General features: G+C 43.7%; 41 protein-coding genes and 1 pseudogene. 14 read left to right on the top strand and 28 right to left on the bottom strand.

What is annotated here, in order from left to right:
* Positions 1 to 224: hypothetical protein (locus VF412_RS04510; protein WP_331338018.1), on the top strand; the 224-nt coding region annotated here is incomplete at its 5' end.
* Here VF412_RS04510 and VF412_RS04505 read toward each other — a convergent pair.
* The 3 genes from VF412_RS04505 to VF412_RS04495 form a co-directional block, all read right to left on the bottom strand.
* Positions 221 to 1423, bottom strand: a complete 1203-nt coding sequence (locus VF412_RS04505; RefSeq protein WP_331338017.1) for an EAL domain-containing protein — start codon at positions 1421 to 1423, stop codon at positions 221 to 223. The genes VF412_RS04510 and VF412_RS04505 overlap by 4 nt on opposite strands.
* Before the next feature lie 11 nt (positions 1424 to 1434).
* The gene (locus VF412_RS04500; protein WP_331338016.1) at positions 1435 to 2919 is read right to left on the bottom strand and encodes a peptide ABC transporter substrate-binding protein; all 1485 of its coding nucleotides are present in this window, start codon (positions 2917 to 2919) and stop codon (positions 1435 to 1437) included.
* Positions 2920 to 3000: 81 nt separating this feature from the next.
* Complete coding sequence (locus VF412_RS04495; protein ID WP_331338015.1) at positions 3001 to 4164, bottom strand: acyl-CoA dehydrogenase; 1164 nt, start codon at positions 4162 to 4164, stop codon at positions 3001 to 3003.
* 255 nt (positions 4165 to 4419) lie between these two features.
* On the opposite strand from VF412_RS04495, the gene VF412_RS04490 reads away from it, so the two are divergent.
* The 7 genes from VF412_RS04490 to VF412_RS04460 are packed head-to-tail and all read left to right on the top strand — an operon-like array spanning position 4420 to position 11017.
* Positions 4420 to 5082 carry a site-2 protease family protein gene (locus VF412_RS04490; protein WP_331338014.1) on the top strand — a complete coding sequence of 221 codons (663 nt, stop codon included), beginning with the start codon at positions 4420 to 4422 and terminating at the stop codon, positions 5080 to 5082.
* Positions 5079 to 6137, top strand: coding sequence for a tryptophan--tRNA ligase (gene trpS / locus VF412_RS04485; protein ID WP_331338013.1), 1059 nt, complete (start codon positions 5079 to 5081; stop codon positions 6135 to 6137). The genes VF412_RS04490 and trpS overlap by 4 nt, the downstream gene beginning before the upstream one ends.
* A 14-nt stretch (positions 6138 to 6151) precedes the next feature.
* Positions 6152 to 7540, top strand: coding sequence for a segregation and condensation protein A (locus tag VF412_RS04480; RefSeq protein ID WP_331338012.1), 1389 nt, complete (start codon positions 6152 to 6154; stop codon positions 7538 to 7540).
* A gap of 1 nt (position 7541) precedes the next feature.
* A complete protein-coding gene (scpB, locus tag VF412_RS04475) occupies positions 7542 to 9053 on the top strand; it encodes an SMC-Scp complex subunit ScpB (RefSeq protein WP_331338011.1) in 1512 nt (503 codons plus the stop codon).
* Complete coding sequence (locus VF412_RS04470) at positions 9028 to 9585, top strand: hypothetical protein (RefSeq protein WP_331338010.1); 558 nt, start codon at positions 9028 to 9030, stop codon at positions 9583 to 9585. Before scpB ends, VF412_RS04470 begins: the two co-directional genes overlap by 26 nt.
* Positions 9582 to 10481 (top strand): HTTM domain-containing protein, encoded by a 900-nt coding sequence (locus VF412_RS04465; protein WP_331338009.1) that lies wholly within the window; start codon positions 9582 to 9584, stop codon positions 10479 to 10481. Before VF412_RS04470 ends, VF412_RS04465 begins: the two co-directional genes overlap by 4 nt.
* Positions 10482 to 10528: 47 nt before the next feature.
* Positions 10529 to 11017, top strand: a complete 489-nt coding sequence (locus VF412_RS04460) for a hypothetical protein (RefSeq protein ID WP_331338008.1) — start codon at positions 10529 to 10531, stop codon at positions 11015 to 11017.
* Between the two features lie 77 nt (positions 11018 to 11094).
* On the opposite strand, the gene VF412_RS04455 is transcribed toward VF412_RS04460, so the two are convergent.
* From VF412_RS04455 to VF412_RS04440, 4 genes are all read right to left on the bottom strand, one after another.
* Positions 11095 to 12066, bottom strand: a complete 972-nt coding sequence (locus VF412_RS04455) for a hypothetical protein (protein WP_331338007.1) — start codon at positions 12064 to 12066, stop codon at positions 11095 to 11097.
* On the bottom strand, positions 12053 to 13051 hold the full coding sequence (locus VF412_RS04450) for a ribonucleotide-diphosphate reductase subunit beta (RefSeq protein ID WP_331338006.1): 999 nt from the start codon (positions 13049 to 13051) through the stop codon (positions 12053 to 12055). Before VF412_RS04450 ends, VF412_RS04455 begins: the two co-directional genes overlap by 14 nt.
* Positions 13052 to 13188: 137 nt before the next feature.
* Positions 13189 to 15609: a ribonucleoside-diphosphate reductase subunit alpha gene (locus VF412_RS04445; RefSeq protein WP_331338005.1), complete on the bottom strand. Its 2421-nt coding sequence runs from the start codon at positions 15607 to 15609 to the stop codon at positions 13189 to 13191.
* 573 nt (positions 15610 to 16182) lie between these two features.
* A complete protein-coding gene (locus VF412_RS04440; protein WP_331338004.1) occupies positions 16183 to 17178 on the bottom strand; it encodes a TIGR01212 family radical SAM protein in 996 nt (331 codons plus the stop codon).
* Positions 17179 to 17216: 38 nt separating this feature from the next.
* Here VF412_RS04440 and VF412_RS04435 point away from each other — a divergent pair, with 38 nt between their 5' ends.
* Positions 17217 to 17975, top strand: a complete 759-nt coding sequence (locus VF412_RS04435; RefSeq protein WP_331338003.1) for an MnmC family methyltransferase — start codon at positions 17217 to 17219, stop codon at positions 17973 to 17975.
* 55 nt (positions 17976 to 18030) lie between these two features.
* Positions 18031 to 18750 carry a transporter substrate-binding domain-containing protein gene (locus VF412_RS04430; protein WP_331338002.1) on the top strand — a complete coding sequence of 240 codons (720 nt, stop codon included), beginning with the start codon at positions 18031 to 18033 and terminating at the stop codon, positions 18748 to 18750.
* On the opposite strand, the gene VF412_RS04425 is transcribed toward VF412_RS04430, so the two are convergent.
* On the bottom strand, positions 18719 to 21748 hold the full coding sequence (locus VF412_RS04425; protein WP_331338001.1) for an outer membrane lipoprotein-sorting protein: 3030 nt from the start codon (positions 21746 to 21748) through the stop codon (positions 18719 to 18721). The genes VF412_RS04430 and VF412_RS04425 overlap by 32 nt on opposite strands.
* A gap of 335 nt (positions 21749 to 22083) precedes the next feature.
* Here VF412_RS04425 and VF412_RS04420 point away from each other — a divergent pair, with 335 nt between their 5' ends.
* Positions 22084 to 23601, top strand: coding sequence for a hypothetical protein (locus tag VF412_RS04420; RefSeq protein ID WP_331338000.1), 1518 nt, complete (start codon positions 22084 to 22086; stop codon positions 23599 to 23601).
* On the opposite strand, the gene VF412_RS04415 is transcribed toward VF412_RS04420, so the two are convergent.
* Both VF412_RS04415 and VF412_RS04410 read right to left on the bottom strand, forming a co-directional pair.
* A complete protein-coding gene (locus VF412_RS04415; protein ID WP_331337999.1) occupies positions 23598 to 24899 on the bottom strand; it encodes a hypothetical protein in 1302 nt (433 codons plus the stop codon). The genes VF412_RS04420 and VF412_RS04415 overlap by 4 nt on opposite strands.
* 50 nt (positions 24900 to 24949) lie before the next feature.
* Positions 24950 to 25627, bottom strand: coding sequence for a PilZ domain-containing protein (locus tag VF412_RS04410; RefSeq protein ID WP_331337998.1), 678 nt, complete (start codon positions 25625 to 25627; stop codon positions 24950 to 24952).
* A gap of 101 nt (positions 25628 to 25728) precedes the next feature.
* Here VF412_RS04410 and VF412_RS04405 point away from each other — a divergent pair, with 101 nt between their 5' ends.
* Positions 25729 to 26319 (top strand): NAD(P)H-dependent oxidoreductase, encoded by a 591-nt coding sequence (locus tag VF412_RS04405; protein ID WP_331337997.1) that lies wholly within the window; start codon positions 25729 to 25731, stop codon positions 26317 to 26319.
* Here the strand turns inward: VF412_RS04405 and VF412_RS04400 are convergent.
* On the bottom strand, positions 26288 to 26434 hold the full coding sequence (locus VF412_RS04400; RefSeq protein ID WP_331337996.1) for a hypothetical protein: 147 nt from the start codon (positions 26432 to 26434) through the stop codon (positions 26288 to 26290). The two genes, VF412_RS04405 and VF412_RS04400, sit on opposite strands and share 32 nt — an antisense overlap.
* A gap of 213 nt (positions 26435 to 26647) precedes the next feature.
* Between VF412_RS04400 and VF412_RS04395 the strand changes: the two genes are divergently transcribed.
* The gene (locus VF412_RS04395) at positions 26648 to 28513 is read left to right on the top strand and encodes a potassium transporter Kup (RefSeq protein WP_331337995.1); all 1866 of its coding nucleotides are present in this window, start codon (positions 26648 to 26650) and stop codon (positions 28511 to 28513) included.
* Here VF412_RS04395 and VF412_RS04390 read toward each other — a convergent pair.
* Entirely contained in the window at positions 28510 to 29685 is a 1176-nt protein-coding gene (locus VF412_RS04390) for a patatin-like phospholipase family protein (protein WP_331337994.1), read from the bottom strand. The two genes, VF412_RS04395 and VF412_RS04390, sit on opposite strands and share 4 nt — an antisense overlap.
* A 145-nt stretch (positions 29686 to 29830) precedes the next feature.
* The gene (locus VF412_RS04385) at positions 29831 to 30133 is read right to left on the bottom strand and encodes a hypothetical protein (protein WP_331337993.1); all 303 of its coding nucleotides are present in this window, start codon (positions 30131 to 30133) and stop codon (positions 29831 to 29833) included.
* 431 nt (positions 30134 to 30564) lie between these two features.
* Here VF412_RS04385 and VF412_RS04380 point away from each other — a divergent pair, with 431 nt between their 5' ends.
* A complete protein-coding gene (locus VF412_RS04380) occupies positions 30565 to 31554 on the top strand; it encodes a hypothetical protein (protein ID WP_331337992.1) in 990 nt (329 codons plus the stop codon).
* Between the two features lie 92 nt (positions 31555 to 31646).
* Here the strand turns inward: VF412_RS04380 and VF412_RS04375 are convergent, their stop codons facing one another.
* From VF412_RS04375 to VF412_RS04305, 15 genes and pseudogenes are all read right to left on the bottom strand, one after another.
* Positions 31647 to 32102 (bottom strand): glyoxalase superfamily protein, encoded by a 456-nt coding sequence (locus tag VF412_RS04375; protein WP_331337991.1) that lies wholly within the window; start codon positions 32100 to 32102, stop codon positions 31647 to 31649.
* 169 nt (positions 32103 to 32271) lie between these two features.
* Entirely contained in the window at positions 32272 to 32856 is a 585-nt protein-coding gene (locus VF412_RS04370) for a M23 family metallopeptidase (protein ID WP_331337990.1), read from the bottom strand.
* A 266-nt stretch (positions 32857 to 33122) separates the two neighbouring features.
* The gene (gene glyA / locus VF412_RS04365) at positions 33123 to 34370 is read right to left on the bottom strand and encodes a serine hydroxymethyltransferase (protein ID WP_331337989.1); all 1248 of its coding nucleotides are present in this window, start codon (positions 34368 to 34370) and stop codon (positions 33123 to 33125) included.
* A gap of 163 nt (positions 34371 to 34533) precedes the next feature.
* Positions 34534 to 35004 (bottom strand): RpiB/LacA/LacB family sugar-phosphate isomerase, encoded by a 471-nt coding sequence (locus tag VF412_RS04360; protein ID WP_331337988.1) that lies wholly within the window; start codon positions 35002 to 35004, stop codon positions 34534 to 34536.
* 84 nt (positions 35005 to 35088) lie between these two features.
* Positions 35089 to 36360, bottom strand: coding sequence for a beta-ketoacyl-ACP synthase II (gene fabF / locus VF412_RS04355; RefSeq protein WP_331337987.1), 1272 nt, complete (start codon positions 36358 to 36360; stop codon positions 35089 to 35091).
* A gap of 6 nt (positions 36361 to 36366) precedes the next feature.
* Positions 36367 to 36603, bottom strand: coding sequence for an acyl carrier protein (gene acpP, locus VF412_RS04350; protein ID WP_088614628.1), 237 nt, complete (start codon positions 36601 to 36603; stop codon positions 36367 to 36369).
* A gap of 175 nt (positions 36604 to 36778) precedes the next feature.
* Positions 36779 to 37528 carry a 3-oxoacyl-[acyl-carrier-protein] reductase gene (fabG, locus tag VF412_RS04345; protein ID WP_331337986.1) on the bottom strand — a complete coding sequence of 250 codons (750 nt, stop codon included), beginning with the start codon at positions 37526 to 37528 and terminating at the stop codon, positions 36779 to 36781.
* Between the two features lie 140 nt (positions 37529 to 37668).
* Positions 37669 to 38643, bottom strand: coding sequence for an ACP S-malonyltransferase (gene fabD, locus VF412_RS04340; protein ID WP_331337985.1), 975 nt, complete (start codon positions 38641 to 38643; stop codon positions 37669 to 37671).
* 3 nt (positions 38644 to 38646) lie between these two features.
* Positions 38647 to 39642, bottom strand: a complete 996-nt coding sequence (locus tag VF412_RS04335; RefSeq protein ID WP_331337984.1) for a beta-ketoacyl-ACP synthase III — start codon at positions 39640 to 39642, stop codon at positions 38647 to 38649.
* Between the two features lie 21 nt (positions 39643 to 39663).
* Positions 39664 to 39849: a 50S ribosomal protein L32 gene (gene rpmF, locus VF412_RS04330; RefSeq protein WP_142696310.1), complete on the bottom strand. Its 186-nt coding sequence runs from the start codon at positions 39847 to 39849 to the stop codon at positions 39664 to 39666.
* A 143-nt stretch (positions 39850 to 39992) separates the two neighbouring features.
* The gene (locus VF412_RS04325; protein ID WP_331337983.1) at positions 39993 to 40547 is read right to left on the bottom strand and encodes a DUF177 domain-containing protein; all 555 of its coding nucleotides are present in this window, start codon (positions 40545 to 40547) and stop codon (positions 39993 to 39995) included.
* Between the two features lie 87 nt (positions 40548 to 40634).
* On the bottom strand, positions 40635 to 41180 hold the full coding sequence (locus VF412_RS04320) for a YaeQ family protein (protein WP_331337982.1): 546 nt from the start codon (positions 41178 to 41180) through the stop codon (positions 40635 to 40637).
* The gene (locus VF412_RS04315) at positions 41180 to 42109 is read right to left on the bottom strand and encodes an ABC transporter substrate-binding protein (protein ID WP_331337981.1); all 930 of its coding nucleotides are present in this window, start codon (positions 42107 to 42109) and stop codon (positions 41180 to 41182) included. Before VF412_RS04315 ends, VF412_RS04320 begins: the two co-directional genes overlap by 1 nt.
* Positions 42106 to 42864 carry an ABC transporter permease gene (locus VF412_RS04310; protein WP_331337980.1) on the bottom strand — a complete coding sequence of 253 codons (759 nt, stop codon included), beginning with the start codon at positions 42862 to 42864 and terminating at the stop codon, positions 42106 to 42108. The genes VF412_RS04315 and VF412_RS04310 overlap by 4 nt, the downstream gene beginning before the upstream one ends.
* Positions 42861 to 43083, bottom strand: a pseudogene (locus VF412_RS04305) (ABC transporter ATP-binding protein); the annotation flags it as partial. The gene VF412_RS04310 and the pseudogene VF412_RS04305, both read right to left, overlap by 4 nt.

The following is a 43083-nucleotide window of genomic DNA, read 5'->3' as shown; positions in this document are numbered from 1 at the left end:
ATATGGCGCAGATCCGTAAGCATGTCATTGTGCCACTGGCCCGCCCGAAAGCTTGGTCTCCGGTGCTGGAGTCTTCTTTTAGAACCTATTTGATGAAATCGTCTGTAGATTTACTTCAGAAAAAACTTTCAAGCCTTGGATATCATCCAGCCATTGAAAAGCTTGTGCAAGCACAGCTGGTTAAGCCCACAGTACCGCAGTGCCATGGGATTTTCACAAACTAAATCAATTTTGAGAATGAAGAGAACGCCACGGGTTTTGAGAATAAATAACCTTGGCCATAGCGAGAACCTAAGGTCTCAAGGACAATGGATTCTTCGTTGGTTTCGATGCCCTCGGCGATAATTTCGATATCCATGGCATGAGCTAAGTGAATGATGGCGCTGACGACGGCGCGGGATTTCGGATCATTCAAAACTTTCATTACAAAGGAGCGATCGATTTTCAGGAAACTGATAGGCATTTGTGTTAAGTACTGCAAGCTGGAAAAACCAGTACCAAAATCATCAATAGAAATCGCATAGCCCTGAGCACGGCACTGTTGTAGTGCCTCTAAAGCAATCGCGCCGTCCATCATAATTCTTTCAGTCATTTCAAGCTTGATGTTCTTAGTTGGAAGATCGTGTTTGTCGCGAAGATCTTCCAAGTTGTTCACAAAGTCTGAATGAGTGAACTGTCTGCCGGAAATATTGATACTCATCATGAAATCATCAGCAAGTTTTTGCTTTCCAGAAGCAATCAATTGATCGCGGATGGATTTCAAGTCTTTCAAAGCCTGATTGATAATCCAATGTCCAATTGGGATGACCATGGATGAGTTCTCAATCACATCGATAAAGATATTCGGCGAAATCAATCCCTGGGTGGGACTGTTCCAACGAAGCAGGGCTTCGGCGCCAATAATCTTGCGGGATTTAAGCTCAACGATAGGCTGATAATACAATTCAAATTCTTTGTTTTGGAAAGCCAGGAAAATCTGATTTTCCAATTTGATTTGATCTAGGGCTGTTTGAGTTCTGTCGTCCCCAGCGCCTGTATTTTCGATTTGCAATTCGCCAATGCGAGTGATGCCGCGCGAGTGGGTGTTATTGCGACGAAGGCGTTTCAGTAAAACGCGCATCAACAATTGCACAACTGTGTCCGCTGTTGAGATACGCTCTAAGAGTTGTTGTTTTGTGACGATTCCTAAACGCACATCTTCAAGAGCACGTACGGAAGCAGAGCGATTTTGATTGTCGATCAAAGACATCTCGCCAAAAATTTCACCTTCACCTAGAATTGACAAAGGAATTTCTTCTTTATCTTTAGTGATATAAACAAGGACGCGGCCTTTTTCGATGATGTAGGCACAATCGCCGGCGTCACCTTCGCTGAAAATGTTTTGATCCTTGTGAATATCGACGGACTGGGCTGATGATGTCATAGGCCCTTAGTTTAAGGGCTAGGATGTAAGTCAGACAAGTCCAGCTGATTCATTTGATTCAATTTCCAGCCAGAAAACGATCCTTTAGCAAGAATTGAAAAGTGAATGGCGCCCATTGGGATGATGAGGTGACGATTCATAAGATATTCTACGCCGGATAAACAAAGCTTTCGTTGTTCCACGGTGTTTGTTGTGCGTCCCAAAGTCTCTAGAATTTTTTGATATTCAGGAGAGTTAAGACGAATAAAATTTTCTGGACTGTCTTTTGAAAATGTCTCAAGAGCCGCATAACAAGTCGGGCGATCGACAGCGACACCTTTTCTAAAGAGAGGCGGGGTGTTGTTCTCGAGATCATGCAAATAGACTTTATTTTCTTTCACTTGAAGGTTCACTTGAAGATGGGCATTCTTTCTCCACTGGTCCTGAAGCCACTCTGTGGCCCGTTTGTGGTCCTCACCGCCCAGTGTGGAAAACATAAATGTATAAATTTTTGAGCTTTTCACATCAGGAACTTTTTTAAGATCGAAATCAAAACACGGTGCTTGTTTTGGGAACCATGAATCAGGCAATCCCGCGCAGCCGGGTTTTCCTTTTGACGAGAAAATTCTTTGAAGCTCTTCATAGTTGAGTGAATAAGTGAAGGCCTTGCGAATATCTTCGTTGGTCGCAAGTTCAGGTCCAAAACCAATATAATCAAATCTTGTGACTGGAATCCAGTAAAAGTCTTTGCGATCTTTATAAGACGGAATAAATAGCGTCGGCAGTCTTCTTAAGAATTGCAATTCGTTTTTCTCGTATAATTGCAAAGCTACGGTGTCTTCTTCGACAAAAAGAAACTCGACAAGAGGGCGGCGGGAATTGCCGCCTTTATATTTCAAATTGGGTTCGAGAACGAGCTTTTGACCTTTTTTCCACTCTTTAATTTTGTAAGGACCTGAAAAGATATTCAGATCCTCTTTGGTCGGAGCCAGAATGAAGTTCGTCAGGTTGTATTCGAAATCAGGATCCGGTTCTGAAAATTCAAATTTCAAAGTCCATTTGTCTGGAGCCGTGATTCCCAAAGCGTCTGGGGACTTTTCTTTACGATAAATGGCTTTAGCATTTTTGATCTTGAATAACAAATCCGCGCGGGGAGCTGCTGTCTTAGGGTCTAAGATTTTTTTATAAGTGCGAATAAAATCTTCAGCGGTAAGGGGCGTGCTATCGCTCCAGTAAAGATCTTTTTTTAGTTTGCAGGTCAGGGATTTATCTTTGTTGTGAACGCATGCTTCGCCAAGGTCGGGCTGTAAACCTTTAGCATCGTCGAAAGTAAAAATATTTCGAAAGAGGTTTCCAAGAAGGTAACTTGAAGCAGAGGTTTTCTGTTTATTTGGATCTAGATTGGAAGGTTCATTAGAAAGATGAAGTCTAAAAACAGAGGGGGTTGATTTTTGATCAACACCCCAGCTTTGAGTCGAGAAAAATAAACTAAGAAGAAGCGCCGGGATTAATCTCATGCGCTTATTCTGTACCGAATGCCGGGGGAAGTCCAGCGCGCGGAGCGCAGGAGGCTGGACCGCCGGCAGGCATGGCTGGACTTACTTATCCAACTCCATTTTTGCGATTGTCTGAAGTTGCATATTCGTCGTTCCCTCGTAGATCTGACCGATTTTTGCGTCTCTCCAGAACTTTTCAACTGGGTATTCTTTAGTGAAACCGTTACCGCCGAAAAGATCGATAGCTTTAGAAGTGATTTTCTCTGCTGCACGAGAAGCGTAAAGTTTTGCCATAGCTGCAGATTCGATGAAGTCTTGACCTGCGTCTTTTAAGCGAGCCGCATTGTAAACCATCAAACGAGCTGCTTCCAACTCTGTACGCATTTCTGCCAGTTGGAATTGAACGCCTTGGAAGTGAGCGATTGGTTTGCCGAATTGCTCGCGACCTTTCACATAGTTCAAAGCTGCTTCGTAAGCGCCTTGAGCGATACCGATCATTTGTGCACCGATACCGATACGACCTTCATTCAATGTCTCAATCGCGATTTTGTAGCCTTTGCCCACTTCGCCCAAAACATTTTCTTTTGGAACTTCGCAGTTTTCGAACAACAATTCGCAAGTTGAAGAAGCACGGATGCCTAGTTTGTCTTCTTTCTTACCAACTTTGAAACCTGGGAATGATTTTTCAACGATGAAGGCTGTGATTCCTTTGTAGCCTTTAGAAGAATCGATGTTGGCAAACACGATGAACACGTTCGCTTCGTTTCCATTTGTGATCCACAATTTAGAACCGTTCAATACGTATTTGTCACCTTTGTCTTCTGCTTTTAATTTCAATGCGAAAGCATCAGATCCGGAAGAGGATTCAGACAAAGCGTAAGCACCCACCCATTGAGAAGCCATCTTGCTCAAGTATTTTTCTTTTTGAGCTTCGTTGCCCCATTTAAGGAATGCGTTTGTAGTCAAAGTGTTTTGAACGTCAACAAGAACAGAAACAGATCCATCAACACGTCCGATTTCCTCAACAGCTAAGCAAGCCATTGTGAATGTAGAACCTGCACCACCGTATTTTTCTGGAGTTTCAATACCCATCAAACCCATTTCGAAAAGTTTCGTCAGGATTTCAGGTTTCATTTTTGCTTCTTCGTCCATGTGTGTCACATGAGGTTTGATTTCAGATTCAGCAAAAGATCTGACAGCATCACGGAATGCCAATTCATCTTCAGAAAGTGTCGTTAAAGCAGGACGTGCATTTACGTCGGACATTTTATTTCCCTTCGTTCGAAGGCGCATAACTAAAGGGTTGATTCCAGGGTTGCTGTGGCCTCATCCCTTTAGTTATGCGCACCTTTATTTAGTCGAAAGACCATATCCAGTTCGCATCTTTTATTCAAGAGCTTGAAAGGACGAGAGCTTTTCTCTTAACAAGCTGTGTTACACTAGTTGCACTTTATATGTGCAAGTGATGTGTCACACTAGACAAGAGTCTAGGGATGCTTTTAAGCTCTTAGAGGTATGAATATGGATTTGATCGAAATCGGCGCCAAAATTGGTATTTACTTTATCCCGTTTCTTTTTGCTTTGTGCTTCCACGAATTTGCACACGGATGGGTGGCGCGTCTTCGCGGTGATAACACGGCACAGATGATGGGTCGTCTCACAATGAACCCTCTGGCTCATATGGATTTGATTGGCACGGTGATTTTGCCTTTGGTTTCCATTGTTCTTGCGACACCGATTTTTTTTGGATGGGCGAAGCCGGTTCCAGTGAATGCGCGCAATCTTAAAAATCCGCGCACAGACATGTTCTGGATTGCACTTGCAGGGCCTGTTTCGAATCTTTTCCTCGCTGCGGTAGGATCTATCCTGATTGCTTGTGTGGCGAAATTTCTTCTGACTGCAAGCTTTGCGAGCGGCTTGATTGAGATTCTCAAAGCATTCATTGTGACGAATTTATTTTTGGCATTCTTCAACTTGATTCCATTGCACCCACTTGATGGTGGTAAAGTTCTTGCGCGCTTTTTGCCTGCGCAAATGAATTATAAGTTGGAACAAAATGAACACATCACAAGCATGATCTTAATGGCTCTTGTATTGACAGGTACTTTGCGCTTCTTGGCGGTTCCTGTTTTGTGGAGCTATAATCACCTTGTTACTCTGGCTCTAGGGGGCTTTGGGGTATGAGTGAGGCAAACAGTCCAGTCTCTGCGCCATCTGGCGCGCCGACACCCTCGGCTTCCGCCGCAGTACCTGCACGCAAACCAAGAGTGATGTCTGGTATGCGCGTGACGGGCCGTTTGCACATCGGTCACTATTTTGGTGCGCTTCAGAATTGGGTTTCTTTGCAAAATGACTATGAATGTTTCTTTGGTGCGATGGATTGGCATGGGATGACCACGGCCTATAAATCTCCCAAAGAAATTGTACCGTGGACTCGTGAGATGATCGCAGAGTTTATTGCGTGGGGAGTGGATCCTGAAAAATGTACTTTGTTTGTGCAAAGCATGGTTCCGGAGCACATTGAACTTTTCATGATCTTTATGAATCTGACTCCGATGGGTTGGTTAGAACGCGTGAATACGTGGAAAGATGCCGTCGAAGAAATGAAAGCCAACGACACCTACAATCTGGGGCGTTTCGCTTATCCTGTTTTGCAAGCGGCAGATATCGCTATTTATCGCGCACAAAAAGTTCCTGTGGGACAAGATCAGGTATCGCATTTAGAGATCTCTCGTGAGATCGTGCGTCGTTTCAATCATTTATATAAAGCTAAACTTCCAGAGATGACTCCGATGCTGACGGAAATTCCGTTGGTGACGGGTCTTGATGGAAGAAAGATGTCGAAATCCTATGGCAATACTTTGTATTTGACCGAGGATTCTGAAAAAGACCTTAAGAAAAAGGTCAATATGATGGTGACAGATCCTTCCCGTGTGCGTCGTGAAGACGTGGGCGAGCCTGCGAAATGTTCCGTCTATGGTTATCATAAACTTTATTCCACTGCAGAGGATTTGCAGTGGGTGGAAGCGGGATGTCGCTCTGCAGGAATCGGTTGCGGTGATTGCAAAGGACGCTTGGCGCAAAACCTCGAGAAAATCTCGGCGGGGCCAAGAGAAAAGAAAAAAGAGTTGTTGAATAATCCAACCCACCTTGATTCAATCATCGCCGCTGGATGCGCCAAGGCACGCAAGGAAGCTCAAAAGACTTTGGAAATAGTGCGTTCAAGTATGAAGTGGTAGAGGGGACCTATTTCATGAGTATTAATGTACAATTGCCTAAATTCGAAGGCCCATTGGGTCTTCTATTGTATCTCATCCGTAAGGAAGAGATGGACATCATGGATATTAAAATCCATGAGATCACAAAACAATACTTCGAATACATCAAGCTGATGAAAGAGTTGGATCTAGAAGTAGCCGGCGAATTTGTCGCTATGGCTTCGACTTTGATTCAAATCAAATCTCGTATGCTTCTTCCTCAGTATGACGAAAATGGCGAAGTGATCGAAACGGAAGATCCACGCAAAGAGCTGGTTCAAAAACTTTTGGAATACCAAAAGTATCAAGAGGCCGCAAAGTTACTTTACGAACGCCCCCTTGTAGGTCGTGACGTATGGTTGCGCGGAACTCGTGAAAGCCTGACAGAAAAAGAAGAAGAAATTGTTCTAGAAGAGAACGCTCTTTTCGCTTTGATCGCCTCTTATAGAAAAGCTCTTCGTTCTGTGAAGAAAAAAGTCCATCAGGTTACAGCGAAAGCTCAGTCTATTGCGAGTCGTGTTTTGGAAATCAAAGATCTTTTGATCCCAGGTAAACGCGTGACAATGATGGATTTGGTTACTGCAACGGAGGAACGTGCTCGCCAAGCGTTGATTACTTTCTTATCTTTGCTTGAGCTTGGTAAAATGGGTTTCGTTGGTCTTTATCAATCCGAAACTTACGGTGACATCTGGGTTGATTCTAAAAAGCCGATCGAAACAGACGTTTTGGCTCGCGTGGAAGAATACGATTCTATGCGCGCAGACCAAGTGGCTGAAAAGATGATGGCTGACGCTCAGAAAATTGATCTTGAAGCTGAGCTTGCAGAGACTGAGGCGGAAACTTCAGAGCCAAATATCGCAGAAGCACCTCTGGACCCACAAATGGGCTTTGATCTTGAATCTTTGAATCAAGAAATCGCCGATATGGCTTCCGATGAGGAAATCCTAGCCGCAGAAGCAGCAGATGGTATCTCTGAAGCCCCATTAATGGCTGATATTGCAACAGACTTTACATTAGATGAGTCTTCTGAAATGTCTGGACAAACAACAGAAGTTACTTTCGCAGAAGAAGCAATTTCTGAAGACGTTATCGCTGAAATTCCAGCCGAAGAGGCAATGATTGCAGAGTCTCTTGAAGCATCTGAAATGACGGAAGAAGTGGCTAGTGAAGAAGCTTCGTTTGCGTCAGCAACAGAAGAAACAGTTGTAACTGAACAAGCAGAAACTTCAATTGAAGCTTCTGAAGCGGTGTTTGTCGAAGAAGCTGAAACTGTGGTCGAGGCGACTCTTTCAGGAGTCGAATTCACTGAGGTTTCTCTTGAAGAAGAGACTCCAAGACCCGCAGCGCCAATTGAATTTAATAAAGACGACGTAACGGAAGTATAAGATGGCTAGAAAAAAGAAAAATCAAGTTGTAGAAAATGCCGAAACTGCAGTTATGGAAACGGAAGTAGCCGTAGCGGAAGTTGAAACTGAAGTAACTGAAGAAATTCTTGAAGCCCACGCTGACGAGCTTTCTGATGAAACAGCTGAGCTAGACATCGAATCTGACGCATCAGTTTTCTTGACTGAAGACAATGAAGAGTCTGAAGGTTTCTTGCCTGAGGCTTCTGATGAAGAAGTTGCTGAAATGGAAGCTTCCGAAAGTGAAGAAGACGAAGTTTCTGTTGAAGGCACTGAACTTGATGGTTTTGACTCTGCCGAAATCGAAGAAGTTGAGTTTGTTGAAGAAGAGCGTCTTGAAAGTATCGTTGAGTCGGTTCTTTTCGCTAGTGATCGTCCGGTCAGTTTGGCTTCTTTGAAATTGTTGTTCAAGGGCACAAATATTAAAGGTGATAAAATTCGCAGAGCTCTTGATCAATTGGCTGTGGAGTATGCGGGCGGCCGTCGTGGCGTGACTTTAGAAGAAGTTCCGGGTGGCTACCAACTTCGTACTAAAATGGACAATATGGATTTCTTGAAGCGCACGTTGAAAACACGTCAATTCAAGCTTTCTGGTCCAGCATTGGAAGTTTTGGCAATCGTTGCTTACAAACAACCTTGCGTTAAATTGGAAGTTGATGAAATCCGTGGTGTTGAATCAGGTCACTTGCTTCGTGCCTTGATGGAGAAAAACCTGGTGGCTTTCGAAGGAAAGTCAGAACTTCCAGGTCGTCCAATGCAATACGGGACAACAAAAAAATTCCTAGAGATCTTCGGTCTTCGTACTTTGAAAGAGCTTCCAACCCTTTCTCAAATCGACGAGTTGCTGCCTGAAGGTATTGACGAGCAACAGGCTGAAGAAAAACCAACATTGTCTGCTGTGGCAGATTCATTGGCAGAGCGTGTAGATGCTGTTAGCTATTCTTCAGGTGAAGAAGAATTAATGAAAATCCAAGAACAATTGGAAGAAATCACAACTTCTTCGAACTTCTTCGAAGAGGAAAAGCGTCGTCAAGCTGAAAAGCGCGACCAAGAGCGTGCTCAAAATATCCGTGAGGCTCTCGCAATGGGCGAACCGGTGTCGAATCGTGATGCGAACTGGTTGAAGAAATTCGACGATGCTTTGGCTGCTGGAACGACTTTAGTCGCTATGAAGGCGGCCGAATTTGAAGCTAAAAAGGCGTCTTTCGGCAAAACAGTTGAGGGTGAAACTTCTCAGGAAAACGCGGAACAACTCGATAATGAAAATACTGGTGATTCAGAGGATTCTCTCGAGGCTGCCTCAGAAAGTGAGGGGGACGGTGGAGAAGAAAATGAATTGACGGATGCTATCGAAGCTTTCGACAATGATGAGGACACTGAAATGGCGTCCGACGATCAACTGTTCGCTGATAGCGAGGAAGAGTCTGAGGACGATGAACTTCCTTTCTATGGAGAAGCGGACGATATCGATGAAGAAGGCGAAACTTCTGTGTAAGGTTCTGCTGAGCCTTTGGATTGTATATAATATCTTTACTCTGCTGATGATGCCCAATATAGGTAACTACCTTGGGCGCGTCAGCTCGAGATTCATCACTCCTTACGCAAATACTGTGGGGCTTAATGCCAGCTGGAACTTCTTTTCTCCAGACCCCGCTCACACGATGTATATCAAATACCTTATCAACTACACCGATAAAGATGGCAATCCCACCAAGGATGCCGTGGAAGGTTTTTTTCCTCCCGAAAAGAATCAGGGGATTCCGTCGATCTTCAGAAAGCGTGAGCTTTATGTGATGCGCTTCATGGTGATTGATGCCAAACGTTTAAAGGTCTTTATGGGGCCGTGGTTGTGTCGTCAGTACCCGGGGGCTACTTCTGTGGATATGGAGCATGTGATTGAAACAGTGCCTGCTCTGGATCAAGTGGTGACTTTGAAAGATGAAGGTGTTCGAGACCTTTCTCAAGAGCTCCAAATGTCCCGCGAATCATTCTCATGTATAGATACTCCGGATGAGGTGACTTTATGATTAAAAAGCTTTGGTCACAGTGGGATCGATTTTGGTTTGCCCCTCAGAATTTATTAAGTCTAGCGTTTATGCGCATCTTCCTTTGTTCGACGATGTTGTATATGTACAGCGTTCGTCTAGCGAATTTGAATTACTATACAGATGACAGTTGGATTCCCAAGGCAAAAGCTTTGGATGTGATGGGGGAGCTGTATCGTCCATTATTTTTATGGCAAGTTTGGCCTGATTCTTTAAATCCAGCGATGCACATTTTGCTGGTGGTTTTGCTGGCTTTGTTGGTTTTAGGTATTGGTGGACGTTGGATCATGTGGCTTGCTTGGGTGATTGATGCGGCCTTCATTCAACGCAACTATGCGGTGAATTTCGGTGCGGATATTATTGCGGCTCTTTTTCTGTTTTATATGAGCTTCACACAATCCTGCGAGCGTTTGAGTATTTTAAATCTTTTTAGAAACAAGAAAGAATTCAAATCAAGCGATACGGTCAGTTCTATGATGATTCGCATGATGCAAGTTCAGATCTCCGTTCTTTATGCCTATACAGGTTGGGAAAAACTAAAAGGCATGAGTTGGTGGGACGGCACGGCTTTATGGAGTGTTTTAGCGAACCCGCAAATGACGACGATGAATTTCGATTTCTTAAGACACGTGCCTTGGGTGATTCCGGCGGTAGCTTATGGAACGGTGATGTTTGAAGTTTATTTCCCGGCGGGTGTTGCCAATAAGAAGACTCGCTACTTGTGGCTACTACTCGGGGTGTTCTTCCATTCAGGAATTGTCCTGTTCATGGGTCTAGGTGCTTTTGCCATGGCGATGATGTCGACATATTTCTTATTCATCGATCCTCTCATTTTGGAACAGAAGATCGTCTCAAAGCTAGACTTACGAAAAAACTGATTTAGTTTCCCCTACAGGCTTATTATTCTAGAGTGAGTGGGGGAAATATGAAGACCGTTTTTTCTATTCTGGCATTGTCGCTGGCATTTGCGAATTTAGTCGCATGCTCTAGCACCAGTGATAACTCCCTATTAACCAATGATGCGACCTCGGCTTCCTCCTCGGTTAATACGACTCCTAATGCCACTGAACTTTCGATTGCATCCGATGCAGGATCTATCGTTATTCCTTCAGGTGCAGATCAATTTGAAATTTCCGGCAATTGCTATACTTCGACTTATACCGCTCACTATATCACAGTTTCATTGGTTAACTTGAACGCGAATACCTCAAGCCAATTGGCGACAATGGATCCAAAGCTTGGTGCAAATAGCAACCAAAGTTTATGCCGTAACGGCCGTTATGATGTGATCGTATACTCAGGAGCTTTAGCTTCCGGCTCAAACAGCGTGAAGGTCCAATTATATGTTTTGGACAACGGAAGCTATACAACGAATGATGCGAACTCTTCGCAGGTTATCACGGTTATCAAGTAGTAAGATCTAAAATTCTGAATAAAGAAAGCCGTCGCAAAAGACGGCTTTTTATTTTCAAATTAAGATCCGGCCCGATGTTACAGAGATAATCCGAAATCATTTTTAAGCTTTAACTTGGCATCGATATCTTTTTTATTGATCAGTAAAGTGTCTTTAAGCCGCAAATCACGAACATAGGGTGCTCGACGCTGTAAAGGTAAAGCTTTGTCAGAGACTTGAGATAATGCGCTATTAAATGGCGTTTGGATCAATACTTTTTCTTGCAGAGCTGGAGTGGTCAAAACATTTAAAATCTCAAGAGCCAGGTCTTTCTTATCGGAGTTCGTCGGAATCACAGCCCCCCAAATTAGAAGAGCACTGAGTTGATTTTCAACTTGAAGTTCCGGATGAAGTTCATTAGAGGGAACTTCCATGGCGCCATTGCGATCTGTTTTTAAAATTTCTTCCAGCGGAAGAGTTAGAATTTTTTTCTGCGAAACATAAGAACTTAAACCTTGATCCTGCCATACATCGAAGTGCTTTAAGATCAAATCTTCGTCGGCGATAAGGAATAAAACTTTTTCGTTCTTATCCTTTAAAAAGCTTTCAAAGCTCTTGTTGTCAGCAGTTAAAAATCCAGTCTTAATCCAATAGATCGGGAGGAAATCAAAATCCTTTTTGGAGGTGTCGACAAAATCAGGCGCCAGTCTTTGAAAAAGCTCGCTGTCCTTTGAACCCAAGCTGCTTAAAAGATTTTGTTGGCGCAAAGTTTCGGCCCAATAAGAAGGAAGCAGAACCAAATCTTCAGACGGTGTTGCCACCGTTTTTGCCAGCAACGTATTCCAATCACGAGTGAGTGTGACCTCAAGCTTTACATGAAGTTCATCTTCAAGAAGTGAACGTAGTTCTTTAGGAATTAGCAGCTCGTCCGTGGTAAGAATGCGAACTTTAGTGGGGCGGATCAGGTAATCCCTAGAAATGCCTTGGGGCAGGTATCCGTGTAGGAAACCCACCCCCATGCATAGGAAAAATAAAATAATCCAAAGAAGGCTGACTCTAGAACGCTTCATCGAAGGCTACTGAGCCGCCAACACCCATTTGGTAAGCGGAAACGCGTCTTTCAAAGAAGTTCGCAAGTTCCTGCATGTCTTGAAGCTCCATGAACGCAAATGGATTTTTCACGTTGTATCTTGGAGCAATATTCAAGCTTTCCAAACGTTGGTCAGCACAATACTCAAGGTATTGTCTCATGTCTTTAGCAGAAAGACCCGCAACGCCCAATTGAAGAACGTCGTTGGCAAAAGCCATTTCGCATTCGATAGCGTCTTCAAGCATTTGTGTAACCATGTCTTCCATTTGAGAGTTGAAAAGATCTGGTTCTTCTTTACGAGCTGTTTTGATCACTTCGATCGCAAAAGCCATATGCATGGATTCGTCACGGAATACCCAGTTCGTGCCGCTTGCAAGGCCCGCTAGCAAACCTTTAGAACGCAAGAAGTAAACGTAAGCAAACGCTGCATAGAAGAACAAACCTTCAACGCAAGTGGCGAAGCAGATCAAGTTCATCAAGAAACGGCGACGGTCTTCTTTGTTGTTCAAAGTGTCTAGTTCATTGATTGAATCAATCCATTTAAAGCAGAAGTCCGCTTTTGTTTTGATTGAAGGAATCGTTTCGATTGCACGGAAAGCCTCTGCGCGTTCGTCTGGATTTGGAATGTAGTTATCTAACAAAGTGAGATAGAACTGCACGTGCAAAGCTTCTTCATAAAGCTGACGAGATAAGTACATACGCGCTTCTGGAGAATTCACGTGTTTGTACAAATTCAAAACCAAGTTGTTACCCACGATAGAGTCACCTGTTGCGAAGAATGCAACAAGGCGGCGAATCAAGTGTTTTTCAGACTCCGTCAATTTAGAGTGAAGATCTACAAGGTCAGTGGAAAAATCGATTTCTTCAACAGTCCAAGTGTTTTTGATCCCGTTCTTGAACATTTCAAAGAACACAGGATATTTCATTGGACGTAAAGTTAGGTCAAAGCCCGGATTTAGAATCATAACAACGTTCCCCTCTATGGAAATCGGATAGAAAATTTCTTAACGTGACGGAAAGACCCCTCAGACTTTCCGTCACTGATTTATAATTGCTTCAGTCTGCGCGCTTATAGCACTTCGACTCTGCCGGCATCTGCCGACTACTGGCAAGCCTCGCAGGCTTCTGGGTTTTCCAGAGAGCATGCAATCACTTCTGCGTCTGAGTAGGTCTTCTTCGGAGCTGCATCCTGATTTTGAGCAGGAGCTGCGTCCATTGAATTCCCTGGAGCGTTTGTATTTACTCCAGTGCTAGAAGAAGCTTTCACAGTCGTTTTTGCGATCTTAGTCGCTGGACGAGAACGAAGGTAATAAGTTGTCTTAACTCCACGTTTCCATGTGTACATGTACATAGAAGACAATTTACCGATCGTTGGGCTTTCCATGAACAAGTTTAAAGATTGAGCTTGGTCAATGTATGCTCCACGGTCTGCAGCCATGTCGACCAAAGACTTCATTGGGATTTCCCAAACTGTTCTGTAAAGTTCTTTAATTTGTGGAGGAATTGCCGCCACTTCATCAATAGAACCGTCATGAAGCTTGATCTCGTTACGAAGATCTTCGTTCCATAAACCCATCGCTTTAAGATCAGCAACCAAGTACTTATTGATCTGCATGAACTCACCAGACAGTGTTTCACGCTTAAACAAGTTAGATACTTGAGGTTCGATAGCTTCATAGCAACCTACGATAGAAGCGATAGTCGCAGTTGGCGCAATCGCGATCATCAAAGAGTTACGAAGACCGTGCTTCTTGATCTTCTCTTTCAAAGCATTGAAGCGCTCCGGTTGAGATGGAGTGACACCCCAAAGATCATATTGCAACAAACCTTTCGCTGCTTTTGTTTGCTCGTAAGCACCGTGAGGACCATGCTTTTCAGCCAATTCACAAGAAGTCACTAGCGCATTGTAGTAGATCTCTTCTTGGATTTTCGCAGACAAATCACGAGCCGCTGCAGAGTCAAAAGGCAACTTCAATTGGAAGAAGGCGTCTTGCAAGCCCATAACTCCCAAACCGACGGGACGCCATTTGTGGTTAGAGTCTTTAGCAGTTGCAATAGGGTAGAAGTTGATATCAACAACGCGGTCTAAGTACTTCACAGCTGCGCGAACTGTTTTTGCAAGCTTTTCGAAGTTGAATTGACCATTTTCAATGTGACGACCCAAGTTGACAGAACCCAAGTTGCACACTGCTGTTTCTTTATCAGAAGTCACTTCAAGGATCTCTGTGCAAAGGTTTGACAAGTGAATCACGTTGCCAGCTTCGCCAGTTTGGTTCGCTTTCATGTTTGAAGCGTCTTTGAAAGTCATCCAACCGTTACCAGTTTGGGCCAAAGTCTTCATCATGCGAGAATAAAGATCACGAGCCTTGATTTGTTTTACATAAAGCTTTTTCGCTTCAGCTTCTTCAAAAGCTTTTTCGAATTCAGGACCATACGTATCAACAAAGTGAGGAACAACGCGTGGGTCGAACAAAGACCACATTGCATCTGCTTCAACACGTTTCATGAACAAATCTGGAACCCAGTTTGCCAAGTTCAAGTTATGAGTACGTTTTGCTTCGTCACCTGTATTGTCACGAAGTTCAAGGAATTCTTCGATGTCCGCATGCCATGTCTCTAGGTACACACACGCAGCACCTTTACGTTTACCGCCTTGGTTTACAGCGGAAACAGAAGAGTCCATTGTTTTCAACCAAGGAATGATACCGTTAGAGTGACCGTTTGTTCCTTTGATCAAAGAACCACGTGAACGGATGCGAGAGTAAGCTACGCCAATGCCACCTGCAAATTTAGAAAGTAAGGCGATGTCTGTGTACTTCTTATAGATAGCTTCAAGGTCATCTGTTGGAGAATCCAAAAGATAGCAAGAAGACATCTGTGGACGTTGAGTCCCAGAGTTAAACAACGTCGGAGTAGAAGCCATGTAATCATGAGAAGAAATCAAACGATAGAACTCAACCGCTTCTTCAACAGTTTGAGCAAGACCGCAGGCAACACGCATAAAGAAGTATTGAGGAGTCTCGAAGACCTGACGGCTAGTTGGGTTTTTCAATAGATAACGATCGTAAACGGTTCTTAAACCGAAGTATTCGAAACGATCTGTACGATAAGGTTCGATCGCTGCACAAAGAGCTGCTTTGTTCGCTTCAACGAATTTAAAAGTAGCTTCAGACAACAATCCTACAGAGAAACCGAAAGAAACAGAGTCTGCGAAGGATTGGATTTTTTGAGAACGAACTTCTTCATCAATATAGACAGAAAGAAGACGGGCCGCCAAACGAGAATACTCGGGCTCTTCACCGATCAATAAAGAAGCTGTTTGAATACAAAGATTGTCTAGCTCATTCGTAGTTGCACCATCATAAAGACCGCTGATCGCTTTAGTAGCTACGCGAAGTGGATCTACCTGTGTAAGGCCTTGAGTGTTTCTTGTAACGCGTTCAACGATCTTCGTGACGTCGACCGGCTCAAGTGTGCCATCTCTTTTTTTAACTCTCATGATGTGAGCTGTTGTTTCCAACATGTTGTATCCCCTCTGCCCCGTTCCATTTGGGCAAAAAAATCCCGTCTCCGAATTTAACCCCTCGTAAAATTCAGACACTGGTTCAATATATAAATGTGATGATTGTGAGATTGAGCGCTAATCCTTAGCTGTTTTCTACTACCGCTGTTGGTCTAGTTTTCTTCATCTGCCAAAGATTAGCTTAGTGCTATTCTACTTCAGCTCCGCCGAAGTGTAAGACAGTTGAAGAGCTTTCGAACCTCCCTCGTTGACCCCTATATCTAGGGGTTGTTCATAGGTGCCTTGTCCATAAGGCGGGTATCGATCTCAATTCCAACTGTGTAATTCTTTCGGATAAGTTGCAAGGATATTTTTCACTATAACGCCAACTTTTTTGTGACGTTGCTCATCAATTAAGCAGCAATATTGATCTTCTTGACTCATCTGTCGTGCAAAAAAGAAGGGCAATGGACTGTCATTTCCCGTCGACAACACCAAGGTCCAGGGCTAAATACCCGTTTTGCCGTATTTAGAACCTCAATTTCCCTGTACTGATCTTACATGATCTTAAATTGTTCAGAAAACAGGCAGAAGTTAGATGATAGGGCGGGACTTTTTGGTCAAAATATTTTGCTTTTCAAGATCTGTTGCGGATTCTGCGGCAAAAAGCTGGGATTGATACGAAGATTTCGCACGCAATTGATCGATAATATACTGATGCGTGCCCATTTTATCTTTCGTCCACTCTGGAGCCACCAGTTCATCCCAGCGAGATGAATAAGCGGCCAAACGATGAAGAGCAAAGCGAGGTGAAAGATGTTGTAAGAACAGCTCCACGCGGCGTGCATAGGTCTCACGATCAATCGGAGAGAACTCTCCCGCGTGATACATTCCTTCTAAGGGAGTCTCTTTTAAAACGTGCAAGTTGTGAAGTTTCACGTTCGTGATAGGCAGGCCATTCACGATTTCTGCGGTCTTCACGATATGTTCATCAGTTTCCCCGGGATTTCCGAAGATCAAATGAATCCCTAGATCCACTTTTGTATTGTCGGCAATCTTGTGAATAGCCTCGATAGAAGCTTCTGCTGTGTGGCCTCGGCGCATGAACTCAAGCTGATCATTAAAGAAGCTTTGAACACCCATTTCGACCGCAACAAAAGACTTCTCGTGATACTCATTCCATAGATCAAAAACAGACTTCGAAAGGCAATCCGGGCGAGTGCCCACTGTGAAGCCTTTCACCCAAGGGTAAGACAGCGCGATATCAAAATTATTTCGTAGGGCTGAAACTTTCGTAAACGTATTAGTGTAGGCTTGGAAGTAAATCAAAAAAGCCTTGGCTTTATATTTTCGCGCAATCAATTCGTGATACTTTTCAATTTGCGAACGCAGTTCCATGGACAAGGTTTCTTTGTTGGCGGCGGAGCCCCACACGTCGCAGAACACGCAAGTTTGCATACCCTTCAAGCCCATACGGTTTGGACAATTATCAACCACAGTGACAGGGATCTTATAAACCTTCTCACCAAAGAGTTGATTGTAGTGCTCGCTAATAGTGTGATAGGGAAGTCCCAACCAGCCTTTTTCCATAAGGCATGTATAGGTTTTTTCTGCAGGAAGTCAACCAAATGAAGGCGTGGCAAGATATCGGCTTTGAGATTGAGATCACTGGAGACGGCTCCCCAAGTCTGCGTCTTTTGGCTTCCGTAGATCCTCTGAAAGATAAAGGGGAGTCCATGCATCACTCTGGGGGTGCTGCCGCTGAAACGAATTTAATTTATGGTGAACCTATTGCGGAAATCCTAGCGAAGATCACAAAACCCAAATTTTTAGTGGTGGGCCTGGGGCTCGGTTATATAGAGATGGTCATCGCCCGAGAATCCTTGCTTGCCAAAAGAAATGCTGAAGATATCGCTTCGATCGCAAGTTATGAAAGTGTGCCTGAGCTTCGCGAATTCTTTATTTCATGGCTTCAAAACCAAGAACTTCACCCCGAGGTCAAAAGCACTTACGATTTGGTGCTAGAGCATGTACTAAAAGGTTCGGGAGTCTCGGCAGCGGATGTAAAATCTTTCTTACTTGTCCATTTCCCAGAGGTTCGTGCGGTTCATGGTGCTCTATATCCTGAGATCGCGATGGAAGATCAATATCACTGCATTCTTTATGATGCTTTCAGCTCTAAGACCTCGCCATTTCTTTGGGAGGAAGACTTCCTTCGCCGTATTCTAAAAGAAGGCAGCGCTGAAAGCAGTGTCCTTGCAACCTATGCGTGTAAGGGAAGTTTGAAAAGGGCTCTCAAGGACCAAGGTTTTGAAGTGATTGTCCGTGAAGGTTTTCAGGGAAAAAGAAATTCTACCCAGGGCCGACGTCAATTTCCAAAAATGTAACTGCCATAACTATATAAAAGCTTGATTATTTAGGTAAATAATTTTTTACTTAGATATGTCACTTTTTCGGTACGTTCTTCTGTTACTGGTGATTTCTTCACAGGTCTATGCGAAGCCTTTGCGCTTTGTGACCTTCACTATTCCTTTGATGGTTGAAAATCGCGATAAGGGTCTTTTCGTAGAGCTTACGAAAGAAATCGCAAGAAGAAATAATATCGAAGTGACTATTGATCTTATGCCTCCCGCAAAATCGTTTTTAGCTTTTTCCGGCGGTCAGGCTGAAGCACTTTTTCCTGCGTTGGATGGCGATACACCTAAAAATGGCGCCCGGTCGGTGGCTTTCTATGAAAAAGTGGATTTCGTTTTCTATCGTGAAGGCCACCCGTTTTCCACAATGAAAGATCTTTCTGGGAAAAAAGTGGGACTGACGTTTCGATATCGTTATGCTCGCGACCTATTGGATAATAAAAAAATTCATTTTGAATATTCTGATGATGATGTCACGAACATGAAGAAACTCAGTGCAGGGGAGTTGGATGCTTTTGTTGTTGAAGAAAGATCCGGCCTTAAAGCTGTACAGCTGAGCGGAGCAAAAAACATTCAATATAAAGCCAGCCAGCCTATTTCTAAGCAAGAAGTGTTCTATGCATTTCAGGACTCTGAAGAAGGGCGAAATCTCGCCCAACGCTTTTCAAAAACAATTGCAAAATTGAAAAGCGAAGGCGTCTTTGATCAGATTATGATCAATCATCCGAAGACAAAGATTTTGGAGTAAACTTCGAGGATTTGAGGCCTTGGTTTAATTTAATGTCCGATAAGACGATATCGGTACCGCGCTTATTTTGAACGTTACGAATTTTAATTTTTCCAGCGCGATATTTATTTCCAGGTAATTTTTTGTAATCACTGAAATCAATAATTTTCAAAAGCTTTGATTGCTTGTCATAACACTCGGCCTTGATGGGCAGATATTGAGTCGCAGAAACATAGCTTATAACTTTTGAATAGTTCGGTGAACTTGAAGAGACATCGCTTTCCACAAGATAGTACTTGCTGCCTTTGACTTCGATCTCTTTTTTAACTGCGCTGTTTGCAGACGAGTCACGATTGAAATCAAAATCTTCCGCATTGAGCTCGGACCCCAGGATGCCGCCTTTGCTGCTTTCACCGGTTAAGCGGCGAACCTGCTTTGTTGAGGGAAGATAGATCCATTTGTCTTCCGTATCGTTCTTAAGGGTAGCTAGCAAGGCCGTGCCCTTAAGGTCGGCGGGCTTTTGCATCTTAACCATTAGCGAGTGATCTTTTTTAGAGGGACTGATGCGCCAGATCTGCATTTGACGATCTTTGCTTGAGCCATCTGCTTCAATAATTTTCATATCAACGACAAAGGTTTCGTCTTTTGTGCTGATGCGAGAATTCATCTCTTGGCCGATTTTAGCGGCGGTGATAGCTGGAGGATTTTGCGCCCATGATTTCACAGAGCTGCCAAATACAACAAGTGCCAGAATAAGTGAGCCTGTAGTGATCATAATTTTCTCCTTCTTCCAAGCTACTGGACGAAGTAGCCATGGGCAACTTTTCAACATTGTTGGCAAAAGAATCAAATCTCCGACAAGACCGGCCAGCATTGATAGAAGCATATAGAAGCCAAAAATACGATTCATGGCAAAATACGACGCCATAAATACAGAGAAGCCCGATACTAAAGTCAGACTTGAAATTAAGCACGGATTGCCCTCAAGCCATAAAGTTTTTTCGACATCAAGGATGCGACTTTTCGTGTGTCTTTGCAGTGTGCGAAGTCGCTCAAGGAAGTAGACAGTGTTGTTGAATGCCAAACCTAATGCGATGGAAAAGATAATGGCGACACTCGGTTTGATAGGCGTTTCAGAGACCGCTAAAAATCCTAAAAGAGCTGCAGGGGGAACCAGATTCGGAACGCAAGCGACCAAGGCCCAACGAAGTGATTTGAATACCACTATAAGAACAATGACGATGGCTAGCATCGATTGCCAGAATCCAAAAATCAACTCGTGAGATAGATCATTATTGAGGTGATGAATGGTTGACCCCATACCTGTGACTTGCACCTGCATATTCGGGAATGTCACCTCTGTTTTGTGGCGAATTTCCTCGACCAACTGATGAAGTTGATTTCCTGGCAGGTCTTGAGTTCGCACAGAGATACGTGTTTTTGAGCTATCCGCATTTAAGAAATTCTTTAAAGGACTTTCGTTCGATAAAGAATAAAGAAAGAAAATTTCTGCTGTCGAGCTGCGGCTTGCAGGCAGGCGAGAATGATGAAGATTAGCTGCCGCAATCAAATCCGGAAGACTGACAACGCTGCCCACACCTTGCGTGTGACGAATATCAGTCGAAAGGGAATCCAACTTTTTAATTAAAGTCGGATCGTTCCACGCATCTTGAGATCCTGTGACTTCAACATCAACAGGAATCATTCCGCCTAATTCTTTATCGATGGTCTCTGTTGAAAGGCGAACTTGATGATTTTGAGGCAAGTCATCAAAAAGACGGGCGGACCAAGACAGACTTTGTCCTTTCAATGCCAGCCCAAGAGAGATGATGATGATGCCTGTGGTCCAAAGCCCACTGCGACGAAATAGATAGAGTCCCCAACGAGCTTTGCTCCAGGCCCATTCGCGAGCCCGAGGTCCCGGCAGGAATAATAAAAGTGGCAACAAAAGAATTGTCGTCACAATCCATCCCAAGGTGATTGAGATCGCCGCCGTAATTCCGTAATCACGGATCAATGGAACATTGGTTGTTAAAAGACTTAGGAACCCAATCATCGTGGTTGTTGAAGCTATCAGATTGGGCTTGATGATGGCTTTTAAGGTCGTCACTACAATTTCTTCGTGAGTTTTATGCGGAGAATTCTTGCGCTCCTCCGCATATCTTAAAAGTGTGTGAATGCATAAAGAGACCACGTCAACTGTTGTCAGAATAGGAATCGTTGTGGAAAGAATCGAAAATGGAAATCCAGCAAGGGCCATCGCAGCCACAACTAAGATGTTGGCACAAATAATAACGACAAAAGAAATAATTAAGGGCGAGAAGTTTGAAAAGATGAGGCCTAAGACAAAGAAGCACGCCACAAACCCTAAAACGACGAAATTGCGAAGTTCTGTTTGTAGTAAAAGACCAACATCAGTTTGAACTGCCGGAGTTCCGCCGATCTTAACTTCTGCAAATGGGATTGAGGCGGCAGCAGTCACTTCGAGATTTTGACGAAGGGCTGTCATTTCGTGGTTATTGAGGTGTTGAATATTAACAATGATAGACGCTGTTTTGCCATCTTTAGAAATCAATGTGGGTGCAATTAGCGGGTTTGCTAAGCTCTCACTTTTCCATTTTTCAAGGGGAAGGCTTTTAAGAAGTGGTCCTACGCTCAATCCAGATTCGCTGCTGATGGCCCCCTGGACTGTCGCAAGACTTAAGGAGTTGCGCACGCCGGGAAAATGAGCCAGAAGATCTGTGAGACGTTCAAGATCGCCGATTTTCGCTTGATTAAACCAGTCGGTGTTTCCGTCGCTGATCTTAGCCGTGATAATAAATGGTTGAACTTCAGAAAGCTGAAATGTCTGACGGCTTCTTTCGTCCTCTTTTAAGAGTGGATTGTCTTTAGGAAGAAATTGTTTAAGGCTGTATTGCGTTTGTAATTTCGGCAACGCAAACAAGCTGACAAGGGTGATAAGGATTACACCCACCAGTGAACTGATGGCTGTTGTCTTCAAAGATAAGTTGAAAGGCATTCGCTTCATTCTCAGAAAGTCCTTTTCTTTAAAAGAGTTCTAAGCCTAGTCATTCGTATCGGATGTCTTTTTTCCTCTCTGGAATGTGCAAAAAAACGACTACTTTCTGAACAAAAAAATCCTGATTTCTAAAGGCCCGAGAAGTTTAATGATAAAGGACGATCATGGAAATTCTGCCGAAAAAAGTAAAAAAGTTCTTCGATGTCGGACCTTTTGCTAGAGTATAAGTGAGAATATATCCGAACGAAAAAGTTCAAAAAAAATTAATGTCTTCTTTCGGACCTTTTACAAAAAGTCTCTTTAGATTTTGCCTGAATCACCGTAACTTAAAGTCCATGACTAAAAAACAAATCACTAAAAGTCTTTTTGTCTTTGCTGCTTTTATGTTTTCTCAGCAGGCATTTTCCTCTGCCACTGTAGAATCTGAGTTTGAGCTAGTTCTTCCAAAGCAGTTCCAACAAAATCTAATCGAGGAAAAATGGAAGACGCTGATCAATCAGAAATTTCAAGCCAACTGGCAATTTCCGGATCAAACAATGCAGGCGCAAAATGGAGTGCAGGTTCAGTTGAGCGGAATCTCTCTGGCGGTTGCATCGCAAATGGAAAAGCCAGATCTAGGCACTTCTCAAACGCAGCTGCTTTTGCAAAGCAAATCGATGTCAGCGCAATTGACTATCGGGAGTATCTCGGTGGACCAATGGATTGAACAAACGGTGAGCGGTATCACAGGGCGTTTTCATCTTCAGGCTCAATGCTCTCATGTTGTCCTGAATATGAAGGCAGGGGCTGGAAACTTCTCTATTGCTTTAACGCCAGCGGTGGGGGCAAGTCAGGCCACTACGGATGTACAAGATGTGGCTCTGTCCTGGCAGCCGGATGCATGGGTCGCGCAAAGCTTTTCTTGCTCAGGAGCTGAGGGATTTTCTGATATCGTAAATCAACAAATTATTCAGATTTCCCAAGACTCGGCAAGTTTTGTGAATCCGAAGAAAGTATTGATCATTTCCTACATTAAACAATATTTGGGAGGCTGGACTTTCGACTTTTCAAAAGCTCGTGAATTGGTTAGTTCTCGAGCTGATATTAACATGAGCATGGTCGTTGATAGTTTTGATGATTCCAATCCCAATTTAGCAATTGCAAAGGGACGGGTGATCATCAATTTCACACGCTCTTCGCAATCAGGAACTAAGACCCTAAGTCTTGCGACAAGTGAACCCACTTATAGTTCTACGGGAACAAATGCGTTGATTCGCTTGCCAGCTTCTTTTGCAAAGGAAGTGATGACTCAAGCGTATTCAGCGAACTCATGGGTGCATCAGTTCTATTCAACCCAAGTATCGGGTTTCTCGACAATTATGAATTCTCGTTTCGTGCAATTCTTTGTTTGGCCTGAGTTGATGAACTATTCCAAGTCGAGCAAGTTCTTGTTTAATGTCTATTCTAATAAGGACCCGAAAATCACAGGCTCTGGATTGCAATATCAAGTGAGCATGAATTTGCTCTCGCAAATGCAGGCGCCACAAAATAACAGCTATATTCCTTTTATGAACTTTGTCGTACCGTTCTCAAGCAAAGTGGCTATTGGAGTGGCATCAAGTAAAGCCAATGTGACATTTACTAATACGGGCTTGGATCTGCAATATCAGTGGGACCCTTCGTATGTCAGTAAGTACGATCCGTCACAGCGTTTCGGTTCTTCAACAATTCAAGGTAAAATTTTGAGCGCGATTTCAGGTCAATCTTTCAGCTTTGCATTGCCGTCAATTCCGTTGATGGAAGGTGTAACTTTGAAAATTAACAAGGCTTCGACATTGGCGAATTCGGATTTGCTCTTGCAGCTTGCCCCTTAAAAAGAGCGGCTTAACGTTAGTAGATAAGAATCATTTTTTGAATATAAACCCAGCGGGTTTTCACTGCTACCAGTGATGAAATCCGCTGTTAAGTTTAAAGTCCACGCATCAAAAAATCTTCTTCCCACGGAAACCTCTTCAAAGTGACTGGAATGAATGGTGTCGTAAAGACCTAAAACGGAAGCATTCCAAACTTCTTTCCAAGTAAGGCGTCCTCCGGCCATCCAGGCCCTGCGGAAAATTTCAGTGATGGAAATATTCGAATCATTTTGCCTTTGGGTATCAAGAAAAGAATATTGAAGAATTCCGATAAATGTTCCATCTGTAAAGTTGAAGGTTTTTTCCAGCCCCAAAACACTTTCATGAACCCAGCCTGGCAGATTGGTATAATCACCGTAATCGGATGTGTAAGTCGTTTCGTATTTAAATAGAAAATCCCATTGATGACTAACCAATGAAAATCCACCTTCTCGAACGCGATAGTTCTTGGTGTTTAAAGTGACATCGGGGTCCACTTGAATGACTGTTTTAGGGGAAACTTGAACGATATTGCCCGTCACTTGCGGCTCGATAATTGGGTAGGGGGCGGCACCATCATAGCCATAAAGGCTTAGGTCGAAAATTGAAATGGTTTTTTGCATGCGCAAAGCAAAGTTATTATCTAAAGCATTATTTAAACTCTCGTTGGTTCCATAGTGATATCGAAGATTTGCCGGCAGCAATAAAACCAAATTATTTTGCGGTACCTGAGGGACAAAAACTTCTCGTGGCAGCCAGCGGCTGTCTGTTCCGGGTAGAATGGCCTCGCGAGCGCGCGGAATATAAAGAAAATCATAGTCGAACCACTTAAGAGATTCCGAAATCATTAACGAAGGCACCCCTAATTTTTTTGAGCGGATAGGGTCGAAGATCTGCTTCGTGTTGACCATGTCGGCAGGATTGTAGCCGTCGGTGACTCCCCAGGTGACGATGTTGTAGCCCAGTTGAATGTTTAAGACATCCTTCTGAAATTTGATGTAAGCCTCTGAAGGTTCAAAGAAATATTTTTCATTGTCGGATTTATTATCGGGGTTGGCGACAAAGACAGGCTTAAAATAAAAACGCCAATGATCGCCCGATTTCCATTTTAGCAAAGGATCTATTTCCAACTTAAAAAGACTGTCATTGGTTTCATCGCCATAACTTTGCGGAAAGTATTGCTCGCCCATTTGTAGATCGGCTCCGAAATTCCATTCGGATTCAGCCTTTGCAGAGGCAAGAAATGATAAAGTCACAAAAATAAAAAGGGCGATTTTCATCGCCCTAGTTTAGACATAATACTTAAGTCCGTCTTCATGAATCTTAACATTTACACAGTCGCAAATTTATTAACGTATTCGATGATTGAGCTTTTGAATTCTTCAGTAAGACCGACAAAGCGAAGGCCGGCATAACCATCGGCTCCCACATAGACCACTTCGCACACGCTGTCTATCGTAACATAAAGATTCGGACTTGTAAGCGTTCCATTGAAGCGATCACCGATTTGCAAATTTTGGGCGTCGTTCACACCAAGCCCACCTTCGCTGATAGAAATCACACGACAAGAAAAAGAGCCTTTTGCTCCTTCGCATTGAAGAGTTCCTACAATAGGGACACGGGGGTGAGATCTGCGGCTGATTCCAAGATCATCGACGACTTTTTGAAAGGAGAAAATCTCTTTCCAGCCTGAATTGCCAAAACTTAAATCCACGTTCGAGAAATCCTGGAGGTTTTTTAAGTAAGCTAAGAGATCCGTGTACTTCATCGGCGATTTTTCATTGAGGTCAATGCGGATCTTCCAAAGAAGTTGTGGATCTGGCTCTGATCGGAATGAAGAAGACTCTTTAAGTGCCGAATGCCATTTCGCTTGAGTCATCCATTCGGCGTGGCCGCGGCCCCAGATTTGAGCATTCGGAAGATTTGCGACCTTCGAGTCAACTTCGTCTTGATCAAAGGGACCTGTAACTTGGCCTTCGTTGAGAATAAACCAGATCTTTAAGTTCACAAACGTACTCCGAAGATGTTATCAATGTTCTACTCCGGCAACGCTGGAGTGTAATTAGATTAGATCGAATTGTACGTGGCTTTGTCCAGGGGAATTAGAAAATGAAATACATCATCGCAGGCACAGATCGTCCGGGTTCAAACACTTTGAAGGTGGCAAAATATATTCAAGGTCTTTACAGGGATCAAGGTGAAGCCGTTGAGATCATCGATCTTGTTGAAGTAAAACCGCATCTTCACACAGGCCCTCACTATGGTAAGGATGAGCCTGCGTTGAAACCTGTCCTTGAGAAGATCATGCACAGTGAAGGTCTGATTGTTGTTTGCCCCGAGTACAATGGTTCCATGCCGGGCGTTTTGAAGTACTTCATTGATCACTTGAAATTCCCAGAGTCTTTCGAATACAGACCCGTTTGTTTTGTGGGATTGAGCGCGGGAATGTTCGGTGGTCTTCGTCCTGTTGAACATCTTCAACAGATTTTTGGATATCGTAATGCCTTCATCTTCCCAGAGCGCGTATTTATCATGGCATCACACAAAGCCCTCGATGCTCAGGGCCAGATCTCTGACGACATGATAAAAGGTCTTTTAACTCAACAAGTGAAAAACTTCCGTCGATTCACAGAAGCTTTGTCATTTGCAAAACTGGATGCGAATTCATTTATGGAGTCGAAGAAGCATCCACAGCCGTAGGAACGCGGTTGTCAGCTACAATTCTTGAATTCAGGCGACCTTCAAAGTAGGCAAGTCCTAGCAAAATGAGGGTCGCAAGAAGCCATTTCGAATGGAAAAAAGCGGAACGAAACATAGGTTTACACTCCTAGTCACTGACCTTATTTTCCCTCAGTGCTGAAAACAAATGCAACTGAACATACTGTAATGTGGGTTATTGCGTCATAGACTGAGGACGAATAGCTGACATTTGAGATCAGTTTTTCTAAACTTAAGTCTTGAGCTAAATTTGAAGCGGAGTTGAAACATAGAACAATCATCGAGTCATGGCAGCAATACAAATTTATGGATGCTCTCTTTGGGAGCGTTGGGAGTGGTATTCGGAGATATCGGTACCAGCCCGCTGTACGCTATGCGCGAATGTTTTGGTGAGTACGGTATTGCGGCTTCTCCAGAAAATGTTCTTGGAATTCTCTCACTTATTTTCTGGACACTTTTCCTTGTTATTTGCGTAAAGTACATGGCCTTCGTCATGCGCGCAGACAATAAAGGCGAAGGTGGAATTCTTTCTTTGATGGCTTTGGCTGTACGAAGTCAGCATATTAAAGACGTCACTCATCGCCGCTGGATCATGACGATCTTAGGTTTGTTTGGTGCAGCTCTTCTTTATGGTGACGGCGTTATCACGCCGGCAATCTCGGTTCTGTCGGCGATGGAAGGATTGACAATCGTTGCTCCGAACTTTGATCCGTTCATTATTCCAATCACAATCTTTGTGATGAATGCTTTGTTCTTGATGCAAAAATATGGAACAGGTCGCATTGGTGTAATCTTCGGGCCAATTCTTTTTATCTGGTTTCTGACTTTAGGTGTTTTGGGTATTCACGGAATTACTTTAAATCCTGGTATTGCGGAGGCGTTATTGCCTCATCACGCGATTCAATTCTTCTTAAATAATGGTTTGCATGGATTCCTTGTTTTGGGATCTGTATTTCTGGTTGTGACGGGTGGCGAAGCTCTTTATGCAGATATGGGTCACTTTGGTAAACGTCCGATTCGTTTAGCGTGGTTCTTTGTGGCATTACCAGCGTTGGTTTTAAACTACTTCGGTCAGGGGGCGTTGTTGCTTACATCGCCGGATGCTGTTTCGAATCCATTCTATTTGCTTGCGCCGAAATGGGCTGTGTTGCCGATGGTTATTCTTTCGACGATGGCGACCGTTATCGCATCGCAAGCATTGATCTCGGGTGTATTCTCTATCACTCGTCAAGCGATTCAATTGGGCTTCTGTCCGCGTATTTCGATCATCCATACCTCCAGTCAAGAGATTGGTCAGATTTATATTCCAGCTGTGAACTGGGCTTTATTCATTGGTGTGATCTGGTTGGTTCTGACGTTTAGAACCTCCAGCAATTTGGCTGCGGCTTACGGTATCGCTGTAACTGGGACGATGGTCATCACGACAATTCTTGCTTACGAGGTCGCTCGTCAGAAATGGAATTGGAGTTTTTTAAAAGCCGCTGGAATTTTTGGTGTGTTCTTGGTGATGGATATGGCCTTCTTCTCGGCGAACATTCATAAAATTCCTCATGGTGGTTGGGTGCCTCTTGTTATTGGTGCATTGATTTATTTATTGATGACGACTTGGCAGAAAGGTCGTCAGGTCCTGTTCCGCCGCTTGAAAGAGCGCTCGATGCCAGTCGAGGAATTTTGTCAGAAGATTTTGCGTGAACCGCCCATACGTGTTCCAGGGACAGCTATTTATATGTCCGGTGATCCTTGGGGTGTTCCAGTTCCATTGTTGCATAACCTAAAACACAACAGAGTTCTCCATCAGCGTGTTGCTGTGTTAACAATTCAAACACGCGAAGTACCGTTTGTGACTAAGAAAGATCGGATTTCGATTCAAGAAGTCATTCCAAACTTCTATCGCATTCTTGCTTATTACGGATTTATGGAAACGCCGAAGATGAAACACATCCTCGAGGCGTGTCGTCAACGTGATATCAATTTCAATGTGAACGAAACCACATTCGTCTTGGGACGCGAGACAATCATCGCTGTGCCGGGTGCTCCGCGCCCAGGGGAGCCGGGAATGTCTCATTGGCGCGAACGTTTGTTTGCAGTGATGTCTAAAAATGCGCAACGTCCAACAGCGTTTTTCCGTATTCCTCCCAATCAAGTGATTGAAGTAGGTATTCAAGTCGAAATCTAAGGTTTGATTTCCTGTTGGCCGGTGATCAAAGTGTTTTCGTCAGTAAAGAATCGAACGATCTGTTCTTTCTGTCTCATAGCATCCTCAAAACCGAGTTCTTGAAGATGCTGACAGTAAGTTTTTTCAAATAAAAGAAAACTTGTGATTTCGCTGGCCTCTTCCAAAGACCCTAAACCACGCAAAAGATAACGAATCATTCGCGGTAGATCGCCGGATTTGTTTGCGGCAATTTCCGACAGATCTCTTGAGGGCGCAATCCAAAGAGCATCAACGATTCTGACTGAAAGTTTTTTCCTTTCAGTCTCAATAATATTTTTCATATCTCTGTTAATGCGCTCGATACGCTCGATATCTAACTCGATCCCATCCATCATGACGGCATGTAAAAGTACACTGACAATACGGGCCACGGTTGGAGCTTCCTCTAACGGGTTATTTTTTTGCGAATTGCAGGGATCTGATTTGCAGCGAACACCAATGGCTAAAATTCGATCACAGCCTAGAAAAATAGCTGGCGCACAAGGGCTTAGATTGCGAATGCTGCCGTCACCAAAATATCCATAAGGATCCACCTCCACGGGGGGAAATAAAATAGGAATAGCCGCGGACGCCATAAGGTGATCAACAGTGATTTTTGCGCTGACGCTTTTTCTGCGAACTCGATTCCAAGAGGGAGTATCTTTTATTCCTTGAACAAAGGTTGTTGAGTTCGCATTTAAATAGTCAAGAGCTGTGATAGCAAGGGCTTGCATTTCTCCCGTATCAATTTTTTTCTGAATGCGGCTGAAGTCCACATGCTTTTCGATTAGTTTTCGCAAGGGCGCTGTATCAAGAAGTGACTTCCCAGGAGTGGATTTTTTTATTCCCCCCATGGATAAATCCAACAACCAATGAATTCCGGTGCCAGTTAATGAAACAGGATTGCTAACAAACACATCCTCACTTTCAATGTTGGACCACAGATCTAAAAGACGTTTGCATGCCAGGCTGAAGTTACCATCATGGGAAGTGATGACACTGGTGTTCACAGCGCCGGCACTAACGCCTGAGTATATTTGAAATGGGTTTTTAATTTTGAGTTCAGAGCATATATCACCGATAGCAGCCAAGGCGCCAGCCTGATAAGCGGCACGAGCGCCACCTCCTGAAAGAACAAGACCTAGAGTCTGCATGTTGATTCTCCTTCTTGAAAATGTTCTCAACTGGAGAGATAATGTTTTCAAGTACAGAGCGCTATAATCTTCTACAGATTATGGATTCCACTGAAGGAAACAAATGACTCTGTAAAAGGGAGCCTATGGCTCCCTTCTTTTTTGTTTATGGCGACGGGGAGATTGATTTTCTTTTTTCCTTCTCGCGAGCACGTTCCAAACGAAGCTCCTCATCTAATAATTCAGATAATAAAGTCCGACGAGCTTTTACAAGACTGTCGATTTTGGTGAGATATGTCGCCAAATGATGAAAGAGCTTTTCTGTTTCCACATCGATCTCGAGCCGACCTTCTTCTTCTTTAATTTCTTCCGTCAGGCGGTCGACAATAAAAAGTGCTGCGTTCAAAGAGACACCGACGTCATGGAGAAAATCTCGTTCTTGATAAACGGGGCCATTTTGGTGCGTCATGCAACTACTCCCGGTTGTTCCCAATTTTTCGCGAAATTGATTTACTGAATTCTGTTTTTTTATTTGCTACTGACATTATGCGAGAGGCTGTGAAACCCCTCAATATGTAGGGTTACAACGTGTGATTGAAAATTCTTCTAAGCGAATTTGAGGAGATCTCGATGGGTTTATTTCCATGTGACGCAGTGCTTTCTTTTTAAGCAGCAACAGCTGTTAATTTGCGAATTAATTTAAGAATTCGTCAAGAATTGGTGTTGAAACGGGACTAAAGTTCTGGCACCTTACTTGCTCATTACGCCTTGTGGATCCATTTTGGGACCATTTAGAGCGGTGTTTGTGAAGTAAGTACTTTATATCGCAAACAACTTATTAATTACGAAATTAAAAGTGTTTTTTAAAGAAACAAATAACCATTTACGAAAGGGAAAACAGTGAAAAAACAAATTCTTGTATCACTGGTTTTGGCGGGGTCCTTGGTAGCTTCTTTTGCGCATGCGGAAGAACAAAAAGATCAAAGCCAAACGGCAAACTCATCATCAGTTAAAATTACTGATGTTCAGAAAAAAGACGAGCAAGTTGGCGATATCGACAACGAAATCACAAATGCAAAAATGCGCGCTGACTCTGGCGCAAAATCAAAATGGTCAATCAAAGGTGACATCACTTATAACGGTGGATCTCTTGAAATTCCATTCGGTCCAATCCGTCCAAACTACGCAGGTGTTGCTGGTTCTGACACCAACACTACAATCAGCGGTACATTGGCTGCAGCCTACCGTCTAACTATGCGTGACACTCTTCGCTTCGGTGCAGGTGTGAACATCAATACTCCGTTCCAAAACTCGACTTCAGATTTGACGAACTCAAACGGTTCACGCAAATCTTCAGTTAATACTCCATACGTTTCTTGGGGTCGTGCTTTCAAAGCATGGGGCATCCAACAAAGTCTTGATGCTGAAGTAGATTACTACACAATCCCAGCGTACGTTGATAATTACAAAATGCAGTCTGCCGCATCTGCAAGCTGGACGGGTATCTTTGATATCGCAAACTCTAACTGGCAGCCAGGCTTGAGCTTGAGCTTGAGCAACGTATTCTATAAAGATGGCGAAAACGCTTTTGATACAGCTTCTAATCCAGAAGATGGTCGTTCTGATTACTCTATTGGCTTGTTCCCATTCGTAGAGTACGCATTCAACGACACATTGTCTTTCAGAACTGTCTTCCGCTTCTTGACGTTCGACCACTATCGTGACGATGCTAAATCTACATTCTACCATGAAATGTGGACTCAATCAGTTGGTATTGGTATCTCTGTGACTCGTGATATCTACTTGTATCCAAACTTCCAATTCGCTCCAGAGTACATGAGAGCGGATACTACAAACGTAGGTCTTTCTACTTCATTCAGCGTATTCTAATCGCTGTTCGGAAAAGACTTTACGAAAAAGGCAGCCCTTTAACAGGCTGCCTTTTTTTTATTCTGACACGAATTCCGCAAATTCCGGTTAAGTTATTTCTGCTGACGAGATTCCCGGAATTTTACGATCTTGCTTTGTAAGCGCTTAAAGGCTTCGAGATCCCTCGGTTTAGACCAGTCATTTCCTACCAAGGCTAAATCGCGATCGTCCTTTTTAAGACCTAGCGAGCGCAAATAATCCTCATCACCTACAAAGTAATCCTTTTGATAAGGTACAATGATCCCATTGATTTCCTCAGCGTGACGGCGAGCCTCTTCATAAGAGCGATACCAGTGCATTGTGCTGGGGCCTGATCCTCGATTTAAAAATAGCTCTGTCTCCTCAAGGTTCTTTTTTAGATCTCGCCAATTTGCAAATCCATTCAGCGATGCGATTTTATTTAAAGCATCCTTCAGCTTGAGATCTTTGTTTTGCTCCAAAGCAGATTTATGAAAACGTTTGGCGCGTTTTTTCAGTTCATCGACACGGGACGGGGGATTTTTAGACATAAAAACTCCTCATACGACTTTCTACCGCGTGAGAGTCAAAAGAGTTTTCTGATTCAATAAGAAAAAGGCAGAGTGACAAAGTCTTTGGCGGTGAAGGTGTTCTCTGCAAAACCTTCTTGCCTAAGAATACAAAATAAAAACGGCCACGTCAATGTGGCCTGATTGTGCTTTAAATGCCGGCTGTTGCCGTGTGAGGAAGAAGTGGGAGTGGATCCACGGGACCTCTGTTATGACGGATCTCAAAGTGCAAGTGAACGCCTGTGGCACGACCTGTGCGACCCATGGCTCCGATCACTTCACCTTTGCGAACCTTTTGGCCTTCAGAGATCAAAATTTTATCGAAGTGAGCATAAAGAGTCGCCCAACCTTCGCCGGATTCAATCAAAACCATTTTACCGTAACCACGGAATTCGCGTCCCGCATAGATCACTGTTCCTGCCTGAGCTGCTAAGATCGGCGTCCCCTTAGGAGCTGCCAAATCAATACCCAAGTGAGGGCGGCGCTTCTTAGGTAAAAAACCACGAGTCATGCGGGCACTGTCTACTGGCCAGTCGAAATTCACATCTTGAATGATTGGTAAAGGCTGATCCGAAGCTGCCGTGCGAGCTTGAACCACTTTCTTTTCAGTTGTTGGGGCGCCTGCCTGGAAATTTCCCTCAGAAAGAGAAGATCTATAAGTGGCACAAGAGATCAAAGATCCTGTGATTAACATGCATCCTGCTGTCGTAACGAGCTGCTTCCATCCTGGTGTCATATCTCTACTATAGACCATAAGAGGCCGAATCCAAAGCATATTTTCCTCGAAACTTACATGGTTTTCATATTTCTGCGCGAACTTTCAAGGCACAGAAATACGATACCTTTATCGGTCAAGCCCAGAGCGGATTTAAGGAATTTTTCAGTCTTAATTTACGGATGCGATTTTATGAAATCTGACGAAAAAATGTTCTGCAATGAGAATAAAAAAGCCGCGAAACGAGCCTGTAGGGCGGATTTCACGGCCATAATCGAGCTAAGAGTCTAGTAAATAGGGAAGTGCTTGCAGAGCGCTTTTACTTCTTCGTGCACTCTATTTTTTAAGGTCGCATCTTCCGGATTGTTCAGGACTTGAGAAATCCATTTTGCAATTTGCTTCATTTCAGAAGCACCCATTCCACGAGTTGTTAAAGCTGGTGTGCCGATGCGAACGCCACTTGTTACGAATGGCGAACGTTTTTCATTTGGCACAGTGTTTTTATTTACTGTGATCCCTGCTTCATCCAAAGAAGTCTCAGCCAGTTTTCCTGTGATCTCGCGATCGCTCAAATCAACCAAAATCAAGTGATTGTCGGTGCCACCAGTCACAAGTTTAAATCCTAGAGATATCATTTCCTCGGCCAATGCTTTCGCATTTTGTATCACTTGTTCGCTGTATTTTTTGAATTCAGGTTTTAAAGCTTCGCCGAAAGCAACAGCTTTACCAGCGATAACGTGTTCAAGAGGTCCACCTTGAATGCCAGGGAAGATTCTTGAGTTCATCACTTTTGCTTTTTCTTCAGAGTTCGTAAGAATCATACCACCCCGAGGACCACGCAAAGTCTTATGCGTCGTTGTTGTCACATAGTCAGCATATTGAGCCGGGGATGGATGGTGTCCAGTCGCTACAAGACCTGCAAAGTGCGCCATATCTACAAGTAATTGTGCGCCTACTTCATCTGCGATCTCGCGGAATTTTGCAAAATCCAAAGTTCTCGGATAAGCACTGTAGCCAGCGATGATAAGTTTAGGTTGAACCTCTTTTGCAGTAGCGCGAATTGTATCATAATTCAAACGACCCGATTCTGGATCTAGTTTGTAAGAAGCTGCCTTAAAAAGAAGACCGCTAAAATTCACAGGTGATCCGTGAGTTAAGTGACCACCATGAGATAAATCCATGCCTAAGATTGTATCGCCCGCTTTGCATGCCGCCAGGTAGACGCCCATATTAGCTTGTGAGCCTGAATGTGGTTGGACATTGGCATAATTCATTCCGAAAAGTTTTTTTGCGCGTTCGATCGCCATAGATTCAATGGTATCGACATTCACACAGCCGCCATAATAGCGTTTGCCTGGGTACCCTTCGGCATACTTGTTTGTCAGAATAGAGCCCTGAGCTTCCATAACAGCTTTCGAGGTGTAGTTTTCCGAAGCGATCATTTCTAGACCGAACTGTTGACGTTCAGATTCTTTTTGAATCGCGTTTAAAACTTCAGGATCTACTTGAGCTAATGACAAAGACGTTGAATTCATGGGTTACCTCTTAGTGGAAAAGTATCCCTTGAATAATTGCGAATTAAAAGTCTCAACAACCCGTGTTGCTGTCAGCAATAAGTTTAGATTTTATTCTAAGTCTATGAGGACGTTATTATTTATGTCTCGATCGTTGGGGACTCTTAAGAAGGACCACCACTAATTAACAAGGATTTGAAAGCTTATCGACACGGCGCTGGTGACGGCCGCCTTCAAACTTCGTTGCGAAGAATTCACGAACCATTTTTTCCGCCAAGTCAGGAGCTGTAAAGCGAGCGCTTAAAACCAAAATGTTCGCATTATTATGTTCACGAGAAAGGCGAGCAATGTCTTCATTCCAGCAAAGCGCCGCACGCACCTGTGGGTAACGATTTGCGCGAATAGCCATGCCTTGACCAGAACCACAGATCAAAAGCCCCATGGCAGGCCCTTTAAGAGGATCTACGATGTTGTTCTTTTTATTTTCAAGTTCAACAGCAGTGATCTCTTTGCAGACTTTGTCGGCATAGTCAGGATAATCCACAGAATCAGGAGAGAATGTGCCTTGGTCTTTCCATTGAATATCGGGAAATGCCGCCATCACTTTAAGTTTCAAATCCAAACCTGCATGATCGCAACCAATGTAGACAAGCATTCTAAAATCCTGTTGTGTGGATCAAAGACAAGTTGTCTTCGATCTTTGATAAAGAACTACTTCCACGACGCCGACTTTGTCGGTTTAGGGATTGTATTTCGAGAAGATCATACAAGCATTGGTTCCACCGAAACCAAAGCTGTTATTTAGGACGTGATTCAATTTTCCTTCACGAGCTTTGTGTGGAACATAATCAAGATCGCAATCTTCACTTGGATTATCAAGGTTGATCGTAGGTGGAACTTTTTGATCACGAAGTGCCATCACACAGAAAGCAGATTCGATCGCACCAGCAGCACCCAAAGCGTGTCCCGTCATGGATTTCGTGCTAGAAACCCAAACTTTCTTCGCATGATCGCCCATAAGTTTTTTGATCGCAAAAGACTCTAGACCGTCACCAACTGGCGTACTAGTTCCATGAGCATTCACGTAATTGATATCTGAAGGAGCAATACCTGCATCTTTCACCGCCATTTGCATAGCTGCATAACCACCAGCACCTTCAGGTGCCGGAGATGTCATGTGATAAGCATCTGACGAAACGCCGTAACCCGTGATTTCGCAAAGGATGTTTGCACCACGTTTTTCTGCATGTTCTAAAGATTCGATCACAAGAACGGCCGCGCCTTCTCCAAGAACAAAACCATCACGGTCTTTATCCCAAGGACGGCTGGCTTTTTCAGGAGCGTCGTTGCGAGTAGAAAGGGCCTTCATCGCCGCAAATCCACCAACTGCAAGACCGCACACTGTACTTTCCGCACCACCAGCCAACATTACGTCAGCCACGCCATCACGGATGTATCTAACAGCATCACCGATAGAGTGAACGCCAGAAGCACAAGCAGATGTCACAGAGTAGTTTGGACCTTTCAAACCAAGAGCAATTGAAACCTGACCTGCAGCCAAGTTTGTGATCACGCTTGGAATAAAGAAAGGACTGATACGACCAGGTCCTTTCTCTTTCATTTTGATGGAGGTTTCTTGGATTGTATCCAATCCGCCGATACCTACACCAATGATAACTCCCGTGGTTTCTCTTTCCTTTTCAGAAAGTTCCAATTTCGCCATCTCTACCGCCATTTTTGAAGCGGCGATAGAGTAGTGAATGAACTCGTCCATCTTCTTTTGCTCTTTCTTTTCGATGTAAAGATCAGGATTGAAACCCTTCACTTCACCAGCAAAAGTGACATCAAAGCCCGTTGTATCAAACTTTGTGATCTTGGCGATGCCAGATTGACCACGAAGAGCGGCTGCCCAGCTTTCCTCGATATTATTACCAAGGGGAGTGACTGCGCCTACGCCTGTTACAACAACTCTTTTTTGTGTCTTAGATGGACGTTCAAATCGGGAGTTCATAAAAAACTACGCTTTTCCTTTTTTCTCAAGGTAAGAAGCTACGTCTTGAACTGTTTTAAGCTTTTCAGCATCTTCATCAGGGATTTCAAGATCGAATTCTTCTTCCATTGCCATTACAAGCTCAACGATATCAAGGCTGTCTGCACCTAGATCGTCGATGAAAGAAGCTTCTGGCTTCACTTTCTCTGGATCTACGCCAAGTTGTTCAACGATGATGTCTTTTACTTTTGGATGCAATGCCATTTAATCCTCCTCAGGTACATTCATTCCTAAATTAATAAATTTAAAGTCCAGTTCTTACTGCTTTCGCTTTAATTCAAAAGCAGATCTTGTTCCTTTTATGAATGCGAATTTTTTAAATTCTCATTCGGAAATCCCTTCGCATTCACCTGTTACCGGTTGTTTGCGAGTGGTGGAACTATTCCATGAACATGCCACCGTTCACGCTCAAAGTTTGTCCAGTGATGTATTTCGATTCATCACTGAGCAAAAATCTTACCGCTTGCGCAACGTCAGTTCCTTCGCCAATTTTTCCAAGAGGAACTTTCTCAAGAATTTTTGCTTTCACTTCCTCTGGCAAAACTTCGGTCATTTCTGTCGCGATATAACCAGGTGCTACGTTGTTCACGCGCACATTGCGAGAAGCAAGCTCAAGAGCCACAGATTTCGCAAACGCCACAGTTCCTGCTTTCGAAGCTGCATAGTTCGCTTGGCCTGCGTTACCAGTTTGTCCAATAACTGAAGTGATATTAACGATAGAGCCTTTGCGCGCTTTCATCATGGGCTTCGTGAAAGCTTTTGTGACTAGGAACGTGCCACGAAGATTTGTGGCGATAACGTTGTCGAAGTCTTCGGCTTTCATGCGCAAAAGAAGTTGGTCTTTCGTGATGCCAGCATTGTTCACAACACCGTCTACTTCAGGCCATTTTTCAAGAATGTGCTCAACAGCTTCATTCACAGATTGTTCGTTAGCAACATCCATCTTGATGTAGAAATGTCCGTCGCCCTTTAATGTGTGAGCAACTTGTTGGGCGGCTTCTTCACGAGATGAAAAAGTAAATGCCACTTGAGCGCCTTCGTCAGCTAAAAGCTTTACGATGGCAGCGCCGATTCCACGGCTTCCGCCTGTCACGACGATTTTCTTTCCTTGAAGCGAGTTTCCACTCATTCGTGCATTCCTTTAACCAAACTATTTCTAAAACCAACAAAACATTAAAACCAGAAATAGACTGAATACTCCGGCGAAGCTGGAGTGTAAGCCAGCCAGGCTCAGACTGTGACCGAACTCTGAATAAAGCTCAAGAAAAATTAATGACTCGAAGCTTTCAAAAATTCCTCAATCATTTTGATATCTTCGATGCTCGAAGTTGTCATAACTTTGAAGAATTCAGAATCAATCTTCTTTAGAAGACCTTGAAGCACTTTGCCAGCGCCACATTCGATGATTTGTGAGTGGCCCGCAGCTTTTAAAGTTTCCATGCTTTGTGTCCAACGAACGGGTGCTGAAACTTGACGGATCAAATTCTCGCGAAGAACAGCACCTTCAGTTTCAAACTGAGCGTGGAAATTTTGAACGATAGGAAATGCGGCCTTCTTGAATTCCATGGCAGTCAACACTTCACGCATTTTTTCCTCTGCAGGTTTCATCATCTCGCAGTGGAAAGGGGCTGATACAGTCAATGGAATCAATTTCGCGCGCTTTGGAGCTTCAGCCCAGATCAATTCTGGTTTGAAATTATCTTTCAACCAATCAATGGCTTTTTGTGAACCACTGATAACGATTTGGCCTGGAGAGTTAAAGTTCGCAGGCGATAAAGGACCCACGCCCGAATTTTTAACAACATAGTGACAAAGAGTTTCAACTTGATCCGGTTCCAACCCAAGAACTGCAACCATTCCACCTTGTCCCACTGGAACCGCAGATTGCATGGCTTGTCCACGAGTGCGAACGGCACGCATAGATTGATCAAAGCGAACAACATCTGCTGCGACTAGAGCTGCATATTCACCGATAGAGTGACCAGCGGCTGACTGAACTTTGACGCTAAATTCATTGCGAAGAACTCGCTGAGTTGCCGTTGATACCAACAACAGAGCGGGCTGAGTGTTTTCAGTCAAAGCAAGTTCCGCTTCAGTTCCTTCGAAGCAAAGCTTTTTCATGTCTTGCTTTAAAGCTTCAGAGGCTTCTTCGAAAGTCTCCTGTGCGATTTTGAAGTTATTAAACAAAAAACGGCCCATGCCAGGTTGCTGGCTACCTTGTCCTGGAAATACAAGTGTGAACATGTTTTAGTACCTCAATAGAATTGAACCAGAAGTCAGACCTGCACCGAAAGCGGTTAGCAGAATACTTTGACCTCGTTTGATTTTTCCATTTTTAACGGCCCAGTCAAAGGCCAAAGGAATAGAGGCAGCAGATGTGTTACCAGTTTCTTGAAGGTACACAATCACGCGCTCCATTGGGAAATCAAATTGATCAGCCACGGCTTCAATGATGCGCTTATTGGCTTGATGAGGAATGATCCAATCAATTTGCTCAGGAGAAACATTGTTCTGCGCAAGGGCCTCTTTGCAGCAAAGAGCCATTGTGCGAACGGCGTTCTTAAAGATCTCACGACCTCTCATTTGAACGAATTGAAGATTATTATCGATGACTTCTTTTGATTGCGGCATAATGCTTCCGCCACCAGGAACTGTTAATAGTTCCGCAAGATCGCCATCGGCATGAAGGTGAGTACTCGCGATAATGTTTGTGTCATTGGCTTCCGCACGAGATACAACCCATGCGCCAGCTCCATCACCAAACAGGATGCAAGTTTCGCGATCTTTGTAGTTTACAAAACGATGAAGAACTTCCGCGCCGACAACGAGGATATGTTTATACATTCCAGTGCGAATAAATTGGTCAGCGATAGAGACGCCATAAATGAATCCAGAACATGCGGCATTCAAATCGAATGACATCACGTTGCGGGCACCTAATTTACTTTGAAGATAGCAGGCAGTTGAAGGCATCTGACGATCACCAGTTACTGTGCCGACGATGATCATATCTAAATCTTCTGCTTTGAGATTTGCGTCTTGAAGTGCTCTTTGAGCGGCATGAAGGGCCAAATCAGAAGTTGACTGACCCTCGGCGGCCATATGACGGCGCTCGATCCCGGTGCGTTCGACAATCCACTGATCGCTCGTCTCTACCATTTTTTCGAGATCTTGGTTCGTGAGAACCTTCTCTGGTAAATAAGAGCCTATCCCTGCAACTCGAGATCGATGTAGTCCTGCCATGGATACCACCTAAATCTTAGATTATTTTGCTGCGCTGATTTGTTTGCCTTTGTAGTACAAGGCACCGTCAGCACCTTTAGAAGCGCGGTGAGGGCGAACAAGTTCACCAGTTTTTTTCTCAACAGCTACTGCAGGAGCAGACAAACCGTCGTGTGAACGGCGCATATCACGTTTTGAGCGAGATGTTTTCTTCTTAGGAGTTGGCATTTCTAACCTCTTTGTTACTTACACTTAAACTTGCGTTTAAGCAGGAATTCCAAATTAAATAGCGAAGAAATCGGGATTTTTAGAGCCTGAATTGTTCGCGTGAAGATCGGTAATCTATCTAAACCTCGATAAAAATCAAGAATTTAATTGATCTTTATATTCTTTAAAGCAGCAAATGGATTCTGCGGTTTTTCGACAGGCATTTCCTCGTCGTAGCTAAAACTGCGTCCTCGCACAGGAATTTCGCAAATAGAGCAATCTCCATCTTCATTCTCGGGGCCTGCCGGATTAAAAGGCGCAGCAAGAGCGACCACTTCGTGCAAGTATTCACCCATATCGAAATGTTGACCATCGTACTCGACGGATTCTGGGCCGTTGTCAGGTAAATCACTAACATGATTCACTTTTGAATACTTCCCACCGCGAGGTTGGCTCTGTTTGGGGATCAAAATTTCGTGGAATTTCTCGTTCACTGGGAATGCGAAATCGATCCCGCAACGAGAACACTGCTCTGGTAAAGTGGTTTTAATAACCCCAGTCAGCTCGAAATCGCGAGACGTGATGGGTTTAATAAAGAACTCTGTTTGATACTGAACTTTTCCAATAAGATCGGCAAGGACGGTTGAAATTTCACCTGTTTGGCTGTTCCAAGCAAATGATTTACCTTCTTCTGGAATGTCTAAAAGATTAATTTTCATAGATAGCTCCGAGCGAGGAATTCGTTCTATTAGATATGGGACGGCAGGTCAAGACCCAAATTATGAGGGCGCCTCTGGCAATAGGTTCTATTTAGCAATTTGATGACTATGAAGCTCTGTCGTGAAACTTAGCTCCCCTTGGGTGATCGTCAGTGCATTTTCATGTCGAAGCAGGCTCCAGCGATTGTCCCTTTGGATTTCGGCACCTAGGGCATCCAGAAACTTAGGATCGAGAGAAAAAACTTCGATGTCATCCGCTCGGAAGATATTCTGCCCTTGGCATTCACGCAAAAAATCGGACGGGTTTTTATAAGTATAAACTTTTACAGCCTTGGCTGTTTTTGCGGCCTTATGTAATTTCTTAGGATTCGTATTGCCGATCTCGATCCACAATGAAATGCCACCCGTAAGGTCTTGCACGCGCAAAGCGGGTGCCTCGGGATCATGCAGTCCTTCAGGTGAAAAATCCAGGCCCTCTTGTGCATTCAAGGCGTAAGCAATTACGCGGGTCAGAAGGTATTGCATGGATTCAGATGGGTGCTGGGCTACGCGAAAATCCAGGGCCTCGTAAACGCTGCGATCGACGTCGGATAGATCAATACGAAAACGATAAAGAGTGACCGATTGAGCCATCAGTAGGCCACTGTTTCAAATAAATCAGAAGACTTTAGTGAGCTTTTAATAAGTCCCAAATCTTTTAACTGAGAAACAAGTTCGTCCCAACGCTGTGCTGTCATTGAACCAAGTTTTGCACCTTTTGTTTCAATCAAAGGTTTTTGAATATCAGCGGCCGCTTTGAAGGTTTCAAGATTCAAACTTTTATTTAGTCCAGCCATATATTGGTTGGCTTGGCTGGGATCCTTCAAATAAGTCTGCCAACCTTTATCAATGGCTTTCAAAAGTTTCTTTACTATGTCGGGATGAGATTTCAGATTGTTCTCCGTTGTCGCAACAACAACGAGATAAGGATTAAAACCTTCATCTGCAATCAGGAAGTTCTTAACCTTGGCTCCAGCCTTTTCCGCACTTAACGGTTCTGTCGTCAGGAATCCTTGTTGGGAAAAGTTCTTATCAGATAGAAAGTTTGCAACACCACCAAGATATGGAACCACGTGCACTTTGGGCTTTCCGAGTTTCTTAACTAGATATTGGTAATAGGGAAGACCTGACTGAATCGAAAGAGTACCCTCAGATTCAAATACCTCTTTCAAGTTTTTGAAATTACGTTCAGCGTGAGTCATCACGATGTAGGGAGCTTTTTGATAAACGGCGAACAAGGCTTTCACCTTATTTTTACTATTGCGATCTTGAGATAAAATGATTTCATCGGCACTGACGACGGCAAAATCTACTTTGTCATTGGCAAGCATTTGCACTGTCGGTGTTCCTGAGCCACCGGGAAGAATTTCGACATCAAGATGTTGCTCCTTAAAATAGCCGCTCAATTGGGCTTGATAGAATCCGCCAAATTCAGGTTCGGGTTTCCAATTTAAAGCCAATGTTATTTTCGCAAAAGAATTTACGGAACATAATAAGGCGAAGCTAAAGATCAGTGATTTCATAGGTCCCCGGACGTCGTCATAAAAGGTCTTCGTAGCAAGATCAATCGATTCGTTAGATTTAGAAGGCCAATCAGGATAATTCCTAAAAGTGACAGTAAGAGTAAGGCTACAAAAACAATATCCACGCGCTGTTGAGTTCTTGCAGCGTCGATCATCGCTCCTAGGCCGCCTCCAGCGACAAATTCACCAGCGACACTTCCGATGATTGATAGACCGATCGCGACCTTTAATCCAGACAATATATACGGATAGGCATTGGGAAGTTTTAACTTCCATAATGTTTGAAAGCGTGTGGCTTGATAGATCTTAAAGAGATCGATTTGTTGTGGTGTCGCGCTTTCTAGGCCAGCCAATGTGTTTGCGATGATCGGGAATATCGAGACAATAAAGCTTGATGCAATCACCGTTGGAGAACCAAAACCAAAATAAATCACCAAAAGAGGTGCTATGGCGATAATAGGAACCGTTTGAAAGAACACGGCGAATGGCAAAATCGCACGCTTCAAAAGATCAGAAAGTGAAAATAAGAATGCAATTATATTCCCAATAACGATACTTAAAAAAAGTCCCGCTAAAGTATTGCGAAGAGTTTCCAGCAAAGCATTTTGAAAATCACTATGAAGTTCGAGCAACGTCTTTACAATTTGCGTAGGGGCGGGAATCAAGGTATCGACAACAAGGCCACTTTGAACGATAACTTCAAGACCCAGGACTAAAATAAGAAATGCAAAGACTGCTGGTGCAACTCTTTTCACTGGCGCAGCCTTTCGGAAAGTTGTCGAAGCAAAGAGTTAAACTCTTCTGATGTCTTAAGAACTTCTGTGCGAATGACCGGCAGCGATAGTTTCTGATCCAGAACAATTTTAGCTCCAGGTCCCTTTAACATAATAACTCGTTCAGCAAGATACAGTGCTTCACTCAAAGAATGAGTGACAAACACGACGGTCATTTTTTCTTTCAGCCACAATTCACGT

The sequence above is a fragment of the Bdellovibrio sp. genome (assembly GCF_036384735.1).
GTDB lineage: Bacteria > Bdellovibrionota > Bdellovibrionia > Bdellovibrionales > Bdellovibrionaceae > Bdellovibrio.
The sequence above is the reverse complement of the archived record's forward strand: the minus strand, read 5'-3'. Positions and strand labels throughout refer to the sequence as shown.

Coding starts and splice junctions, on each gene's coding strand:
- VF412_RS04415 (WP_331337999.1), bottom strand. CDS start 24,899: ATGAAAATCGCCCTTTTTATTTTTGTGACTTTATCATTTCTTGCCTCT.
- VF412_RS04400 (WP_331337996.1), bottom strand. CDS start 26,434: ATGTTTCGTTCCGCTTTTTTCCATTCGAAATGGCTTCTTGCGACCCTC.
- VF412_RS04425 (WP_331338001.1), bottom strand. CDS start 21,748: ATGCCTTTCAACTTATCTTTGAAGACAACAGCCATCAGTTCACTGGTG.
- VF412_RS04375 (WP_331337991.1), bottom strand. CDS start 32,102: ATGTCTAAAAATCCCCCGTCCCGTGTCGATGAACTGAAAAAACGCGCC.
- fabG (WP_331337986.1), bottom strand. CDS start 37,528: ATGAGTGGAAACTCGCTTCAAGGAAAGAAAATCGTCGTGACAGGCGGA.
- trpS (WP_331338013.1), top strand. CDS start 5,079: ATGAGTGAGGCAAACAGTCCAGTCTCTGCGCCATCTGGCGCGCCGACA.
- VF412_RS04315 (WP_331337981.1), bottom strand. CDS start 42,109: ATGAAATCACTGATCTTTAGCTTCGCCTTATTATGTTCCGTAAATTCT.
- VF412_RS04495 (WP_331338015.1), bottom strand. CDS start 4,164: ATGTCCGACGTAAATGCACGTCCTGCTTTAACGACACTTTCTGAAGAT.
- VF412_RS04395 (WP_331337995.1), top strand. CDS start 26,648: ATGCTCTCTTTGGGAGCGTTGGGAGTGGTATTCGGAGATATCGGTACC.
- VF412_RS04450 (WP_331338006.1), bottom strand. CDS start 13,051: ATGATTCTAAATCCGGGCTTTGACCTAACTTTACGTCCAATGAAATAT.
- VF412_RS04445 (WP_331338005.1), bottom strand. CDS start 15,609: ATGTTGGAAACAACAGCTCACATCATGAGAGTTAAAAAAAGAGATGGC.
- glyA (WP_331337989.1), bottom strand. CDS start 34,370: ATGAATTCAACGTCTTTGTCATTAGCTCAAGTAGATCCTGAAGTTTTA.
- VF412_RS04320 (WP_331337982.1), bottom strand. CDS start 41,180: ATGGCTCAATCGGTCACTCTTTATCGTTTTCGTATTGATCTATCCGAC.
- VF412_RS04435 (WP_331338003.1), top strand. CDS start 17,217: ATGAAGGCGTGGCAAGATATCGGCTTTGAGATTGAGATCACTGGAGAC.
- VF412_RS04500 (WP_331338016.1), bottom strand. CDS start 2,919: ATGAGATTAATCCCGGCGCTTCTTCTTAGTTTATTTTTCTCGACTCAA.
- scpB (WP_331338011.1), top strand. CDS start 7,542: ATGGCTAGAAAAAAGAAAAATCAAGTTGTAGAAAATGCCGAAACTGCA.
- VF412_RS04470 (WP_331338010.1), top strand. CDS start 9,028: ATGAAGAAGGCGAAACTTCTGTGTAAGGTTCTGCTGAGCCTTTGGATT.
- VF412_RS04455 (WP_331338007.1), bottom strand. CDS start 12,066: ATGAAGCGTTCTAGAGTCAGCCTTCTTTGGATTATTTTATTTTTCCTA.
- VF412_RS04460 (WP_331338008.1), top strand. CDS start 10,529: ATGAAGACCGTTTTTTCTATTCTGGCATTGTCGCTGGCATTTGCGAAT.
- VF412_RS04480 (WP_331338012.1), top strand. CDS start 6,152: ATGAGTATTAATGTACAATTGCCTAAATTCGAAGGCCCATTGGGTCTT.
- fabD (WP_331337985.1), bottom strand. CDS start 38,643: ATGTTCACACTTGTATTTCCAGGACAAGGTAGCCAGCAACCTGGCATG.
- VF412_RS04405 (WP_331337997.1), top strand. CDS start 25,729: ATGAAATACATCATCGCAGGCACAGATCGTCCGGGTTCAAACACTTTG.
- VF412_RS04465 (WP_331338009.1), top strand. CDS start 9,582: ATGATTAAAAAGCTTTGGTCACAGTGGGATCGATTTTGGTTTGCCCCT.
- acpP (WP_088614628.1), bottom strand. CDS start 36,603: ATGGCATTGCATCCAAAAGTAAAAGACATCATCGTTGAACAACTTGGC.
- VF412_RS04325 (WP_331337983.1), bottom strand. CDS start 40,547: ATGAAAATTAATCTTTTAGACATTCCAGAAGAAGGTAAATCATTTGCT.
- rpmF (WP_142696310.1), bottom strand. CDS start 39,849: ATGCCAACTCCTAAGAAGAAAACATCTCGCTCAAAACGTGATATGCGC.
- VF412_RS04440 (WP_331338004.1), bottom strand. CDS start 17,178: ATGGAAAAAGGCTGGTTGGGACTTCCCTATCACACTATTAGCGAGCAC.
- VF412_RS04430 (WP_331338002.1), top strand. CDS start 18,031: ATGTCACTTTTTCGGTACGTTCTTCTGTTACTGGTGATTTCTTCACAG.
- VF412_RS04360 (WP_331337988.1), bottom strand. CDS start 35,004: ATGCTTGTCTACATTGGTTGCGATCATGCAGGTTTGGATTTGAAACTT.
- VF412_RS04505 (WP_331338017.1), bottom strand. CDS start 1,423: ATGACATCATCAGCCCAGTCCGTCGATATTCACAAGGATCAAAACATT.
- VF412_RS04420 (WP_331338000.1), top strand. CDS start 22,084: ATGACTAAAAAACAAATCACTAAAAGTCTTTTTGTCTTTGCTGCTTTT.
- fabF (WP_331337987.1), bottom strand. CDS start 36,360: ATGAACTCCCGATTTGAACGTCCATCTAAGACACAAAAAAGAGTTGTT.
- VF412_RS04390 (WP_331337994.1), bottom strand. CDS start 29,685: ATGCAGACTCTAGGTCTTGTTCTTTCAGGAGGTGGCGCTCGTGCCGCT.
- VF412_RS04370 (WP_331337990.1), bottom strand. CDS start 32,856: ATGACACCAGGATGGAAGCAGCTCGTTACGACAGCAGGATGCATGTTA.
- VF412_RS04335 (WP_331337984.1), bottom strand. CDS start 39,642: ATGGCAGGACTACATCGATCTCGAGTTGCAGGGATAGGCTCTTATTTA.
- VF412_RS04490 (WP_331338014.1), top strand. CDS start 4,420: ATGGATTTGATCGAAATCGGCGCCAAAATTGGTATTTACTTTATCCCG.
- VF412_RS04385 (WP_331337993.1), bottom strand. CDS start 30,133: ATGACGCACCAAAATGGCCCCGTTTATCAAGAACGAGATTTTCTCCAT.